The 57,476-nt window shown below is 63.0% G+C and carries 52 protein-coding genes (2 of these 52 cut by a window edge); 20 read left to right on the top strand and 32 right to left on the bottom strand.

Annotation, left to right across the window (positions count from 1 at the left end; genetic code table 11):
• Window positions 1-156, top strand: partial view of a PLP-dependent aminotransferase family protein gene (locus JQ609_RS20860; protein ID WP_212214257.1) — the 3' end only. 1,188 nt of this gene lie to the left of the window's left edge; the window shows 156 of its 1,344 coding nt (coding positions 1,189-1,344); its start codon lies off the left edge, out of view; the stop codon is at window positions 154-156.
• A gap of 16 nt (window positions 157-172) precedes the next feature.
• On the opposite strand, the gene JQ609_RS20855 is transcribed toward JQ609_RS20860, so the two are convergent.
• Together JQ609_RS20855 and JQ609_RS20850 are read right to left on the bottom strand one after the other, a co-directional pair.
• Window positions 173-760: a YdcF family protein gene (locus tag JQ609_RS20855; RefSeq protein ID WP_212274784.1), complete on the bottom strand. Its 588-nt coding sequence runs from the start codon at window positions 758-760 to the stop codon at window positions 173-175.
• Between the two features lie 105 nt (window positions 761-865).
• Entirely contained in the window at window positions 866-1,474 is a 609-nt protein-coding gene (locus JQ609_RS20850) for a hypothetical protein (protein ID WP_212274783.1), read from the bottom strand.
• Between the two features lie 69 nt (window positions 1,475-1,543).
• Here JQ609_RS20850 and JQ609_RS20845 point away from each other — a divergent pair, with 69 nt between their 5' ends.
• Complete coding sequence (locus tag JQ609_RS20845; protein WP_212214264.1) at window positions 1,544-1,978, top strand: hypothetical protein; 435 nt, start codon at window positions 1,544-1,546, stop codon at window positions 1,976-1,978.
• 115 nt (window positions 1,979-2,093) lie between these two features.
• Here the strand turns inward: JQ609_RS20845 and JQ609_RS20840 are convergent, their stop codons facing one another.
• Both JQ609_RS20840 and JQ609_RS20835 read right to left on the bottom strand, forming a co-directional pair.
• Entirely contained in the window at window positions 2,094-4,496 is a 2,403-nt protein-coding gene (locus JQ609_RS20840) for an EAL domain-containing protein (protein ID WP_212214266.1), read from the bottom strand.
• A gap of 381 nt (window positions 4,497-4,877) precedes the next feature.
• On the bottom strand, window positions 4,878-5,036 hold the full coding sequence (locus tag JQ609_RS20835) for a hypothetical protein (protein ID WP_212214268.1): 159 nt from the start codon (window positions 5,034-5,036) through the stop codon (window positions 4,878-4,880).
• A 476-nt stretch (window positions 5,037-5,512) separates the two neighbouring features.
• On the opposite strand from JQ609_RS20835, the gene JQ609_RS20830 reads away from it, so the two are divergent.
• Together JQ609_RS20830 and JQ609_RS20825 are read left to right on the top strand one after the other, a co-directional pair.
• Entirely contained in the window at window positions 5,513-6,568 is a 1,056-nt protein-coding gene (locus JQ609_RS20830; protein ID WP_212274782.1) for a YbhN family protein, read from the top strand.
• A 130-nt stretch (window positions 6,569-6,698) separates the two neighbouring features.
• Window positions 6,699-8,666, top strand: a complete 1,968-nt coding sequence (locus tag JQ609_RS20825; protein WP_212274781.1) for a hypothetical protein — start codon at window positions 6,699-6,701, stop codon at window positions 8,664-8,666.
• Here the strand turns inward: JQ609_RS20825 and JQ609_RS20820 are convergent.
• Together JQ609_RS20820 and JQ609_RS20815 are read right to left on the bottom strand one after the other, a co-directional pair.
• Complete coding sequence (locus tag JQ609_RS20820; RefSeq protein WP_212274780.1) at window positions 8,663-9,544, bottom strand: DUF3313 domain-containing protein; 882 nt, start codon at window positions 9,542-9,544, stop codon at window positions 8,663-8,665. The genes JQ609_RS20825 and JQ609_RS20820 overlap by 4 nt on opposite strands.
• On the bottom strand, window positions 9,541-10,563 hold the full coding sequence (locus JQ609_RS20815; RefSeq protein WP_212274779.1) for an acetylhydrolase: 1,023 nt from the start codon (window positions 10,561-10,563) through the stop codon (window positions 9,541-9,543). Before JQ609_RS20815 ends, JQ609_RS20820 begins: the two co-directional genes overlap by 4 nt.
• A 228-nt stretch (window positions 10,564-10,791) precedes the next feature.
• On the opposite strand from JQ609_RS20815, the gene JQ609_RS20810 reads away from it, so the two are divergent.
• Window positions 10,792-11,409, top strand: a complete 618-nt coding sequence (locus JQ609_RS20810; protein WP_312014879.1) for a helix-turn-helix domain-containing protein — start codon at window positions 10,792-10,794, stop codon at window positions 11,407-11,409.
• Between the two features lie 126 nt (window positions 11,410-11,535).
• Here the strand turns inward: JQ609_RS20810 and JQ609_RS20805 are convergent, their stop codons facing one another.
• The 3 genes from JQ609_RS20805 to JQ609_RS20795 form a co-directional block, all read right to left on the bottom strand.
• Entirely contained in the window at window positions 11,536-12,153 is a 618-nt protein-coding gene (locus JQ609_RS20805; RefSeq protein ID WP_409363441.1) for a DUF2147 domain-containing protein, read from the bottom strand.
• 181 nt (window positions 12,154-12,334) lie between these two features.
• Window positions 12,335-13,591 carry an urea ABC transporter substrate-binding protein gene (gene urtA, locus JQ609_RS20800; RefSeq protein ID WP_249128234.1) on the bottom strand — a complete coding sequence of 419 codons (1,257 nt, stop codon included), beginning with the start codon at window positions 13,589-13,591 and terminating at the stop codon, window positions 12,335-12,337.
• A 135-nt stretch (window positions 13,592-13,726) separates the two neighbouring features.
• The gene (locus JQ609_RS20795) at window positions 13,727-14,755 is read right to left on the bottom strand and encodes an NAD(P)/FAD-dependent oxidoreductase (protein WP_212214284.1); all 1,029 of its coding nucleotides are present in this window, start codon (window positions 14,753-14,755) and stop codon (window positions 13,727-13,729) included.
• A gap of 179 nt (window positions 14,756-14,934) precedes the next feature.
• On the opposite strand from JQ609_RS20795, the gene JQ609_RS20790 reads away from it, so the two are divergent.
• Together JQ609_RS20790 and JQ609_RS20785 are read left to right on the top strand one after the other, a co-directional pair.
• Window positions 14,935-15,390: a thioesterase family protein gene (locus JQ609_RS20790; RefSeq protein ID WP_212214287.1), complete on the top strand. Its 456-nt coding sequence runs from the start codon at window positions 14,935-14,937 to the stop codon at window positions 15,388-15,390.
• Window positions 15,390-16,496 carry a S9 family peptidase gene (locus tag JQ609_RS20785; RefSeq protein WP_212274778.1) on the top strand — a complete coding sequence of 369 codons (1,107 nt, stop codon included), beginning with the start codon at window positions 15,390-15,392 and terminating at the stop codon, window positions 16,494-16,496. Before JQ609_RS20790 ends, JQ609_RS20785 begins: the two co-directional genes overlap by 1 nt.
• Before the next feature lie 26 nt (window positions 16,497-16,522).
• Here JQ609_RS20785 and JQ609_RS20780 read toward each other — a convergent pair whose 3' ends face one another.
• Together JQ609_RS20780 and JQ609_RS20775 are read right to left on the bottom strand one after the other, a co-directional pair.
• On the bottom strand, window positions 16,523-16,843 hold the full coding sequence (locus tag JQ609_RS20780) for a 2Fe-2S iron-sulfur cluster-binding protein (protein ID WP_192737738.1): 321 nt from the start codon (window positions 16,841-16,843) through the stop codon (window positions 16,523-16,525).
• A gap of 142 nt (window positions 16,844-16,985) precedes the next feature.
• On the bottom strand, window positions 16,986-17,363 hold the full coding sequence (locus JQ609_RS20775) for an Hpt domain-containing protein (RefSeq protein WP_212214294.1): 378 nt from the start codon (window positions 17,361-17,363) through the stop codon (window positions 16,986-16,988).
• A gap of 384 nt (window positions 17,364-17,747) precedes the next feature.
• On the opposite strand from JQ609_RS20775, the gene JQ609_RS20770 reads away from it, so the two are divergent.
• Window positions 17,748-23,765, top strand: coding sequence for a negative regulator of septation ring formation (locus tag JQ609_RS20770; protein WP_212274777.1), 6,018 nt, complete (start codon window positions 17,748-17,750; stop codon window positions 23,763-23,765).
• A gap of 189 nt (window positions 23,766-23,954) precedes the next feature.
• Here JQ609_RS20770 and JQ609_RS20765 read toward each other — a convergent pair whose 3' ends face one another.
• From JQ609_RS20765 to JQ609_RS20750, 4 genes are all read right to left on the bottom strand, one after another.
• Complete coding sequence (locus JQ609_RS20765) at window positions 23,955-24,098, bottom strand: hypothetical protein (RefSeq protein WP_212274776.1); 144 nt, start codon at window positions 24,096-24,098, stop codon at window positions 23,955-23,957.
• 180 nt (window positions 24,099-24,278) lie between these two features.
• Window positions 24,279-25,187 carry an MlaD family protein gene (locus tag JQ609_RS20760; protein WP_212214300.1) on the bottom strand — a complete coding sequence of 303 codons (909 nt, stop codon included), beginning with the start codon at window positions 25,185-25,187 and terminating at the stop codon, window positions 24,279-24,281.
• Between the two features lie 114 nt (window positions 25,188-25,301).
• A complete protein-coding gene (locus tag JQ609_RS20755; protein ID WP_212264242.1) occupies window positions 25,302-26,072 on the bottom strand; it encodes an ABC transporter ATP-binding protein in 771 nt (256 codons plus the stop codon).
• Window positions 26,073-26,074: 2 nt separating this feature from the next.
• On the bottom strand, window positions 26,075-27,208 hold the full coding sequence (locus JQ609_RS20750; protein WP_212214304.1) for an ABC transporter permease: 1,134 nt from the start codon (window positions 27,206-27,208) through the stop codon (window positions 26,075-26,077).
• Window positions 27,209-27,349: 141 nt separating this feature from the next.
• Between JQ609_RS20750 and dgcA the strand changes: the two genes are divergently transcribed.
• Window positions 27,350-28,357: an N-acetyl-D-Glu racemase DgcA gene (dgcA, locus tag JQ609_RS20745; protein ID WP_212274775.1), complete on the top strand. Its 1,008-nt coding sequence runs from the start codon at window positions 27,350-27,352 to the stop codon at window positions 28,355-28,357.
• Window positions 28,358-28,386: 29 nt separating this feature from the next.
• Here dgcA and JQ609_RS20740 read toward each other — a convergent pair whose 3' ends face one another.
• Entirely contained in the window at window positions 28,387-29,589 is a 1,203-nt protein-coding gene (locus tag JQ609_RS20740) for an MFS transporter (RefSeq protein ID WP_212274774.1), read from the bottom strand.
• A 76-nt stretch (window positions 29,590-29,665) separates the two neighbouring features.
• On the opposite strand from JQ609_RS20740, the gene JQ609_RS20735 reads away from it, so the two are divergent.
• Window positions 29,666-30,955: a hypothetical protein gene (locus JQ609_RS20735; protein WP_212274773.1), complete on the top strand. Its 1,290-nt coding sequence runs from the start codon at window positions 29,666-29,668 to the stop codon at window positions 30,953-30,955.
• Window positions 30,956-31,070: 115 nt separating this feature from the next.
• A complete protein-coding gene (locus JQ609_RS20730) occupies window positions 31,071-32,591 on the top strand; it encodes a caspase family protein (RefSeq protein WP_212274772.1) in 1,521 nt (506 codons plus the stop codon).
• Window positions 32,592-32,624: 33 nt separating this feature from the next.
• On the opposite strand, the gene JQ609_RS20725 is transcribed toward JQ609_RS20730, so the two are convergent.
• The 3 genes from JQ609_RS20725 to JQ609_RS20715 form a co-directional block, all read right to left on the bottom strand.
• On the bottom strand, window positions 32,625-33,596 hold the full coding sequence (locus tag JQ609_RS20725; RefSeq protein ID WP_409363442.1) for a threonine/serine dehydratase: 972 nt from the start codon (window positions 33,594-33,596) through the stop codon (window positions 32,625-32,627).
• Between the two features lie 71 nt (window positions 33,597-33,667).
• Complete coding sequence (locus JQ609_RS20720) at window positions 33,668-34,723, bottom strand: glycosyltransferase family 1 protein (RefSeq protein ID WP_212274771.1); 1,056 nt, start codon at window positions 34,721-34,723, stop codon at window positions 33,668-33,670.
• Window positions 34,720-35,532, bottom strand: coding sequence for a UDP-2,3-diacylglucosamine diphosphatase (locus JQ609_RS20715; protein WP_192737752.1), 813 nt, complete (start codon window positions 35,530-35,532; stop codon window positions 34,720-34,722). The genes JQ609_RS20720 and JQ609_RS20715 overlap by 4 nt, the downstream gene beginning before the upstream one ends.
• Window positions 35,533-36,481: 949 nt before the next feature.
• Between JQ609_RS20715 and JQ609_RS20710 the strand changes: the two genes are divergently transcribed.
• The 6 genes from JQ609_RS20710 (at window position 36,482) to JQ609_RS20685 (ending at window position 40,447) form a co-directional block, all read left to right on the top strand.
• Window positions 36,482-36,985 carry a hypothetical protein gene (locus tag JQ609_RS20710; protein WP_212274770.1) on the top strand — a complete coding sequence of 168 codons (504 nt, stop codon included), beginning with the start codon at window positions 36,482-36,484 and terminating at the stop codon, window positions 36,983-36,985.
• Between the two features lie 995 nt (window positions 36,986-37,980).
• On the top strand, window positions 37,981-38,154 hold the full coding sequence (locus JQ609_RS20705; RefSeq protein ID WP_212274769.1) for a hypothetical protein: 174 nt from the start codon (window positions 37,981-37,983) through the stop codon (window positions 38,152-38,154).
• Window positions 38,155-38,168: 14 nt separating this feature from the next.
• Window positions 38,169-38,345: a hypothetical protein gene (locus JQ609_RS20700; protein WP_212274768.1), complete on the top strand. Its 177-nt coding sequence runs from the start codon at window positions 38,169-38,171 to the stop codon at window positions 38,343-38,345.
• A 228-nt stretch (window positions 38,346-38,573) separates the two neighbouring features.
• Window positions 38,574-38,747, top strand: a complete 174-nt coding sequence (locus JQ609_RS20695) for a hypothetical protein (RefSeq protein WP_212274767.1) — start codon at window positions 38,574-38,576, stop codon at window positions 38,745-38,747.
• Window positions 38,748-39,079: 332 nt separating this feature from the next.
• Window positions 39,080-40,054 carry a tripartite tricarboxylate transporter substrate binding protein gene (locus tag JQ609_RS20690; protein ID WP_212274766.1) on the top strand — a complete coding sequence of 325 codons (975 nt, stop codon included), beginning with the start codon at window positions 39,080-39,082 and terminating at the stop codon, window positions 40,052-40,054.
• 54 nt (window positions 40,055-40,108) lie between these two features.
• A complete protein-coding gene (locus JQ609_RS20685) occupies window positions 40,109-40,447 on the top strand; it encodes a monooxygenase (RefSeq protein WP_212274765.1) in 339 nt (112 codons plus the stop codon).
• 63 nt (window positions 40,448-40,510) lie between these two features.
• Here JQ609_RS20685 and JQ609_RS20680 read toward each other — a convergent pair whose 3' ends face one another.
• From JQ609_RS20680 to JQ609_RS20670, 3 genes are all read right to left on the bottom strand, one after another.
• Window positions 40,511-40,792: a hypothetical protein gene (locus tag JQ609_RS20680; RefSeq protein ID WP_212214754.1), complete on the bottom strand. Its 282-nt coding sequence runs from the start codon at window positions 40,790-40,792 to the stop codon at window positions 40,511-40,513.
• Between the two features lie 267 nt (window positions 40,793-41,059).
• The gene (locus JQ609_RS20675) at window positions 41,060-42,160 is read right to left on the bottom strand and encodes a glycosyltransferase family 4 protein (protein WP_212274764.1); all 1,101 of its coding nucleotides are present in this window, start codon (window positions 42,158-42,160) and stop codon (window positions 41,060-41,062) included.
• A gap of 42 nt (window positions 42,161-42,202) precedes the next feature.
• The gene (locus JQ609_RS20670; RefSeq protein WP_212274763.1) at window positions 42,203-43,444 is read right to left on the bottom strand and encodes a glycosyltransferase; all 1,242 of its coding nucleotides are present in this window, start codon (window positions 43,442-43,444) and stop codon (window positions 42,203-42,205) included.
• 343 nt (window positions 43,445-43,787) lie between these two features.
• On the opposite strand from JQ609_RS20670, the gene JQ609_RS20665 reads away from it, so the two are divergent.
• Window positions 43,788-43,991 carry a hypothetical protein gene (locus JQ609_RS20665; protein WP_212274762.1) on the top strand — a complete coding sequence of 68 codons (204 nt, stop codon included), beginning with the start codon at window positions 43,788-43,790 and terminating at the stop codon, window positions 43,989-43,991.
• Window positions 43,992-44,229: 238 nt separating this feature from the next.
• Here JQ609_RS20665 and JQ609_RS20660 read toward each other — a convergent pair whose 3' ends face one another.
• The 4 genes from JQ609_RS20660 to thiD form a co-directional block, all read right to left on the bottom strand.
• Window positions 44,230-44,457, bottom strand: a complete 228-nt coding sequence (locus JQ609_RS20660) for a hypothetical protein (protein WP_212274761.1) — start codon at window positions 44,455-44,457, stop codon at window positions 44,230-44,232.
• A gap of 137 nt (window positions 44,458-44,594) precedes the next feature.
• The gene (locus JQ609_RS20655) at window positions 44,595-45,683 is read right to left on the bottom strand and encodes a TRAP transporter substrate-binding protein (RefSeq protein ID WP_212274760.1); all 1,089 of its coding nucleotides are present in this window, start codon (window positions 45,681-45,683) and stop codon (window positions 44,595-44,597) included.
• Between the two features lie 192 nt (window positions 45,684-45,875).
• A complete protein-coding gene (locus JQ609_RS20650; protein WP_312014878.1) occupies window positions 45,876-46,856 on the bottom strand; it encodes a tripartite tricarboxylate transporter substrate binding protein in 981 nt (326 codons plus the stop codon).
• Window positions 46,857-47,020: 164 nt separating this feature from the next.
• Entirely contained in the window at window positions 47,021-47,818 is a 798-nt protein-coding gene (gene thiD, locus JQ609_RS20645) for a bifunctional hydroxymethylpyrimidine kinase/phosphomethylpyrimidine kinase (RefSeq protein ID WP_212274758.1), read from the bottom strand.
• Between the two features lie 195 nt (window positions 47,819-48,013).
• Between thiD and JQ609_RS20640 the strand changes: the two genes are divergently transcribed.
• A complete protein-coding gene (locus JQ609_RS20640; protein WP_192737765.1) occupies window positions 48,014-48,259 on the top strand; it encodes an Lrp/AsnC ligand binding domain-containing protein in 246 nt (81 codons plus the stop codon).
• A 328-nt stretch (window positions 48,260-48,587) separates the two neighbouring features.
• Window positions 48,588-49,730, top strand: coding sequence for a TAXI family TRAP transporter solute-binding subunit (locus JQ609_RS20635; RefSeq protein WP_409410534.1), 1,143 nt, complete (start codon window positions 48,588-48,590; stop codon window positions 49,728-49,730).
• 205 nt (window positions 49,731-49,935) lie between these two features.
• Here the strand turns inward: JQ609_RS20635 and JQ609_RS20630 are convergent, their stop codons facing one another.
• The 6 genes from JQ609_RS20630 to JQ609_RS20605 all read right to left on the bottom strand — a co-directional run.
• Window positions 49,936-50,862 (bottom strand): cytochrome c, encoded by a 927-nt coding sequence (locus JQ609_RS20630; protein ID WP_212274756.1) that lies wholly within the window; start codon window positions 50,860-50,862, stop codon window positions 49,936-49,938.
• Between the two features lie 300 nt (window positions 50,863-51,162).
• Window positions 51,163-51,612: a cytochrome c gene (locus tag JQ609_RS20625; RefSeq protein ID WP_212214723.1), complete on the bottom strand. Its 450-nt coding sequence runs from the start codon at window positions 51,610-51,612 to the stop codon at window positions 51,163-51,165.
• A gap of 107 nt (window positions 51,613-51,719) precedes the next feature.
• Window positions 51,720-54,026, bottom strand: coding sequence for a xanthine dehydrogenase family protein molybdopterin-binding subunit (locus JQ609_RS20620; RefSeq protein ID WP_212214720.1), 2,307 nt, complete (start codon window positions 54,024-54,026; stop codon window positions 51,720-51,722).
• A 66-nt stretch (window positions 54,027-54,092) separates the two neighbouring features.
• Window positions 54,093-55,619, bottom strand: a complete 1,527-nt coding sequence (murJ, locus tag JQ609_RS20615; protein ID WP_212274755.1) for a murein biosynthesis integral membrane protein MurJ — start codon at window positions 55,617-55,619, stop codon at window positions 54,093-54,095.
• A gap of 97 nt (window positions 55,620-55,716) precedes the next feature.
• Window positions 55,717-56,865, bottom strand: coding sequence for a DegT/DnrJ/EryC1/StrS aminotransferase family protein (locus JQ609_RS20610; RefSeq protein ID WP_212214716.1), 1,149 nt, complete (start codon window positions 56,863-56,865; stop codon window positions 55,717-55,719).
• Between the two features lie 42 nt (window positions 56,866-56,907).
• On the bottom strand, window positions 56,908-57,476 hold the 3' portion of the coding sequence (locus JQ609_RS20605) for a Gfo/Idh/MocA family protein (protein ID WP_212214714.1). The gene runs 448 nt beyond the window's last position; the window shows 569 of its 1,017 coding nt (coding positions 449-1,017); its start codon lies off the right edge, out of view; the stop codon is at window positions 56,908-56,910.

Here is a 57,476-nt window from a genome sequence, read left to right as displayed (position 1 = left end):
ACGCCCTCATCGACCTTTGCGGTGAGCCCCGGACACGCGCCGAACGCAATAAGGCTGGCGCTGGCGGCGCCTCCCGTCGACCAGCTTGATGCGGCGCTGCGCACGCTGGCGGGAATGCTGCGCGCGAGCGAAGAAGATTTCGAATCGACCGAATAGACCGGTCGCCCTCATTTCACGGCCACTCGGCGATGAAGCCTATCGCCTTGTACGGCTCGATCTTGTCCCATTCGAAGAGCATGCGCCGCCTGAATTCAGGATCGGTGTGCCAGAGCGACCGCGGTGTCGCAAAACTGTCGACCGTGACCAGCATTTTCTCCACTTCCGGCCAGTGCCGGTGCAGCGTCATCGGATAGCGGCGCGCGGTCCAGGTGTTGCCGAGGCAAATTACGCTGCGGATGTTCGTCAGTCCAAGCGCGGCGTCGATGACCGGGAGCGAGAAGATCACATTCTCGCCGGTGTTCATCGCGCGATCTTCCCGCAGGATCCGTCCGGGCGGGATGCCGCGCGCAATCATCGCATCGGCAATGATTTCGCATTCCGAGCGCTCCGATCCCGGCGTGATCCCGCCGCTGACGATCGACCAGCGAAAATAACCGTCCCGCCACAGCCTGAAGGCTTCATCGACGCGCTCTTCGACATCGACGCGGGTGCCGAACACGAACAGCAGATCGGCCGGCTTCAACGGCGTGCTGATCAAATGCTGCGCATCGATGGCGGCAATCTCGGCCTCGGTCGGCAATCGCGTGCTTCGATCCGTCACTTCATGCTCGCAGCAATGCTCATCCAACCGCGGGGAACGCATTGCCACGATGCCGCATGCGGCGCGCTTGGCGAAGTCACATTTGATTGCGCTTGATTGCGCAAGCTACGGCAGCAACGCCTGCGGCAAATGATCGAAGTCGTAAGCGCGCGGCCGGTTGCGCTTGATGAAGCCGCCGATCTGCCAGCTGAACAGCGCGACGAAGCCAACCAGAAACAACGCGCCGTACCATTCACCGGTCGCGAACGCGCGCACCAGAAGTCCGGCCATCGCGATGCCGAGCAACGTCACCATCGCAAGGGCCGCGGCGTAGGTTATCCGTCCGATACCGGCGATCAACGCGGCCTTGCTGCCCGCCTTCGCCATACGCCGATGCAACTCGGTGATGAAGGCACGATAGTCGCGATCCTGCGGCACCATCAGCGAGACGGTTTGCCAGGTGGTCGAGAGAATGGTGATGCGTCCACCATCCCTGCCCTGGAGGTCGGCGCGGAAACGGCGGGACTGCATCGACGACGGCTTGTAACTGAGGCGGATCGCCGCGATGTCGGCATAGTCCCAGACACCGGACTTGCCCGAAATATGCCACGACAAGCCGGCATCGGTCAGCTTGAATTCATGCGCCGATCCGATCAGCGACGCCTTGTAGACGTAGCGGGTCTCGGGCGCGCTACTCCCCGATGTCTCCGTCCTGTTGGGTAACGAGGTTGGCAATTGAAAAATCCCGGTAGCGGCCGAGCGCGCAGCTTGCGCTGCCAGCCGGCTTTACCTTACAAGCAGGCCATGGCCGAGACGACCTATTTTCCGCGACGCCTGATTCTGGCCGGCGCGATGATATCCGGGGTGCTGCTGGCGCTTGCCGTTCACATGCTGGGCGCGCGCTACGGCCTCGACCTCGGCGGCCTGTGGCGATCCGATACCCGTGAATTCATGCCCGCGGGCGCGGCCATTGCGTGGTGGCTGATTGCGAGCGTCGGGTTTTGCAGCGGCTATTTCACCGCCAATCTGATGCACAGTGCGGTGTCCGGCCAAATCCCGCAGCGGATGCGCCAGTTCCTGATCGCGGTCGGCGTGCTGATCCTGGCTGGCGCCGGCCAGGCAGCCTCCGCACCGAGCCCGATCCCGACGATTTCGGGTGTGCTTTCGGGACTTGCGGCGTTATGCCTCGGCGCCGCGATGGCGTTCTGCGGCGCGCATTTCGCGCTGCGTAAGGCGTAACTTCAAACTCGATTCCTCTTTTGACGCGTTTTCTACCGCAGATAAGTCTACGCAATCTGCGTAAACTTGATTGCTATGCGAACCGGTATCCACTTCGCTCGAAAACGCTCTGCGATTATGCGACGATGCGCGCACGCGGCTTCGACAGCATCGCGGCCACTTCGGCGGCGGGACGCGGCCTGCTGAACAGATAGCCCTGGGCCTGCGTGCATCCTTCGCGGCGCAGCAGATCGAACTGGGCCTCCGTCTCGACGCCCTCCGCCGTGGTGACGATCCCGAGACTCTTGCCCAATCCGGTGACGGCACGGACGATGGCCATGGAATCGTCGCGCGTGGCCAGTTCAGTGACGAACGAACGGTCGATCTTGATCTTGTCGAACGGGAAACTGCGCAGATAGCTCAGCGACGAATAGCCCGTTCCAAAATCGTCGAGCGAGATTCTGACGCCAAAGCCGCGCAGCTCGTGCAGAACCGCCAGCGTCGCCTCGCTGTTCTGCAACAGCACCGATTCGGTGATCTCCAGTTCGAGACGATGTGCCGGAAGACCGGCGGCCTGCAACGCTGATTTGACGGACAAGATCAGGTTCGAATTCTTGAACTGCACCGGCGAAAGATTGACGGCGACGGTGATATCCTCGGACCAGCCTGCGGCGTCAATGCAGGCCTGCCGAAGCACCCAATCGCCGAGCGGAATGATCAGGGCGGTTTCCTCCGCCAGCGGAATGAAATTCGCGGGCGAGATCATGCCGCGCAGCGAATGGTTCCAGCGTACCAGGGCCTCGAACGCGACGACGCTGTCGCTGGCGACGTCGCGGATCGGTTGATAATAGACCTCGAACTCGTCGCGCTGCAGCGCCGCGCGCAAATCCAGTTCCAGAATGCGCCGCGCCTGGGCGCGGGCATCCATTCCGCTCTCGAAAAAGCGATAAGTGCCGCGGCCATCCGCTTTGGCGCGATAGAGGGCGAGATCGGCCTTCTTCAGCAACTCATCGGGGTTCTTGCCGTCCTCGGGCGCCAGCGAGATCCCGATGCTGACGCCGACGACGAGTTGGTGCCCTCCGATATCGTAGGGCTCGCCGATCTTCTCGACGATGTGGCTGGCAAGCAAGGCCACCGCCGACGGATCGCAGTCGCTGCAGAACTGCACGACCGCGAATTCGTCGCCGCCAAGTCGCGCAACCGTATCGTGCTCGGTGACACATTCGCCGAGCCGGCGGGCGACTTCCCTCAGCAGCGCGTCGCCGACCGGATGACCGAGCGAGTCGTTGATTTCCTTGAAATGATCGAGATCGAGACAGAATACCGCGAGCTGATCGCTGCGCTTGACCAGGCGCAGCGCCTTCTCAAGCTGCTCGCGGAAAAGCGTCCGGTTCGGCAGATTGGTGAGCGCGTCGTGGCGCGCCATATGCGTGATCTGCTCCTGGGCCGCCTGCCATTCGGTGATGTCCTCGAAGGTCGCGACCCAACCACCGCCCTCTTTGGGCTGATCGACGACGCGGATCGAACGTCCGTTGCGGGTGACGACCCGGTTCAGGCTCTCGCCGGCCTTCGCCGCGGTCACCACAATGTTGAAGAATTCATCCGGATCGCCGTCCCATTTGCCGATCGCTTTCTGATCCTTGAGAACGTCGACCAACAAACGGCCCTGCAGGGGCATATTGGTCCGATCCATCATCTCGCTGTAGCGCTGGTTGAACAGCATGATGCGGCCGTCCGCATCGAACATGCAAAGTCCCTGCGACATGTTTGTGATGGCCGAGTCGAGCAGAACCTTCTGCTGATGCAGCTCGCTGCTTGAACGGCGATCGAGTATCGCCGCCACGAACGTTATGCCGAGAATGGCGAACGCCGCCACCGCGGTCAGAAAGGAAAGCGCCGCCGGTGAGATCGTCAATTCATCGATGACGAGGGTCGGATCGGCAACGAGCGTCACGGCGCCCATCGCCGTGAAATGGTGGGAAACGATCGCGATCGTCAGCAGGCCCGTGGCAGCCACGGTATGTTTGCGGTCGTCCCGGCGCGCGGCGACAACGAGCGCCAGGCCTGCGAACACGCTCCCGAACACGACGGATGCCAGCACGATGCCGGGCGACCAGACGATGCGCGCCGGAAGCTCGAGCGCCATCATGCCGGTGTAGTGCATCGCTGCGACGCCAGCGCCAACAACCGCACCGCCCATCGCAAGCGTCGACCGGCGATCATTGAGCAGGGCGATGCTGAGGCCGGCCGCCGCGATCGACACGGCGAAGATCAGCGACAACAGCGTGACCGGAATATTGTAACCGGCCCCCGAGCCGGGATCGTAGGCCAGCATCGCCACGAAGTGGGTAGCCCAGATTCCGCAGCCGCCGACCGCGGCATCAAGGCCGACCCAGATCGCTCGGGTGCGACCGTGAGAAGCCCGGGCCCGATGAAACAGGCTGACCGCTACCGCGCTGGCGAGCCAGCAAATGATGCCGCCGAGAACGACCAGCCGCAAATCATGCTCGGTGACCAGGCAATTCAGAACTTGATACATCACAGACCCCTGCTAGCGCTCTGTAATGACGGCGCTAATGGTGCATGTGAGGTAACCGACGCGGTTTCGTCTGCTCCGATGGTGAATAAATGCTTCGCGTCCTCGCGTGCGGGTTGCGGGTTCCCGCCATCACCCGGTGATTTCCGCTGTCACCTGAAACGACGAACCGGCGAACTGATTCCCAGGTGGTGAGTACCGCACCGGCAGTGGGAGGCCGGCCAGAATCGCAGCCACGGACGCAAGAACGCGCGCGATTTTCACGCGCGGCGTTTTGCCTCAATGACCCGGACAAATCAGCTCGCGGCCTGCAGACCAACCGTGGGCTCCGCCAGCGTATGGTCGCGCGGCAGCTTCCGCCCGGACGGTCACAGCGAGATCTCGTCAAGCGCAGCGGCGCAGGCGACATTGCTGAGCGGTTGCATCCAGCACGGCCGCGACCTCGTCCACGACTTGGTCGGCCTTCTGGATGATGGCGTCGATCGACGGGCCATTGACCGCCTTGCCCACCGGTCCCCGCAGCGGAAGCACCTTTCCGGGCATGCGTCCGTTTCGTCGAGATGACAGAAAAAGCCCCGTTTAAGCTGCTTTTCGGCCGCCTTCTCGGGCGTCTTCGGCGGCGACGCTTTCACGAGTTGTCTCTCAGCGTAATATTAGATGTCCGCAATTTGGGATGAACAAGCCGTTCATGGTCGTGATGCCTCCGAATAACCGTCCCCCGGCCTGGGAATGCGAAACCGCGGTCCCTCTCAAGCCGATCTACGCGAGGCGGCCCCGGTACCAGCGGAACGGCGCTTGCAAGAGAGCGTTGGGAACACGCCTGGCCGCGACTCACAATCGTTAACGCGGCCGGATATGTAGGACGTATGACAGGGTTGCCGAACGAACGCAGATGCTAGGCTTGTCAAGGGCTGCACAACGGTTCGATTTTGGCTTATGTGTCTTCGCGCACGGTGCGTCTGACCGTCCCTGTCGCCTCGTTTGACAGGTTTTCTTTTGCCATCCCGCCGGGAGGATGAATGCATCGGCTGCTGACCACGCTTGGGCGTGGCTTCAAGGAGAAGATCGGCTGGAAACGGCTAGGGATCGCTGCGAGTCTCCTCATCATCATTCTTGCGGTCACCCATCTGGTTAACACCCTGAAGGGGGTCGACACCGCGATCATCCTGACCGCGCTGACGGAAATCGCGCCGCATCGCATCGCGCTGGCTGCACTGTGCGTGGTAGGCGCGTTTTGCACGCTGACCTTCTATGATTTCTTTGCGCTGCGAACCATCGGCAAGACGCACGTCCCCTATCGCATCGCTGCGCTGTCGAGTTTCACCAGCTACACCATCGGCCACAACATCGGCGCCACCGTTTTTACCGGCGGCGCGATCCGTTTCCGGATCTATTCCGACTACGGCCTGAGCGCGATCGATGTCGCCAAAATCTGTTTCCTCTCGGGCCTGACCTTCTGGCTCGGCAACCTGTTCGTGCTCGGCATGGGCATGGCCTGGCATCCCGAAGCGGCGACGGCCATGGACCTGCTGCCGCCATCGGTGAACCGGCTGATCGCACTCGGCTGCCTCGCCGGCATCGCGGCCTATTTCCTCTGGCTGATCACCGGAGACAGCCGCCGCGAACTCGGCCAGAACGGCTGGAAGGTGGTGCTGCCCTCGGCGCGGCTGACGCTGCTGCAGGTCGCGATCGGCGTGATCGATCTCGGATTTTGCGCGCTGGCGATGTATCTGTTGATGCCGACGCAGCCCCATATCGATTTCGTTTCGCTGGCGGTGGTCTTCATCCTCGCAACACTTCTCGGCTTCGCCAGCCATGCGCCGGGCAGCATCGGCGTGTTCGACGCCGCGATGCTGGTAGCGCTGCCCCAGTTCGGCAAGGAACAATTGCTGGCGACGCTCGTGGTATTCCGGATCCTGTATTTCCTGCTTCCGTTCGCGATCTCGATCTCGATCATGGGTGTGCGCGAACTCTGGCTCAGTGTGTTGCAGCCTTGGTACGAACGCCGACGGCTCGCAGAAGCCTGCACCGCCTCGGCCCGGGTGCGGCAGCCGATCAAGAGCCGCCAGTCCTAGCAGCCGCTTGGCCCCGGTGGTTCCAGCTCGGCGTGTCCGGTAACGGCAAAATTATTGTCGTTATCCGGACTTTTGGGCTAGCGCTGCCTCATTCTCTTATTTCTGCCTTACCGCTAACGTCAAACGCGCCATGGCCGGAATTTTACCTCGATCGATAACATCAGTCGCGCTGCTCGCCGGCGCGCTGGCGGCGCTCTCGCCTCCCCCTGCGGAAGCGCAGATCGCCCAAGGCGCCATGCAGATTTCGTGGGAGGTCCGCAACCGCTTCCGCCTGTTCCGGGAAGAACGGGATTTTCAGCTGCATTCCGAAAGTGGCCGCGGCCGCAGCGTTCTGGCCGCCGAACAGGCGCTGGGATTGCAAAGCGACGGCCGCGGCTGGGCACGAAACACCGTGAACCGGCTTTGCATCGATCTTGCCGGCCGCGTCAGCGAGCCCTGCACGCGCGATAACGTCAAGGAAAGCTATCTGACCCCGATCGATCATCCCATCACCGTCCGCCTGACGGGACAGGTTCCGGTTGGCGCCACCTGCGCCTGGTCGTTTGACGATGGCGACGGACCGCAAGGATCCACCTTCGACTGCGCCGAGCCGGTCAATTTCCGGGTCCGCTATGGACGTACCACCGTTGCCAGCGTCGACGTCTCCGCCGGCTCGGACGGCGGCCAGCGCGTCGCCACCGAGATCTCGGTGCGCGACATCTTCATCGCCGGCCTCGGCGACAGCATCGCTTCCGGCGAGGGAAATCCGGACCGGCCTATCGCGCTGTCCGATGAAGGCTTTTGTTTCCGCTCCTATCTGGGAACGGCCGCCTCGCAATATTACCGTCCAAGCCGCGCCGGCTATAAAGGCGGACGGGCCTGTGAAGCGCCGGATACGATGGCCGTTTGGCAGCGGCAGAGCGCGCTCTGGCTCAATGCAGCCTGCCACCGCTCGCTCTACAGCTACCAGACGCGGACCGCATTGGCGCTCGCCGTACAATATCCGCATATTGCGGTGACGTATCTGCCGCTGGCCTGCACCGGCGCCACCATCGCCGACGGCCTGTTCGGCTCGCAGCGCGCCCGTGACTGCCCGCCGTCGAAATCCGGCAGCTGCCGGGGCACGGTCAATGCCCAGCTCTCCGAATTGCGCGAAGCCGTTACGGCGGCCAAAAGCCGGCAGCCCGACCGCAAGCTCGATCTGGTGCTGCTGTCGATCGGCGCCAACGACATTTATTTTTCGGGGCTTGTCGCCGACGTGATCGTGGACACGGCAACGGAGCGCGCCCTGTTCCGGCGCAGCGGCGTGCTGGCGTCGGTGGACGATGCAAGGGGCGCGCTGATGCGCGACCTGCCGCAAGGATTCGCCAAGCTGCGTGAGGCGTTAAAGCCGCTGGTCGGCGACATGTCCCGCGTGGTCTACACCTCCTACGCCAACCCGACGCTGGCCAATAACGGCGCACCCTGCCCCGGCGGACGGGCGGGCTTTGATATTCATCCCTCGTTCAACGCCGAGCCGCAGCGGCTCGCCGCGGTCTCGAACTTTGTCGAGGGCGAATTCCTGCCGCAGCTCAAGGCGCTCGCGCTGTGCCAATCCGGCATCCTGTGCCGCAACCCGCGCGCCGACCGCATGACCTTTGTCGATGCGCATCAGGCGACGTTTGCGAACCACGGTTTCTGCGCGCGTGCGGAGAGCGATCCCGAATTCGATCGCCAATGTTTCTCGGCCCGCGGCGAGAGCTTCGATCCTGATATCGTCACCGCCGCCAGCCAGCCGATGCTGTGCGGCCGCAGCGCCGCGGAATATCGCGCCTATCTGCCGCGCGCGCGCTGGATCCGCGACGCCAATGACAGCTACTTTGCGGCAATGACCTATCCGCAGGGCTTGCCGTCGTCGCAGCAGCCCGCCGACATCCACGACGCGACCTGGGGGGTCCTGTCGGCGGTGTATGGCGGCGCCGTGCATCCCACCGCCGAAGGCCACGCCGCCATGGCGGACGCGGCACTGCCGGCCGCGGCTGCCGTGCTGCAACTGGATGCCGCCGTACCTGAAGTGATTTCGCAGCCGGTATCGCCGATCCCGGGATTGCCGATCCCGGGATTTCCGGGGACGCGTTAGCGTTCGAGCGCGGAAACTGCCTTCGTGTCGACACGCGGAGCAGGTTCAGGGTGGATCTCGTTTGCTGGCGTACCTCGGTCGGTCCAATCCGGTGGCAGTCCAATCCTCTCGCCGATCATGCCAACCAGTCCCGGCGCTCGCCCGAATGCTTCACAAGCCACCTCCTTCGGCGCTCCGCCGAGGGAGGCCTGCAATCTGGCGATCGATGGCGGTGACGAAATTTTTCCGAACGGACTCTCGGCCGTGACCAGCAATTTCCCGAAATCGTCTCCGAAGGCAGAAGCGAGATCGTAGGCGTCCCCGTCGCTCGACACGCGTGGCGCGCTGGTAAAGGAATTCGCGCCACGCGCCCAGATCATGGCGGCTTTTTGGCTTCCATTACGATCACGGGCCTCGGCCTCCACGGCGAGGCTCCCGAGCCCGATCGGAAGCCGCGGGACGGGGATCGGTAAACCAGGGGCAACGATCGACGGCACGACGCTCGCGACCTTGGAGACGCCGGCGGCCGTCGCATCGGTCGGCGCCACGTGGATGATCACCGCACGGACACTCAAATCCGCCGTCTCCGTCGGGGCGACGACGCGGAAGCGCTCGCTCAGAGCAAGGCACATGGCTCTGCTGACCGTATTCTTGATCAGCCTGCGCTGCTCGTCCGAGAAGGGCACGCGCGCGGCGGCTGCCGTGAGGGCGGTTGGCTCGATCCGCAGGGTCTTTGCTGCGAGAATCTCGGCCTTGCTGACCCGAACCTGCGACTTGGTCAGAAGCCCGTCGGACGGGGTCAGATTGTCGTAGGACGCCAACGAGCCGGACCGCTCCAGTTGTACGGCCGAGCAGCCCCCGGCCATCCAGCCCAACGCCGCGACGACGATCCACCTCATGGCGTAACCGGCAAGCCGATCGCTGAACCCTGCACCACCCGGCGGGAACGGGCGCTCAGAGCCGGCGAAAGCGCTGACCCGGGCGCGGACGCCAGAATAGGTTGCCATGTCGCATTCCAACGCGTCAGCGCCGTACCGTTGCCGTCGAAGGCCATATCGAGAAAAGCCAGCGTGAGCTCTGCCGTGGCGGCCTTCACTTTCGGGTTGAGGGCCGGACCGCCCGTGAACGCGCGATCTGTAAATATGCTGTGCGAGCCCCCTTCGAATACGGCGAGCAGCTTGCGCGGTGCGGCCATTGCGTCGAAGACGGCGAGCCGGTCGGCTGCGGGCGAGTAATACCCGGGAATTTGGATGACATCATTGGTGGCGGTCACATGCAGAGTGGGAACCGTGATTTTGCTCAGCACCGGAGCCAGATCGGTTTCACCGTAGAACGGCGGTGCAGAGATCACGATCGCCGCGGCAAAGCGCGGGTCGCGGGCCTCGACCCACTGCCCTTCGCGCAGCACGCGCGCGCCGACGGCAAGAAGCGCCGTGTTCGCACCATACGAATGACCAGCCGCCACGATGCGCCGACGGTCGATCTGGGCTCCGTAGGGGCCGACGCCGCCGAGCAGCACGCGGTCGAGCGCGAAGCGCAAATCCCAGACCCGGGCAAGCGCCTCGCTCTCGTGAGCCGCTCGCTGCAAACGGTCGACGACGGTAAGGGGATTACCGACCCAGAGCGACGAGTCGCTGCCCGCGTGCTGAACATGCAGGCTGGCAACGCCGCGCGCGGCCCAATACTTGCCGAGATAGCTATATCCCCGGCGGGAGCCGCCCATCCCGTGGGAGAACACAATGAGCGGCACGCGCGCTCCCGGCGCGATATTCGCGGGCCAGTGCAGGCGCGCGGGAATGGTCCGCGAACGCGTCGGGTCGACCCACTCGAAATCAACGACGCGAAAAGCGGGCGCCACGGCCTCCGCTGCTGCGGGATTGGTCGGAACGGCAGCCGTGATGGCGACGGCGAGCAGCATGGCGCTGAGGCCCCGTCGCGTGATGGTGGCCGGCACGTCTTCGCCGGACCGTCGGGACCGCGAGGCAGTCCCGGTTGTACCGTCCTGACCGACTGCAGCGGACTGAACACGCCGCAACGATGCACCGCCGCCAATCCTGCTGTCCATGCTTGCCTCACCTTGAACACAATTCGCACTGGGTGTAATATTGTAATTGCACTTAGTGTAATTTTGCAAGGAAATATATTCGTGCCACAAGACGCCATGGAGAATGCGTCCCCCAAGGAGGAAGGCCTGCGCGAGCGGAAGCGGCGCGAGACGCTGCATCGCATCGCCGAGCAAGGCCTGAAACTGTTTCTGACCAACGGCTACGAGGCCACCACGCTCGATGCGATCGCGGAGGCCGCGGGGATCTCGCGGCGAACGTTCTTCTACTACTTCAAGTCCAAGGAAGAGATTCTGCTGGCGTGGCAGGACGGCGGTTTCAACGAGACCCTGCGAGCCGCCTTGCTGGAGCAATCGACCAAACAGTCCCCCCTCAACGCCGTGAAGAGCGCCTTATTGGAGCTGACGTTGCGCTTTCAGGCCGATTACAAGCAAACCAGGGTGATCGAACGCCTGATGTGCGCGAACGAGTCGCTTCGCATCCGACACCAGGCGAAATATGTAGAGAAGGAACAAGCGGTATTCGACGCGCTCTGCCAGATGTGGCCGCAGCCCAAGCGGCAGCCTGCGCTCCGCGTCGTCGCGATGATGTCGATCGGAGCCCTGCGTCTCGCGATCGATAACTGGAACCGCGAGGAGGGAAAGCGACCTATCGCCGCTTACCTCAAAGAGGCTTTCGCCGACCTGAAGTCGGAGATTTGAAGCCCTTTGGCCGAACGGCCACCGCTACAGCCTTTTCCGTTCCGATGGAATCGGAACGGAGCTTTAGATTCTTGTTTTGACGCGTTTTCTTCACGCGAACCGGTGTCTACTTCGCTGGAAAACGCTCTAACGCGCGGGGGCCGGCGCTCCCGGTGGCGGCGCGAGCGCCGGCGTCGTCGCCTTCTTTGGGGCGGGCGCTTTCGGAGCAGGCTGCTTCATCGCCGCCGCCTGTGCCGGCAGGTATTTCGCGATGATGGCGGGGTCGAGCGTTGCTATCGAAGTATCCGGCAGCCGGGTCCAGACCTCGTCCCTGCCCAATAACGAGAAGCCGAGATAGCCGCGCATGGTCAACGTCTGTCCGTCGGGACTGAGCGTCATCTTGGCTTTGTAGATCTTGCCGTCGCGCGGATCGAGCACATTGCCGTTCTCGTATTTCAGTCCGTCGCGTTTCATGTCGCGAATGAACGAGAGCCCGAGCCACGGCTGATCTTTTCGATCGTCGGTGCATTTTGAGCAGACCGGATTGGGAGCATCGCCTGGCTCAGGAAAAAGCTTGGCAAACGCGCCTTCATAGAGGCCGTCGCGATCGACCACCAGAAACCATCCGACCGGCTTGCCCTTCTCGACCTTTTGCCACAGCCCGGCGGCTGACGGCTCCGCCGTTTGCGCAGCAAGTTCGCAAACGAACGCAAAGCCCATCACGATCGGCAATATCAGTCGAATCAAGGAAAGCGCATTTCGCATCGTCATCACCTGACTTATTCACAAAATGAATGGCCGCAGACTAAGGCCATTTCGCGGACGGTTCCAGTGCCTGGACGGACGAACGCGAGACCGCGGCGAACGAGCCGCGGCCATTCGGTCATATTTTCGTTGGAATCATCGCCAGCAAGAGCCAGGAACCGGCTCGATACGCAAACCGGCTTCAATGGCCTCCGCACTTGTTGGTCTTGGTGTTGTAGTTGCCGCACTTCCTGCCAACCCAGTCGCCGATCAGGTCCCTGGAGCCCTCGAGTTCGTTCGACCACGCATCGCCGGCCACCAGGCCCGGGGCCTTCCACACCACGTCGAACTGACCATTGATTTTGACTTCACCAATGAACACCGGCTTGGTGATGTGATGGTTCGGAAGCATCTTCGCGATGCCGCCGGTCAGATTTGGAGTTTCGATGCCCGGCAGCGCGTCGATCACCTTGTCCGGATCGGTCGACTTCACCTTCTCAACCGCCTTCACCCACATGTTGAAGCCGATATAGGTGGCTTCCATCGGATCGTTGGTGTCGCGCTTCGGATTCTTGGTATAGGCCTGCCAGGCCTTGATGAACTTCTCGTTGGCCGGATCCTTGATCGACTGGAAGTAGTTCCAGGCGGCCAGATGACCGAGCAGTGGCCTGGTGTCGATGCCGGCGAGTTCTTCTTCGCCGACCGAGAACGCGACAACCGGAATGTCGCTCGCCTTGATGCCCTGGTTGCCGAGTTCCTTGTAGAAGGGAACGTTGGCGTCGCCGTTGATGGTGGAAACGACGGCGGTCTTCTTGCCGGCCGAGCCGAACTTCTTGATGTCGGCCACGATCGTCCGCCAGTTCGAATGACCGAACGGCGTGTAATTGATCATGATATCTTCCTGCGCAACGCCTTTCGACTTCAAGTAGGCTTCGAGGATCCTGTTGGTGGTGCGCGGATAGACGTAGTCGGTGCCGGCCAGCACCCAGCGCTGCACCTTCTCGTACTTCATCAGATAGTCGACCGCGGGGATCGCCTGCTGGTTCGGCGCCGCCCCGGTGTAGAACACGTTGCGCTCGCTCTCTTCTCCCTCGTACTGCACGGGGTAGAACAGGATCGAGTTCAGCTCCTTGAACACCGGGAGCACCGACTTGCGCGACACCGAGGTCCAGCAGCCGAATACGACAGAGACCTTGTCCTTGGTGATCAGCTCGCGGGCCTTTTCCGCGAACAGCGGCCAGTTCGACGCCGGGTCGACCACGACCGCCTCAAGCTTCCTGCCGAGTAAGCCGCCCTTCTTGTTCTGCTCGTCGACCAGGAAGAGGACGGTGTCCTTCAGCGTGGTTTCACTGATGGCCATGGTGCCGGAGAGCGAATGCAGGACGCCGACCTTGATGGTGTCGTCCGAACTCTCGCTACCGACGGCGCTACCCGCCGGCAGCAGGGAGCACAAAAACAAGATGACCGCGCACCGCCTCACTCGGTTCGACCAACGTTTCACGGTGCTCTCCGAATGGGACAGCTCAGGGGCGCTGCTGTAAAAAGAACGTCAGTCGAACTCTTAGTCAAATACTTTCGTTAGATGCGCCGGCTGTCAGTTGACGCCGAGCTTCTTCTGCAGGCTCGATGACGAGGTCGTGTACTGGAAGACGAGGCGCTTGTCCGGATAGACGTAGCGATGCGCCTTCTGCGCCATCAGCGCGCCCTCGTGGAATCCGCTCAGGATCAGCTTCAGCTTGCCCGGATAGGTATTGATGTCGCCGATCGCAAATATGCCTGACACATTGGTTTCGAAGGCGGCGGTTTCGACCGGCACCAGATTGTTCTCGAGCGCAACGCCCCAGTTCGCAACCGGTCCGAGCTTCATGGTCAGCCCGAAGAACGGCAGCATGGTATCGCACTCGACCTTCGAGACCGCGTTGTCGTTGCCTTTCATCATGGCGCCCGAGAGCTTGCCGCCCTCGCCTTCAAGCGAGGTGACCTGACCGATCTTCAGGTCCATTTTTCCGGAAGCCACCAGTGCACGCATCTGTTCGACGCTGTGTGGAGCGGCGCGGAAATCATCGCGCCGGTGCAGCAGCGTCACGTGCTTGGCAATGGGGTGCAGATTGAGCGTCCAGTCGAGTGCGGAATCGCCGCCGCCGACAATCAGGATATTCTTGTCGCGGAACTGCTCCATCTTGCGCACCGCGTAGAACACCGAGGTGCCCTCATAGGCCTCGATGCCCGGCACCGGCGGGCGCTTGGGCTGGAACGAGCCGCCGCCCGCGGAGATCACGACCACCTTGCATTCGAACACCTGGCCGGCGTCGGTGGTGACGCGAAAGAGAGGATCGCCGATCTTCTCGATCGTCTCCACCATCTCGTTGAGGTGAAAGGTCGGATTGAACGGCTTGATCTGCTCCAGCAGCGCGTCGGTGAGGCCCTGGCCGGTGACAAAGGGAATGCCGGGAATGTCGTAGATCGGTTTTTCCGGATAGAGCTCGGCGCACTGGCCGCCGATCTTGTCGAGGATGTCGACCAGATGCGTCTTCATATCGAGGAGGCCCAGTTCGAACACGGCGAACAGTCCGCAAGGACCTGCACCAATAATCAGCACATCGGTTTTGATCGCTTCGCTCATCTCAGCTTCTTTTCGGTTGGACCGCGCCGATGGCCTGGGCGGCGCTTCTGGGGCAGCGTCTGTCTAGCCAACGCCGGTGGAACAGGAAAGCCATAATATGGCAGGTGGCCTTCGCCTCAACCCCTTGCCGGAGCAGGATAACTGGGCTGTAACAACGTGAAACGTTCGGAGACCGCCCCGTGAACGCCCCTGCCCGCCTCGATTCAACGCCGCGCCTGGAGGATTTCCCCTACCGGCTGACCGACAATGTGCGTTTCGCCGACCTCGACCCCAACCAGCACGTCAACAACGCGGTTTATGCGACCTATTTCGAAACCGGCCGCGTCACGCTGATGAAGGACCGCAGCTATGGGCTGATGCCGGACGGCGTCAGCTGGATCATGGTCCGGCTCGACATCCATTTTCGCGCCGAGCTGCGCTGGCCGGGCACCATCGAGATGGGGCTCGGGGTCGTGAAATTCGGCCGCACCTCCGTGACCTTCGATCAGGTGGTGTTCTCCGAAGGCACATGCGTCGCCTCGGCGCAATCGGTATCGGTGCTGCTCAATGAGGCGACACGAAAGCCGACACCGCTGACCGAGGAGATCATCGGAAACTTCCAGCGCTGGCTGCGGCGCGGAATGGACGGACGATAATGCACGCCGCGCTGCTGGCGGTGTTGATCGTCTCCGCGACGATAAAGCCCGCCGCGGCCGATGGATACCATCGCGAGGATTTGCGCATTCCGATGGCGGCTGCGGAAACGGTGGGCCTTGAGGCAATGCTGGTGCGGCCCTCGGGCAGCGGACGCTATCCACTGGCGCTGATCAGCCACGGCGCACCGCGCGATCACACCGCGCGAGCCGACATGTCGCCGTATGGCATGTACCGGCAGGCGATCGAATTCGCGCGGCGCGGTTTCGCAGCGCTGGTCGTGATGCGGCGAGGCTATGGCGAGTCCGGCGGCCGATATGCCGAGAGCAATGGTCGCTGCGCCAATCGTGATTATTTGCGATCGGCCCGGGCGTCTGCCGAAGATTTGGCCGCCGCGATCCGGGCCATGCAGGACCGCACCGACGTTTCCACGAGCGGCATGATCGCGGTCGGCTCCTCGGCGGGCGGCTTTGCCAGCATCGCGCTCGCCGCCACTGCGCCGCCCGGACTCGTCGCCGCGATCAGCTTCGCCGGCGGGCGCGGTTCACGTGCCGATGACGATGTCTGCGACGAGGCGGCACTGGTCCGGGCATTTGCGGCGCTCGGCCGGACGTCGCGAATTCCGACGCTGTGGATCTATGCGGAAAACGACAAGTTCTTTCGCCCCGACCTCGCGCACCGGATGCACGCGGCGTTCACCGGCGCCGGCGGCCGCGCTGAATTGATCGACGCCCCAGCGTTCCGCGACGACGGCCACACGCTGTTCTCGAGGGGCATTGCGCTATGGACCCCGATGGTCGATCGCTTCCTGCACGAGCAGAATCTGGGAACGCGGGAACTGGCCGCAGCACCGCTTCCGGCAGCGCTTTCGCCGCCGCCCCGGTTGGGTGAAAAAGGCCGCTCAGCCTTTGCAGATTATTTGTCCGCGAGCCCTCACAAGGCATTTGCGGTGTCCCCGACCGGCGGCTTTGGCTACCGTGCCGGGCAGCGGTCCGCCGTCGCGGCGCAGGACGCGGCCCTTGCCGCATGCGCAAAGGCTGCCGCCGACTGCGCGGTTTATGCGGTCGATGAGGACCTGGTCGAAAGGGAGCGCGCCGGAGCACGCTGAACCATCCGGCGGAGCCGGACGAGGTTCTACGCCTGCCGTTCCGGCGTCGAGACCACGAGGCCGTCGAGTTCGTCGGAGACCTTGATCTGGCACGACAGGCGCGAATTCGGCCGTACGTCGAAGCCGAAATCCAGCATGTCCTCTTCCATCGGCGTGGGCGAGCCGACCTTCTCGCGCCATTCTTCCTCGACATAGACGTGGCAGGTCGCGCAGGCGCAGGCCCCGCCGCATTCGGCTTCGATGCCCGGAATGGCGTTGCGGATCGCGGCTTCCATCACGGTCGCGCCGTTTTCGACTTCAATGGTTCGTTTTTCGCCGGAATGGTCGACAAAGTGGATTTTGGCCATGATCGCTCGTGCTGCCGGTATACGGTAGGAGGGTCCCCGGCAGTCCTATAACGGGTCGATCCGCACAGCGCCAGCGGTCGGAACGAAAACCTAAGGGGCTAATTTGGCGGGGTTTTGGCGGGCGTCAGATCGCAGGCCCGCGTCAGGACCGGCGCAGAATCGCCTCGATCGCCGCCCGCGCCCGCGCAATGGCCTCGTCGAGTTCGGCAACAAGGCGGGACGGATCGGCGCCATCGGCAAGAACCGCCTCCAGCCGGGCGGCGGTTTCCGCCACACCGAAGGCGCCGATCGCGCGGGCCGAGCCCTTCAGCGTATGGGCCAGCGCATCGGCATCTGCCGGCACGGTGGCAAGCATGGCCATCAGCTTGGCCGACTGGGCCGCGAACATCGCCAGCACCTCCTGTTCGAGGCCGGCATCGTCAAGCGTCATGCGCTTAAGGTGTTCGAAATCGATCGGACCGTCATCGGGAGCGAGCGGCGGCGATGGCATCCATTGTATCCGTTCAAGGTGAAGCGGCATGGCCTGACCCACATCTCCCCGCCGGACCGATCCAGGCAGGGCCGTTTTGGCCACCCAATCACGAAACTGGTTAATGGAACGTTCACCGGAATTGCCGCAACTTTGCCTACTTTTCGCCGAGGACTTGCCGCAAAGGACGGTCTCCCACGGGAATTTCGAGTATCCGTAAGGCCTTAAGCCACAAAGCTGTTAACGATGATTAAGAAAGTCTTAATCGCGGCCATTTCATTCGCATCACTCAACCAATAGGATGTTTGCGGATGTAGCGGACAAGCCGCCGACGGGGCGCGGCTGCGTCCGTGTGGGGCAAAGATCCGGTTTGGGCTTGCGGGGGCGTTTGCAAGACTAGCTGGACGCGTAAAAAGTAAGAGGGCTCGACTGAACATGGCGAACAATCCCAAGAAGGTCAAAGATCCCACCGAAGTCGCGCTTTCCGCCATTCAGGAAGCGCTGAACATCAGTGACACCACTGTCGATCCCAATCGCAATTCGATCGGCAACAACGACCTTTCGCCATCAAGCATTTCGTCCACGCCCCCGGCCTATTCCGAAACCCCGTTCGATACGCGCGTTGATACGCGGTCTGGCGTCGACCGCCAGGTCTTCGATCCGATCGAAGAGCCGCGCGCCCCGCGTCGCGCCGCCAACGACGACCGCGAAACCATCGGACAAATTCTCCAGGCAATCCAGAAGGGCCGTCCTGCCCGCGGCGTCTATACGCTTGCCACCGTGTTCGCCGGCGTCTGGATCGTCGGCTGCGCACTGCTGACCGCCGCGTTCCTGCCTTCGCTGCAGGCCGCAATGGGACAGAGCGGCGGCGTGTTGGTGCTGGGCGGCCTTGCCGCGCTGTTCTTTGCGCCGGTGCTGCTGTTCTATTTCCTCGCCAGCCTTGCCTGGCGCGGCCAGGAAATGCGGATGATCGCGCAATCGATGGCGCAGGTCGCGATCCGCTTCTCCGAGCCCGAAGGTGCCGCCTCCGACTCGATGGTGACGGTCGGCCAGGCGATCCGCCGCGAAGTCGCTGCGATGGGCGACGGCGTCGAACGCGCGATCGCGCGCGCCGGCGAACTGGAAACGCTGGTGGCCAACGAAGTCGCGGCGCTGGAGCGTGCCTATTCCGACAACGAAGTGCGCATCCGCGCGTTGCTGCAGGACATCGCCCATCAGCGCGACAATCTGGTCGGCCAGGCCGAGCAGGTTCGCAGCGCCATTTCCGGCGTGCAGATCGACCTGCGCCACGACATCGCGCTGATCTCGGACGCGATCGCCTCGCGCGTCGACGAAGTCGCGAAAAGCATCACCGGCGCGCTGGAAGAACGCGGCGCCCACATCACCACCGCCTTGAGCCATGCCGGCGACAACATGATCCTCGCGCTCGGCGAGCGCGGCGGCGACCTGCTCGACCGCCTCGAGGAAGCCAGCGCCGAGACCACGCGCGCCGTGCTCGACGCCTCGGAGCGGCTGACCACCAGCCTCAACTTCAAGACCGGCCACGTCCATGACGAGTTCGTCGATCTGGCCGATCGCGTCCACGAGATGCTGAACGAACGCATCGACCGCATCACCGGCGAGTTCGAGCAGCGTTCCTCGACCATCGTCGACGGCATTTCCGACCGCACCGAACAGGTCCACGACTCCCTGAAGAATTCCAGCGACTCGCTGCTGCTCGAGCTCGAGCTGCGCAGCGGCGATCTCGTCAGCAAGATCGACGAGGCCGGCAACCGCCTGGCGACCCGCATCATGACCTCCGGCGACAAGGCCAGCGACGCGCTCGACGTGACCGTGAACTCGCTGGTCGCCAAGGTCGTCAGCCAGACCGAGACCGCGCATGACAGCCTCTCGCTGCAGATGAGCGCGTTCGACGAACTGGTGAAGAACCAGGGCAGCGAACTGGTCGAGAAATTCGCCCGCGACTCAGGCACGCTCGGCGCCCTGATCACCCGTCACATCTCCGAATTCGACCGCACCGTCAAAACCTTCGGCGGCGAGATCGTCGACCGCATGGGCCAGCGGACGCAGGACATCGCCGAGAGCCTGAAGAACTATGTCGACACTTTCGACACCCGCCTGATCTCCAACAGCGGCGAGATCACCGCCTCGCTCGATCAGCGCCTGCTGCAGTTCGAAACCACGCTGAGCACGCGCGTCAACCATCTCGACAACTCGCTCGACACCAAGATCCGGTCGTTCGACGAGACCGTCGACGGCCGTCTGAAAGCGCTCGAACAGACCTTCGACACCCGCGCCAGGTCCGTCACCGAGACGATCGATGATCGCCTCGGCACACTGGCGAGCTCGTTGACCGATGGTGCCGCGCAGGCAATCCACTCGATCGACTCGCGTCTCACCGAACTCACCTCGTCGCTGACCGGAGGCACCACGCAGGCCATCCAGTCGATCGACTCCCGCCTCACCAACCTGACGACGTCGCTGACGGTCGGCGCCGCGCAAGCCGTCGAAGCTATCGACCAGCGCCTCACCAACGTCACCACCTCGCTGACCGTTGGCGCTGCGCAAGCGGTCGAAGCCATCGACCAGCGCCTCGGCAACGTCACCACGTCGCTGACCGTTGGCACCGCGCAAGCGGTCGAAGCCATCGACCTGCGCCTCGGCAACGTCACCACGTCGCTGACAACAGGCACGGCGCAAGCCGTCGAAGCCATCGACCAGCGCCTCGGCAACGTCACCACGTCGCTGACGGTTGGCACCGCACAGGCAGTCGAAGCCGTGGACCAGCGCATCACCAGCGTGACCCAGACCATCGACGGCCGCAGCGCCTATCTGATCGACACCATCGCGGCGCGGTTCCAGGATATCCACCAGGGTATCGAAACCCGGGTCGGCGCCGTCGCCACCGACATCGACATGCGCGTCGCCCAGTTCGAGGATCTGCTCGGCTCGCGCGTCGAAGCCGTGGCCGGCCGTATCGAAAGCAGCGGCCGTCAGGCCAGCGACGACCTCATGGCGCGCGCCGAGCTGTTGTCCTCGGGCATCAGGTCGCACGTCGAGGACGCCGAGCGCTCGCTCACCAACCTCGTGGTCAACACCTCTGAAACCATCCAGACCGGCGCGCGTACCGCGCAGCAGGCGCTGCTCACGGTTTCGTCCGATGTCGGCGCCCAGCTGAGGCTGACATCGGCCGAGGTCGAAAGCTCCCTCACCGCCGTCGGCACCGGTGCCGCGAACTCGATCCTCACCAGCGCCCGCGAGGCCCAGACCTCGCTGGTCTCGGCTTCCAGCGAAGCGGCGTCCCAGATCAAATTGCTGGCCGACGACGTCGAGCGCACGCTCTCGGCCGCCGGCAACGCCACCGCTGCGTCGGTACTCTCCGGCGCCCGCGAGGCCCAGACCACGCTGGTTACGGCGTCCGCGGACGCGGCAAGCCAGGTCAAGTCGCTCGCAGCCGACGTCGAACGTGCCCTGTCGGCCGCCGGATCCGCCACTGCCGAAGCCGTCACGACCGGCGCCCGCGAAGCCCAGAACACCTTGATCGCGGCCTCCACGGAGGCCACCAACCAGGTCAAGTCGCTGGCCGCCGATGTGCAGCGCTCGCTGTCGATCGCCGGCACCGCCACCGCCGAATCGATTACCGCCGGCGCCCGCGAGGCGCAGAGCACGCTGGTCAACGCGTCCACGGATGCGGCGAACCAGGTCAAGTCGCTCGCCGCCGACGTGCAGCGCTCGCTGTCGATCGCCGGCACCGCCACCGCGGAATCTATTACCGCCGGTGCCCGCGACGCCCAGAACACCCTCATCAACGCGTCCGCGGATGCGGCCAACCACGTCAAGTCGCTCGCTGCCGACGTCGAACGCTCGCTCTCGGCCGCCGGTACCGCCACCGCCGAGGCCATCACGTCAGGTGCACGCGAAGCCCAGAACACCCTCGTCACCGTTTCCACGGATGCAACCAGCCAGGTCAAGTCGCTCACGGCCGACGTCGAGCGTTCGCTGTCTGCCGCCGGCACCGCCACTGCCGAGGCCATCACATCGGGTGCACGCGAAGCCCAGAACACCCTCCTCACCGCATCAACGGATGTCGCGACCAAGGTCGCGTCGCTCGCAGCCGACATGCAACGTTCGCTCTCGATGGCTGGCAATGCCACCGCCGAGTCGATCACATCGGGCGCCCGTGACGCGCAGAACGCGCTCACTACCGCGTCGACGGAAGCCGCCGACCACGTCAAGTCGCTGGCCATCGATGTCGAACGCACGCTGAGCGCGGTCGGCGCCGGCACCGCCGCCGCGATCCTCGGCACCGCGCGCGAAGCGCAGAGCTCGTTCGCCGCGACCTCGGCCGACGCCGCAAGCCAGATCAAGGCAATCGCCAGCGACATCGAGCGTTCGCTCGCAGCGGTCACCGCCGCCACCACCGACAACATCCAGACCACGGCGCAGACTGCCCAGAACGCGATCCAGGCCAGCGCGCAGAATGCACAGAGTGCACTCGTCGCCGCGTCGAACGAAGTCAGCTCCAAGGTCAAGACGACCTCGGCCGACATCGAACGCTCGGTGCTGTCGGCCAGCAGCAATTTCGGCTCGACGATGACCGGCAAGACCGACGAAATCGTCACCTACGTTCAGCAGCAGACCGATCGTCTGGCGCAGATCGTGGACAGCCGCCGAGGGTCGCTGGTCGAGGCGCTCAGCGCCAAGACCACCCAGCTCACGACCGAGCTCGACCGCGTCACCGCCGACTCGCTGAAGTCGATCGAGACAAGGGGCCAGGCGTTCTCGCAATCGATGGCGACCCATGGCTCGGAAGTCGCCCGCACGATCACCTCCGCGGGCGATATGGCAACCGGCGCGGTGGCCAAGTCGCTGAAGGATCTCGAGCAGTCGTCGCGTTCGGCCATCGACCAGTCGCGTCAGGTTTCGATCGCGGCCGTCACCGAAATGCAGGAGACCAGCAAGATCCTGCGCACCGACACCGTCGCGCTGTTCGAGCGGCTGCGTGAAGGCAACATCTTGTTGCAGGAAGTGCTGACCGGCGCTCACGACAACCTCAACTCGCTGGAGCGCGCCTTGGTGACCCGCGTGGCCGACTTCGTGTCCGCCATGAACGACGTCACCTCGCGCAACGGCGTTGCGACCCAGACGCTGGAAGACCAGCTCACCACGTTCAACACCAAGACCTCGAAGGCGCTGGAGGATCTCGGCTCGCTGTCGAGCGAGTTCGAAATCCACGGCAAGGCGCTGGTCGATGCCGCCACGGCGGTCGAACAGGCCAACCGCACCACCACGACGTCTGTCGCCGAACGCAAATCGCAACTTGAATCGCTGGTGACCACCATCGATCTGCGCACCACCGACCTTGATCAGCGGCTGTCGCGCTTCACCGGCTTGCTGGATGAATCGCTTGCCGCCGCCGAGGAACGCGCCCGCGACATCGCCCGCGTGGTGGCGGAAACCGCCGGCGCCGGTTCTGCCGCGATCAGCCGTCAGTTCGAAGCGGTCCGTGTCGCAGCCGAAAACGAGCGGCACCAGACCATCGACGCCATGAACGAACTGTACCAGCAGAGCAACGCCGAAACGGACGCGATGTTCAAGCAGTCGACCGAGAAGTTCGGCGCCATGGTGGTGGCCATGAAGCAGATGGCCTCCGAGATGCATCACGAGCTCGAGGCGACCCGCAACGAACTGCGCCGCGGCGTGCTCGAAATGCCGCAGGAGGCCGCCGACAACACCGCGCAGATGCGCAAGGTGATCGTCGACCAGATCGAGGCGCTGGCCGAACTCAACCGGATCGTCGCCCATCACGGCCGCGGCCTCGACGTCATGACGACGAGCCGCGCCAGCGTGCAACGCCAGGAAGAACCCGTGATGGCAGCAGCCGCTGGCGGCGCCCGCAATGACGTGCGCATGCGCGACACCGGCAGCGCGTCGAACCTGCCGCCGCCGGATCTCGGCATGCCGGCGACGCGCCGCACCGAAGCGCCGCCGGTCAGCCCGGCGAGCAACCAGGATGGCGGTCGCGACGGCTGGCTGTCGGACCTGCTCAGCCGTACCGACGCCGGTGGTCCGAGCGGTCGCGAGGCTCCCCGCCCGCGCGCGCAGCAAAGCCCGGCCAATCCGCTGGAATCGCTGTCGCTCGACATCGGCCGGCTGATGGATCGCAATCTCGCGGCCGAGATGTGGGATCGCTATCAGCGCGGCGAGAGCAAGGCTTTCACCAAACGGCTCTACACGCCCGCCGGCCAGAAGGCTTTCGATGAGGTCGCCCGCAAATACCGCGCCGACCGTACCTTCAAGCAGACGGTCGACCGCTACATCGCCGAGTTCGAACGCTTGCTCGACGAAGTTGCCCGGGAGGATCGCGGTCCGCAGGCGCTGCGCGGCCACCTGACCTCGGAGACCGGCCTCGTCTACACCCTGCTCGCGCATGCGGCGGGACGGCTGGGGTAAGGTTCGGGTTCAAGCTTACGAAATAAAAACGGAGGCCTCACGGCCTCCGTTTTGTTTTGCGTCTTTGCGAGGAGCGCAGCGACGACGCAATCCATTCTTCCGACGCGGCAAGATTGCTTCGCTTCGCTCGCAATGACGGCTCTCGCGGCGATTTCTCGCTGCTACTCAACATTCCCTATTTGCCGATACCTATTGCCGCTTCTGTCTGCTCGGCGCGGCGGCGGGCAAGGGCCGATCCGGGCGACGCACCGGCATCGGCGTCCGCATTGGCTCGATATCGATCTCGCGAAGCGGCGACGCCTGCAGCGCCGCGATCAGGGCTTCACCGGTCAAGTTGCCCTTGACGGCGCTTGCAGCGGCGAGGCGTCGCTGGCTTCGAGGCGGCTGATTCAGGTTCCTAGCCATGCTGATTAATTTAGATCATCCAGGTTGAATTCCAATGATCATCAACTCGCGACTGATTGCTTCGCTTCGCTCGCAATGACGGAGTTCACAGCGATTAGCGATCTACAATTACTGCCGCTTCTGCCCGCTCGGCGCTGCAGCCGCAGCGGGCGGTCTGGGCGCGGCCGGCCTGGCTGGTGGCGGCGCGGCTTCCGGCGCCGGCGCGGCGTTGTTGCTGCCGCCGAAAATCACCCGGCTCGGATTGCGGTCGAAATTGTTCACCGCGCGGCTGATGTCGGCGAGCGTACGGCGGCCATCGGAAATCAGCGCGCCCGTGCGCTTGTCTAGATCGTCAGCCAGTTCGCGGATCGACTTCACCATCAGGTTCAACTCGCCGCCGTTGGCACCGCCCGCGATGGTGTTGAGGCCGAGCATGAGATTGTCGGCCTTGAGCATGACGCCGTCGACCTTGAGCATGACGTTGTCGATCTTCTCGGAGTTGCGCGCGAGCGCTCCCGTAAAGGTCTCGAGGTTCCGCAGCGAGTTCTTCACTGACTCCTGGTTGTCGGCGACGATCCGGTTGACGTTTTGCAAGGTGGCGCGGATCGACTCCGTGACGTCCTGCAGCGCGGCCGGATCGGCGGTCAAAACCGGAACGCCGTCCTCGTCCAGCGGCACGGGTGGCGCACCCTCCTCGCCGCCCTTGAGCGAGATCGCAGCCACGCCGGTCAGTCCCTGGAATTCGAGGCCGACCAGGGTGTCCTTGCGGATCGGGGCGTTGTTCTCGACCATCGCCAATGCGACGACGCGACGCGGGTTGTCCAGCTTCACGCGGACAACTTCGCCTACCCGGATACCGTTAAAATTGACGCTGCCGCCATTGCGCAAGCCGGTCGCCGGGCCTTCGAAAATCACCCGCAGCGGACTGCGCGCCTTGGTGGTGTGCAGACTCTGGAACCAGAGTACGAATCCGAACGCCGCCGCGATCACCGCCAGGGTGAAGGCTCCGATCAGGACGTAGTTCGCCCGCGTTTCCATAACTCAAACTACTCCGGTATTGGGGCTCGGTTCTGATCAGAACCAGGCGCCCGACTTTATCCTTTTGACGCGTTTTCTTCACGCGAACCGGTACCCGCTTCGCTCGAAAACGCTCTAGCCCATCACAGCGCGGGCGCGTTTGCCGTGAAAATATTGCTGCAGCCATGGATGCTGCGAGGCCTGCATGTCGGCAATTGATCCTGCTGCAATGATCTTACCGTTCCCTAAAACGGCGATACGGTCGCAAGCCGTGTAAAGGCTGTCGAGGTCGTGGGTTACCATGAAAACGGTCAGCCCCAAAGTACGCTGCAGGGTGCGGACCAGTTCGTCGAAATCGCCGGCGCCGATCGGGTCGAGGCCCGAGGTCGGCTCGTCCAGGAACACCAGTTCCGGATCGAGCGCGAGCGCGCGCGCCAGCGCCACGCGCTTGATCATGCCGCCGGAAAGCTCGGACGGAAACCTGTCGGCGACTTCGGGCTTCAGGCCCACCATGCCGAGCTTGGCCACCATGACCTCGTCGAGCAGGCGCTGCGAGAGGTTGAGATATTCGCGCACCGGGAACTGGATGTTCTGCCGCACGGTAAGCGAGGAGAACAGCGCGCCTTGCTGGAACAGCACGCCCCAGCGCCGTTCGACCCCGCGCCGCTCGGCCGTAGAGGCCTTGTCGAGATCGACGCCGAACACTTCGATGCGGCCGGCGACCTTGGGAACGAGGCCGATGATGGTGCGCGTCAGCACGGATTTGCCCGCGCCCGACGGGCCGACAAAGCCCAGGATCTCGCCGCGCTTCACGTCGAGATTGAGCCCGTCGAGAATCCGCGTCTTGCCGAACTGCACCGTGATGTCGCGGACCCGGATGATGGCGTCGGAAATCTCGCCCACCATGGTCACATTCCGATCGATGCGAAGAAGATGGCGAACACGCCATCCATGACGATGACCAGGAAAATTCCCTTCACCACCGACGACGTGGTGTGTTGTCCGAGCGATTCGGCGCTGCCCTGCACCGCAAGCCCCTCGACACAGGCCACGATGCCGATCACCGCGGCCATGACCGGCGCCTTGATGAGCCCGACGATGAAATGATTGATCGAGATGGCGTCGCGCAGCCGCAGCAGGAAGGCTTCCGGTTCGACGCCGCCATAGAGATACGCCACGAGACCGCCGCCATAGAGTGCTGCCATCGCGCCGAGGAAAGCCAAAATCGGCAACGCCATGACCAGCGCTAGCATGCGCGGCAGGATCAGGACCTCGATCGGATCGAAACCCATGGTGCGCAGCGCGTCGATCTCCTCGCGCATTTTCATCGAGCCGAGTTCGGCGGTGTAGGCCGAGCCCGAACGCCCCGCCACCATGATCGCCACCAGCAGCACGCCGATCTCGCGCAGCACCAGCACGCCGAGCATGTCGACCACGAAAATATCGGCACCGAACTGACGGAAATGGAAAATGCCCTGCTGCGCGATGATGCAGCCGATCAAGAACGTGATCAGCACCACGATCGGCACCGCGCGCCAGCACACCTGCTCCAGATGATGCACGGTGGAGGTCAGGCGGAAACCGCGGGGACGAATCAGGACATGGCCGGCCGCCGCCAGCACCGCGCCGAGCATCTCGATCAACCCGACCAGGGTGCCGCCGACGCCGGCGACGCTGCGGCCGATCTGCTCCAGCATGCCCGTGATCGTCACCGAACGGGCCTGGACGACAGGCTCGGCTTTGACCCGGCGCACCTCGTCGACGAGGCTGGAATAATTCGCCGACAGGCCGGCGATCTTGGCCTCGATGCCGCCATCGGTCAGGCTGCGGCGCAGCCGTTCGATCAGCCAGGCGCCGAACGTATCGAGTTTCGACACCTGTGAGACGTCGATGAAGATGTTCGCGCGGCTGCCGCGAAGCTTCTCGGCGTCGGCCACCATTTTCTCGAGCACCGGGGCAAAGCGGGCCGTCCACGAACCGGCAGCGCACAGCGCAAGCCCGTTGCCTTGGGCTATCCGCTCCAGTGTCGGATCGCCGCTCACGATGCCCTCCCCCCGGTTGGCTCGCTAGTCATGCAATAGGTATGGTCCGGCACGCCGCACTGCCTTGTAGAATCTGTCCCTAACCAGCCATAGTTGGTAGCGGGGGGCAAGCTCACGGTTCAGAAATTGCCAGATTTTAAAATGACTTCCGGCCGATCCCAGGAATTTGCCCGACAGCTTGTTGCCCGTATCGAGCGCTGGCCGATCGCCGGCGCCTTCACCATCAGCCGGGGGGCCAAGACGGAAGCGGTTACCGTCGTCGCCGAAGTCAGCCATGGCGGCCATACCGGGCGCGGCGAGTGCGTTCCCTATCCCCGCTATGGCGAAACGGTGGAAGCGACCCTGGCTGCCCTTCAGGCGATGCAGGAACCGCTGTCCAGGGGATTGGACCGAACGGCCCTGCAGGCCGCGATGCCAGCAGGCGCCGCCCGGAACGCGCTGGATTGCGCGCTGTTGGACCTCGAGGCCAAAAGCAGGGGCCAGCGCGTCTGGACCCTGCTCGGCCGGCCGGCGCCGCGAGCCTGCACCACCGCCTACACGATTTCGCTCGGAACGCCGCAGGCGATGGCGGCAGCGACCGCAAAGGCGGCGCGCCGCCCGCTGCTCAAGATCAAGCTCGGCGGCGACGGCGACGAGCGGCGGATCGCTGCCGTCCGCAAGGCCGCCCCCGAATCCGAGTTGATCGTGGACGCCAACGAGGCCTGGACCTCGGACAATCTCGAACGGAACCTCAATGCCTGCGCCGAACTCGGCGTGACGCTGGTCGAGCAACCGCTTGCCGCCGCCAATGATGGTGCGCTGGCGCGCATCAGGCGGCCGGTCGCGGTCTGCGCCGACGAAAGCGTGCACGACCGCGCCTCGCTCAGGGGTCTTCGCGAACGCTATGACGCCGTCAACATCAAGCTCGACAAAACAGGCGGACTGACAGAAGCGCTTGATATGGCGGATGCCGCGCACGCACTCGGCTTCGAAATCATGATCGGCTGCATGGTTGCCACCTCGCTCGCGATGGCCCCTGCAATGCTGCTGGCGCAACACGCCCGCTTCGTCGATCTCGACGGCCCGTTGTTGCTGGCGCACGACCGCGACGACGGGCTGCGCTACGAAGGCAGTCTGGTTTATCCGCCGGAAGCCGCGCTCTGGGGCTGATGCGGTAGATTCTATTTTTGACGCGTTTTCTAGCGCGAACCGGTGCCCACTTCGCTTGAAAACGCTGTTAGCCGGTGCCGCGCCAGCCACATCACGATCGCGGCCAGCAGTCCCATCGCCGCCATCACGTAATAGACCCGCTGCCCATAGCCCGCATAGACCAATCCCGACACCACCGACGCCGTGCCGCTGACGATGCCGCCGCAGGCCGCAAGATAGCCCTGCCCGCGCGCCATCACATGGCCGGGCACGTGACGCACCAGCAGTCCCATGACGCCGACCTGCGTCAATCCATAGGTCAAGCCATGCGCGAGCTGCACCAGGGACAACACCACGACTGACGGCTCCTGCGCGGTGATTAGCCAGCGCGCCACCGCGCTGAGCGCGCCGATCACCACCAGCAGCGCCGGGGCCAGCGTGAAACGCGGCGAGAGCGCGAACACCACGATCTCGGCGAGCACGCCCAACACCCACAGGCCGGCGATGGTCAGACCGTCCAGGCCGGACGCCTGCCAGGTGATGGAAGCAAAGGCGTAGTAGGCGGCGTGACTGCCCTGGATCAGCGCGGCCGCGACGATGATGGCGAGGAAACCGGGATCGCGCAGCAAGGCGCTCGCGCCAAGCACCGCGGTCGCCTGCGGTTTTGGCCGGTCCAGCGGCTGCAGCCCGAGGCTCGCGACGGCGCCGAGCGCCGCTACCGCCGCAATGACCCAGATCAGCTGGCTAGCTGCAATGAAATCGACCAGCAGGCCGCAGATCAATGCGCCCACCACGAAGGCTGCAGAACCCCACAGCCTCAGCGGTCCGTAATTCAGGCCATAGCGCGCCACCCCGCCGAGCGCATAGGCGTCCGTCAGCGGCACCATCGGGGTCCACAGGCAGCAGGTCACGGCATAAGCGAGCAGCACCGCGAGCGGCAGATATTGCGTGCCGATCACCGCAAAGCCGAGCGCGGTGGCGGTCGCGGTGACGATCAGGACCGCGCGCAGCGAATAGCGCCGCCCCGCGGCGCCGGTCACGAACGGCAGCACGGTAAATCGCGTCACCGCAGGAACCGCGGAAATGATTCCGATCCAGAAGGCGTCGATGCCGACCGACTTCAGCCACAGCGTGAAAAACGGCAGATGGGTGCCCATCGTCCCGAACGTCGCGCCGTAGAACAGCGCCAGCCGCGCCGCGAATCGCTTCGATGCGCCTTGAGATGCGATGGGGATTTGTGATTCGCTTGGCATCAATTCAATTGCGATTCGCCCGATATCGTGTTGTTTCGTTATCGCAACGCGCGGTGATTTGCGCGAAGAGTTTAGCATGGCCGACGAAGCATTCGCCCTTTCGCCGATCTCAGCACGCGCCGCGCTGCCGGGTGAGGAAGACTATGCTGCGATCAGCGAAGCCTTCATGGAGACTTCGCGCGGCCGCTGGTTTCTCGGCGAATATGCTAAGCGCAACCGCAACGCCGACACCAGCATGGTGCTCGACGCGGTGGCGCGGATCGAGCAAAGCCTGGCCGCGCAGAAGGAAGAGAGCCTTGCCATCCAGCGGGAGGCTGCGAACGCACAGCGCGAAGCTGCCAACGCACAGCGAGCGGCGGCGGACGCCGTCGCGGACAATAGCCTCGCCGAGGCCAAGTTAGTTGAGGCCTTGATTGCGATTCGCGGGGCGCTGGAGGCGGCGCAGACCTCGGCGATGGGGGCGATCGACGGACTGGCGCTGAACGAGAAGCTGGCGCCGGTGCGCAAAGGCGCGCGGGTGATTCGCGAGATTGCCTGGCGGTTGCGGGAAATCGGCAATGACAGCCGAATCTGCGACCTGATCGATTCGCAGGTTCAGGTCATCGAGAAGGGCGCCGAGCAAATCTCCTCCGACGAGGCCAAAGCGGCGCTGGAGGCCGCGTTCGCCTCGCTTGCCGGACGGATCGCAGAATTCAGTGATGAAGAGACGCCCGCCCCCGTGGCGCAGGATGAGTCCCCGGCGGTCGCCGAGATGATCGAGGAATCGCCCGCCTCGCAAACTCAGGCTGCAACCAGTGCCTTTTCGACCGACGCCGTAGCTCCGGCCGCCGAAGCCGTCGCCGCTGAAGTTGTGATCGCCGAAGCTGTGGTCTCCCAGGCCGACGCTGCGCTGGAGGAAGTGGAAACCGCCGAGACGGCCGGAATTGAACTCACCGCCGAGGCTGCCGACGCCCACGACGAGGCAGTCCTCGACATGATCGCGATGGAGATGGGCGCGCCCGATCCCATCGACGACGATGAGTTCGCCGAACCGGAGATCGAGCAAGCCCACATCGCGGTGCCGACGGTTGAGGAAACCCGGCTTGCGGAGCCGGTTGTTGAGGAGGCTCAGATTGTCGAGCCGCTTCCGACCCCGCCCGAGATCGTCGCTGCATTGCCCGAGCCAATGATGTCCGCACCGGTCGCGCCGCCGGTTCAACCACCACCTCAGCCGGTTGCCCAAGCCATGCCGGAACCGGCGCTGGAAGTCTCGCTCGGCTCGTCGATCATCGCCAGCGGCATCGTGCGCAGACCTGTTGCGGCCAATGATCCGCTGGCCCCGATCCGGCGCATGAGCCAGGCCGAGAAGATCGCGTTCTTCTCGTGAAGCCGACCGCCCCGGCTCCCGAAATCGAACAGTGACCGAGGTCACGTACAGCACCCACACCCCAAACTAGCCTGTCCGCCGGACATCTCGCCTTGAGATTGGATGGAGGACACCCATGCCAGGGTTCAAATCATTGGCGCTTTGCGCCGGTCTGTTGGGCAGCCTGCTGAGCTTGGCGCACACCAGCACCGCTTCTGCAGAGGCGGTGAACGCTGCCATCAGCGACGGCGTTCGATCGCTGCCGGCCGAGCAGCGGGTCGCGCTCGTGATCGGCAACGCGAACTACCAGGTCGCGCCGCGGCTCGCCAATCCGAGCAACGATGCGCGATCGGTGGCGCAGCTCCTCAACACGGCGGGCTTTGAAGTCATCACGGCGACCGATCTGACGCGCAGCGACATGATTAAGGCGGTGGAGGGTTTCATTGACCGGGTTGCCGATCGCGGACCCAATGCCGTCGCCATGATTTACTATGCCGGGCACGGCGTGCAGCTTGAGGGCGAGAATTACCTGCTGCCGATCGACGCGAGAATTTCCAAGCTGTCGGATCTCGACAGCAATTCGCTGCGTCTGGTCGACCTGATGGGGACGCTGGAAACCATCACGAGCCGGATGCGGATCGTCGTGCTCGACGCCTGCCGCAATAATCCCTTTCCCGACGTCGACGATTCCGGGCGCGGCCTTGCGATGGTCGATGCGCCGGCCGGCTCGATCGTCGGGTATTCGACGGCCCCGGGCATGGTCGCCCATGATGGCGATGGAAATCACAGCCCCTATACGTCGGCGTTCCTGAACATCGCGCGGCAGCCCAATCTGCCGATCGAGCAATTATTCAAGCGCGTTCGTCTCGAAGTGAACAACGCCACCGGCGGCCGGCAGACGCCGTGGGAAAGCTCGTCGCTGACCAACGACTTCTATTTCTTCGGCGATACGGCTGTCGCGGCAACCCGCGCGCCCGATCGCGGCCCGGTGGTCCAGATGGCGTCGAACCTGCCTTCGCGTTCGGTGCGTCAGGCCTATGATTACGTCCTGTCGGAAGGTTCGCCCGAACATTATGAGGAATTCATTCAGCTGTATCCGTCCGACCCGCTGTCCGATCGCGTCCGCGTGCTGCTCGGCAACTACCGGCAGTCATATGCATGGCACAAGGCGGTGCTCACCAACACATCTGGCGGCTACAGGTCGTTCCGCGACCGCTTCCCCGATAGTCCGTATGCGCGCACCGCATTGAGGCTGCAAGCACAGCCGAGACACGTTCCGCTGATGCACTTCAACCGCCTGTCGAAGCATTCGGGCCATCATGGACATGGCTTTTCGCACGGCCATCGGGCGCCATCCCTGGCCTCATCGGCAAAGGGAATGAATGCGTCCGCCTCGATGCACGGCCACAGGCCGGGCAGGTTCACCCACACCTCCTCCAGGATGAACGCCCACGCCCATGCCAATCACATGCATGGCAAGAGCCGATTCCACGACCGCGGACCGCGCAGGATGGGCGGCGGCATGCACAGCCATTCCAGCCACCGCTTCGCCGCGAACCACTCGCGTAGCTCGTTTGCTCACTCGCGGCATTCGTTTGGTGGTGGCCGCTCATTCGGCGGCGGCGGTTCGTTTGGCGGCGGAGGGTTCAGGCGCTGAGCCGCGTGACCTGCGGCGTCCGGTCGCACCCAATCAGGCGACCAGCTTGGCGAACAGGTCGGCGTCGACATTGCCGCCGGAGAGAACGATGACGACGTTCTTGCCGCGCACATCGATCCGGCCGGCCAGCAACGCGGCGAGGCCGACGGCGCCGCCGGGTTCGACCACCAGCTTCAGTTCCCGGTAGGCATAGGCCACCGCCGCCCCGACTTCCGCATCGGAGGCGACCACGCCCTGGGCCAGCAGCTTGCTGTTGATCGAGAACGTCATCACGCCGGGGATCGCGGCCATCAGGGCGTCGCAGATGGTGCGATCGGCCGCATGATGGGCTTCGCGATGGCCGGCGCGCAACGAGAGACCGTGATCGTCATAGCCCTCGGGTTCGGCGACGATCAGCGTCGATTGCGGAAAGCGCGCCTTGATGGCCGTCGCAACGCCCGCGATCAGCCCGCCGCCGGAAGCCGGCGCCACCACGATGTCGGGCATCAGGCCAAGCGCAGTCATATCCTCCGCGATCTCGCGGCCCGCGGTGCCCTGCCCCGCGATCACGAAGGGATCGTCATAGGGACGCACCAGGGTTGCACCGCGCTTGCTCGCGATCTCCCTGGAGATCGCCTCGCGATCTTCCTTGTCGCGGTCATAGAGCACGACCTCGGCGCCATAGCCCTTGGTGCGCTCGCGCTTGGTCAGCGGCGAGTCCTTGGGCATCACGATGGTTGCCTGCATGTTGAGGATCTGCGCCGCCGCCGCCACGCCCTGGGCGTGGTTGCCGGACGAGAACGCGACCACACCGCCGCCGCGTTCGGCCTGCGGGATCGAGGCGAGCTTGTTGAAGGCGCCGCGGAACTTGAAAGAACCGGTCCGCTGCAGCATTTCCGGCTTGAGAAAGACCTTGGTTCCGACGCGTTCGTTGAGAACCGGGAACGACAGCAGCGGCGTTCGCACCGCAAAGGGCGCAACCACCCGCGCCGCCGCATCGATATCTGCGGCTCCAATCGGTGCCATCGAGGCCTGATCCGTCATGACCGCTTTGTATCGCGTCCGTGGACAGGCCGGCAAGACGCAATCCGGTGAAGTCAGGCGGCGAAATGCGGGTCTTCCACAAACTCGACCACCTCGCCTTCGGAGCCCGGGGCCCGGACATTGAGGGCGTGGTCGACAAAAACCCGCGCCGAGGCCTGCCAGGTGTGGGCGGCGGCAAACTCCACACAGGCCTGCGGCGATATCTGCAGCGCATCGAGGCAGGCGGCGCGCAAATCGTCGCTCAGCACGCCGACCGGCGCCGCACCGATCACATCGCGGGGACCGGTGACCGGAAAAGCGGCAACCGGCACGCCGCTGGCGAGCGCTTCCAGCAGCACCAGGCCAAAGGTGTCGGTCTTGCTGGGGAACACGAAGATGTCGGCGGCCGCGTAAATCTCCGCCAGTTCCTCGCCGTGCCGGGCGCCCAGGAACACCGCGTCCGGATATTTCCGCTCCAGCGCCACGCGGGCCGGCCCATCGCCGACAACAAGCTTGGTGCCGGGCAGATCGAGGTCGAGGAACGCCTCGAGATTCTTTTCGACCGCGACGCGGCCGACACTGAGGAACACCGGCTGCGGCAGACAGAGGTCTGCGGTGCGCGGATGAAACAGCGAGGTGTCGACGCCACGCGACCACAGCACCACATTGCGAAATCCGCGCTGGCGCATTTCAGCTGCAAGCGCCGGCGTTGCCGCCATCACCGCCTGGCTCGGCCAGTGAAACCAGCGCAGCGCGCGCCAGACCCAACTTTCCGGGATCGGCGAGCGCGCCGAGACGTATTCCGGAAAGCGCGTGTGGAAGCTCGTGGTGAACGGCAGCCCGTGCTTGCGGCAATAGCGTCGAACCAGAAGGCCGATCGGGCCTTCGGTCGCGATGTGAATGCTGTCGGGCTTGGCCGCTTCGATCAGCGCCGCGATCTTCGCCGGGTAAGGCAGCGCGAGCTGCAAATCCGGATAGCTCGGCATCGCAAAGGTGCGAAACGATTGCGGCGTCAGGAAGCTGACATCGACGCCGAAGCCCTTGGCGGCTTCCGCCATCATGGTCAGCGTCCGCACCACCCCGTTGACCTGGGGATGCCACGCATCGGTCGCGACCAGGATATGCGTCATGCCGCCCGCGCCGCAACGCGGGGAACCGGCGCCAGCCGGCGCTGCGGATCGGCCCAGGTGATGATTTCGAACCGGCCGTCCTCGTGCTCGACCAGCGCGGTGCAGCTTTCTACCCAGTCACCGCAGTTCATGTAGCGGATGCCGTGCTCGTCGCGGATCGTGGCGTAGTGGATATGGCCGCAGATCACGCCATCGGCGCCGTGACGCCGCGCTTCGCCGGCCAGGGTCTTTTCGAACGCGCCGATATAATTCACCGCGTTCTTGACCTTCAGCTTCGCCCATTGCGACAGCGACCAATAGGGAACGCCGAACATGCGCCGGAAGAAGTTGACCAGGCGATTCATCTGAATGGCGAAATCATAGGCCTTGTCGCCGAGATGAGCGAGCCAGCGCGCGTTCTGCACCACGAGATCGAAGATGTCGCCGTGGATGACGAGATAGCGCTTGCCGTCGGCGCCCTCATGAATGGTGTTTTCCACCACATCGATGCCGCCGAAATGGGTGCCGTAATAGTTGCGCAGGAACTCGTCGTGATTGCCCGGCACGTAAACGACCTTGGCGCCCTTGCGCGCCTTGCGCAGCATTTTCTGCACGAAGTCGTTATGCGATTGCGGCCAGTACCAGTTGGACTTCAGCGCCCAGCCGTCGACGATATCGCCGACGAGATAAATGGTGTCGGCGTCGTGGCTTTTGAGGAAGTCCAGCAACCGGTCGGCTTGCGAGCCGCGGGCTCCGAGATGGACGTCGGAGATAAACAAAGTGCGAAAGCGCCGCTCCGGGCTCTCTTCACTCGAGGAGTCACTACCCATGCCGTGCACCTAACAGGTTCCTGTGACGGAGCGATGACAACCGACGCGACTGATAGCCCCACGCGAATCGATGACGCGCCCCTGCAAAGCGGATAGCAGCGCGATGCGACAGGGAAACGACGTAGCGCCACGTGGATTTTACGGAGTTCACCCGCACTGCGGGTATCGCATCGTCGTCCCGGCCTTGAGCTCAGATGCGCAATTGCGCATCGGGGGACCCATACCGCGTGATCTCTCGATGAAGTCTCAGAAGCAGAGACCGTTCGCAAAACTTCTTCCTGTGGTTATGGGTCCCGGCTCAAGGCCGGGACGACGGCGGTGTTTGTTGTGCGACCATCATCCAAAACGCAGTTTCGCGTTCTCGCGGCGCATTACGCCCGAGCTCTGCCAAAACTCCTTGCCCTCCAAAGAGAGGGCGCAGGGAAGACCGGGTGCGCGCTGCACCCGCGGTCCCGTGTGCGGTTTGCACTAAGTAGGCTGCACACGAGCATACAGGGCAGCGGTGAACACCCGGCCTTCCCTGCGCAACGGCTTTACGGCTTATGCCGTGATCTCCCCGGAGACGAGTTCTTGGTTGACTCCGTCACCGCCGGTTCAGCTCACGCTTAGCCGACGGCTTGACGCCAGCAACGGGCGCCAGGACCACACGGTTTTGCCGTACGCTTATCCACGCCGTCGTCTCAGCGTAAACCAGCGTCCATCGCAACCCGCCCAACGTCCGTGACGACGGCCGACACCCTTCTGACCAGGACGGGATGGGCAAAGATATGCACCTGATTTTCGTTCTGGTAAACAGAAATATTTTTTATTTTGGGGCTTGACACAACTTCTGAAAACCGGAACTGATTTGCCCGTCGGGCTGCCTTATCGGCCCTCGCCGCTTCGCGTCAGGCGAATGCGCGCCCGATGACGGCCCCGCGAGGGAATCCATACCGCCGCCGGCGGAGAGATGGATTGCTTCGTCGCTTTGCTCCTCGCAATGACGGAGTTTCACAGCGTGCAGGATAATAGGAACGAAGCGACACGCGCCCTTCTTGTTTCGTGGACGAGTCTCGCTTCGCAACGCACAACGCCATGGTGCAAACTGGGCGCGATCGTGACGGACGGAAAACGCCTGCCAGAACCAGCCAAGCTTCTCCGTATGGGAAGCTATATCCTGTTCCTTCTGTCCTTGGTCTCGATCGCATTTGTCGCTCAATATGGCGGCCATGAAAAGCATACTTTCTTTGGCGGCGAAGTCCTTATAACTGGCCCGCTGGGACTAAAGCTGGACTTCCGCACCAATTGGCCCTGGCTGGGAAATTTGGCGTTGTTCTGCCCATGGCTGGCTCTGTACATGAGAGCGAACGTCGTAGCCGGAATATTTGCTGCAATGGCGTTAGTGACCGGCGTCTGGTTCTTCGCCGTCTCAATGGTGACGTCCGATGTTGGCGCAGTATGCCGGACAAGGTAGCCAGTTTCGGTCTTGGATTTTGGCTATGGATCGCAAGCATGTTTGGCGCTCTCGCCGCCGCAATCCAGCAGCAAAATGAGCGCGTAGAGCGATGCGATACCGAACATTCCGGCTCGCAAACCTGAGAGGACAGGTGTCCGACTCGACCGCCAAAGCCGCTTGCGGGGCCCGTCCGTCCACTACTGTCGGCACGCGCGGAAGGTCTCCCGTCCCACCAACGATCCGGATGGCGATATCCCGGCTGTTACCTGAGGAACAGCGCGGTCGTGGCCAATTGGTCATTGTCCGGGTCATGCCGATGCAATGGTGCATCGGCACAGCGCGAGGAGATGAAGCATGGAGCGCACGGCTGAAGAGCAGACCGAACTGACGACGAAAGATCTGGACACGGTGGCAGGCGGCAGGACGACGCCACCTCCCCCTCGGTTTCCCATTCCCTATAATCCCCGACCTCAGCCTCCCCTTCTAGACCGATGAACGGCTCCAGTTGAGCTAAGGCGGCGGCTGCGCCAATCTGGCGCAGCTCTGAGCTTTCGATCCCTTGATGCGCCCGCCGAGCAACTTAACCGGCTTGCGACGTCAGTTCTTCGGCCTGGTAGCCTGCACCAGACCAGGAAATCATAAACCTCATCAATCTTGATGCTTCGCTGAAGGCGCTTCGCTTCAGTCCCTCGACGACTGCGGTATCGCTGCCGCCGAAATAGCCACGTAACTTCCGACATGTCACAGTACAACACCGGCTGCAGGCGCAGAAATCGCGGTCATGCATCGGGCAGGTTTGATTCTCCCGCCTGCTTAGGAATGGCCCGCTCCCTTGGTCGACGCACTTTCTCGGGTGTCTAATTCTCCGGTTCAAAATTGTGCCCGCGTCTGTGCAGCAGATCACGTGACGCTTGTTCCCCAAGGAACAGCACGAGGGAGCAAAAGGCGGCATTTTCCTGACACCGATGAAACGGCGCGATGATCGCTCCGGTCGGAAACAAAGGAGAATGGCCATGACGACCAAGTTGACTGCGAATACGAATGAAGCCTTCACAGATGACGAACTTGATAGCGTCAATGGAGGCTACAGCTGGAGTGAGTTCAAGGCAGACGTAGTAGGTGCCGCAAAGGCGTTACGCCAAGGTATCGGCGACGGTTATCGTAGCGCCCAGAAAATGCTGCCGTGACAGGGGAGACAATCATGACCAACAACCAGATCGAAAACGTTTCCTCCCATGATTCTGCTGAGCTCAGCCTGGACGATCTCGTGCAGGTGACCGGCGGCGGCGACTTTGCCAATGCTGTCGCCTACCTTGCGGGCAATGTGATCGGCGGCGCCGCCTATCTTGTTAAAAACTTCGCCGGCAAACTTAGGTAAGAACACGCACAACGCCAGAAGCGAACTCCTTGCCTCGCATGCCCCGCCGTTGACCACACGGCGGGGCATAATTTCATCGTCAGATGAAGTTCACAGCGCGCCGCACGTGGCAAAGATCACATATGGCTTGTTCCCCAGGGAACAGCTGGAGGCGGCAAACCAGGGCATTCTCCCGACACCGATGAAACGGAGCGATGATCGCCTCGATCGGAAACAAGGAGAATGACAATGAATGTCGATCCGCATCAGAACGACGACCGAGTGCAGAACGACCATCACGCCCTCGACGACGACGGACTTTGTCTCGTACAGGGCGGCGCGACTCTGGTTGATGTTGCGAAGTTCGTGCTCAAGACCCTCAATGATGTCCTGCGAACGGGCAGCGGTCGCCCGCAGGTATGAATCTGACCAACCTGTTCGACGCGCAGGGTCAAAAGCAGACGTCTTGGTTATTTGCCGACATGTCCGCTTATGGCCCAAAGCGAAAGAGACCGGTCGTGTTCAATCACTCGCCAACGCATGCAAGAGTTGATTGATGGATGGCGTGATGGCCGGTTATTCGGGTAGCCCCGACTTTTGCAACATATCGCTCAAGCGCGTCCTGTCCTTAAGGATGCTTCCGGGCGCGGTAAGCGTCGGCCGCGCCTTGCGAGCGGCGCCCGCTGCTGTCACACTTGCTCCAGGTCCTGCGGCAATGACCGCGCAAACCGGCATGCAGGACGAGCGAGGAAACGATGAAGTCCGTTGCGAACCTGTTCGCCGCGTTGCTGGTGCTGCTAACGACGCAGCCGGCATCCGCGCAGTCCAGCTATCCGAACAAGCCGGTGAAGATCCTGGTCGGCTTCACGCCCGGCACGGCGCCGGACCTTGCGGCGCGCATTCTGGCCGAACGGTTTGCCGAGGTCTGGGGCACGCCGTTCGTGGTCGAAAACCTGCAAGGCGCCGGCAGCAACATCGCCACCGAACGCGTCGCCAAGGCGGCCGCCGACGGCACCACGCTGCTGATGGGCGGCAACTCGGCGCTCGTCATCAATCCGAGCCTGTATGACAAGCTGCCGTTCGATCCGGTCAAGGATTTTGCGCCGATCTCGCAGGTGTTCATCGCGGCCAACGTGCTCGCCGTGCCGCCCGAGGTGCCGGCCCGGACGGTGGCCGAACTGGTGACACTCGCCAAGGCGCAGCCCGGCGAACTCTCCTATGGCCATGCCGGCGTCGGCACGTCGCAGCATCTCGGCGCCGAACTGTTCAAATACATGGCGCATGTCGACATCGCATCGGTGCCCTATCGCGGCACCACGGCGTTGATGCCCGACCTGCTCGCCAACCGCATCGCGATGTCGTTCGCCAATATCGTGAACGTGGTGCCGCTGGCGAAGGAAGGCAAATTACGCGCGCTGGCCATCACCTCGGTCAAGCGCTCGGCGCTGGCGCCCGACCTGCCGACGATGGCGGAATCGGGATTTCCCGGTTTCGAGGCGGTGCCGTGGTTCGGCCTGCTCGCGCCATCCGGCACGCCACAGGACGTCATCGACAAATTGCACGGCGAAACCGTCAAGGCGCTGGCGCTGCCGGAGGTGCGCAGGAAGTTCGACGAACTCGGACTCGAACGGGTCGGCAATACGCCGGCAGAGTTTGCGGCCGTCATCAAGAAGGAGACGCCCGAATGGGCAAAAGTGATCAAGGACGCCGGCATCAAGCTCGGCAACTAGATTAGACTGCAAGCACGCGGACCGCATCTACCACCCCTACCTGAGGAAACTCCCATGGCCAATTGCATCGTCGTCGTTCAGTTCGATCTGCCGAAGCGAACCGAAGAACAGGCAATCACAGGCGGCACGTCGAGCGCGCCGACCTACCGCGGCCTCGCCACCAAAGGATTGATCCGCAAGGACTACCTGAACGGCGAAACCGGTACCGGCGGCGTCTATCTCTGGGACAGCCGCCAATCGGCGGAAGCCTGGTTTACGGAGGAACGCGTGGCCGAACTGACAAAACGCTTCGGCGTGCGCCCTCGCCTGACCTGGTACGACACCCATGTCACGGTCGATAATTTGCAGGACGAGACGCGCGTCAACGGCAAGGCGATCGAGGCCGTGGCCTGACGATACCTGTTGCGGCACTGCGCGCGATTGGTTCGCGCGCACTGCGTTACGCGTGCGGAAGATTTAGGTCCCGCGCGTCGCCGCCGAAGAGTATCGCTTGCTGCGCTTGCCTTCATTGGGCACGAACTGGGCAAACACTTCCCTGACGCGGTCGGCCGGCGTCGCATCCTGCGTGAAGCGCGGCTCGGTGAGGGTTTCGACCGCCCGGGGTGCGTAGATGGCGCTTTGATAGAGCGACCCGTCGAAGCGTGAATCGCTCTCGCTGTCGCGCAGGCAAGCGTCGGAAACAAACAACAGTACAAACAGTGCCGATCCTGTGACGTAAAAATACTGAAAAATGGGCATCGCTTTTCGCGCCTCCTTTTGCAGGAGGATGCACGCGCGCGATAAAGGCCGGGTTTAATGCCGCCCGACTTTTGCCGGAGCAGTTGGTCGCACGTTATTGATTTGTGTAAAATTTTAGCGATCCCCGGCGAGCCGTATCGGCGAGTAGCTCTGAATTAGTTTCCGCTTTCGGGATGCTGGCTCAACCGGAGCATTTGCATCAGCACTCGCGATTGCAATCGCTCCGCTTCGCTTGGTTGTTCGGTCCGCTCTCGAAGCGCCGGGACCCTAAGGGGCCAGAGGCCGCTCGGGCACTGAATCTTTAGACAAGGTGGACCTGAGACCGGCATGAACTTCGCCGGCAGTCGATTTACTTAAGGCCTTGTAGTGGTGGAGATACTCCTGCGCCATCCGCCTGGTCGTAAACCTTTTCTCGAAATGCCTGCGCACCTGACGTCGGTCGAGCCCGGAAAGCCTTCCAATCGCCTGTATGGCTTCTGCTTCCCCCGGTACGACAAAGCCGGTGATGCCGTCGTCGACGACCTCCGGCACCGAGCCGGACTTGAAGGCAATGACGGGCGTGCCGCAGGCCATGGCCTCGATCATGACGAGACCGAACGGTTCTGGCCAATCGATGGGGAACAGCAACGCGGCCGCGCCCGCCAAAAACTGCCGTTTCGTTTCATCATTGACCTCGCCGATGAGCTGGACCTGATCCCCGTCGATCTGCGGCTCAAGCCGTTCCTTGAAATATTTCCTTTCGCCCCGCGGCACCTTGGCGGCGATACGAAGCGGCATTCTGGCAGCATGCGCTATCCGAATGGCGGCTTCCGGTCCTTTCTCCGCCGTCAGCCGGCCCAGAAAGGCGAGATAGGAGCCGGCCTCGAACGAAGGCCCGAACAGGTCGGTCGGCAAGCCGTGGTAAATGGTACCGAGCCAGTTGGCTTCGCTCAGCGGAGCGCGCTGATTATCCGATATCGAAACGAACGGCGCGTTGGGAAAGCGGCGGACCACGTCAGGAAACCCCGGCAAATCCATGCGCCCATGGCAGGTGGTCAGGAACGGAACACCAAGCCGGCTAAGGAGCGGCAGATGCAGCCAGTCGATATGCAGGTGGATGACATCGAATTCGGTCACCCGTAGGGCGACCGCCTCCAACAACGCAGCCTGGGTAACCATCGGGTCCGTCCGCGGCCGGCCGAGGCGAAGAGCCTGAGGCCAAACGGCATGCAGCTTGGCGGTGGTCTTCGAATCCCCGCTGGCGAAAAGCGTTACCTCATGACCCAAGCTCACCAGCTCATCAACCAGCCACGCCACCACCCGCTCAGTGCCGCCATAGAGCTTGGGAGGAACACTTTCGGCGAGAGGCGCTACCTGGGCAATTCGCATCGGCTTTCCCATCACGTATCAAGGGCTTCGAACCAGAACGGGTCAGATCACCGGCCGTTCGTAGTTGATCAGCAGATCGAGCCAATCTTCCAATAGCCGGCTCATCAGAAAGTTCTTCCGCACGCTTTCCTTCGCCCGCGAACCAATCTGCTTCCGAATACCGGGATCCTTCAAGAGCTGCACGATTCTTGCCGCCGCCTCATCAGGCGTACGCACAAGGAATCCATTCCAGTCGTTCTTGATCTGGTGCCGAATTCCTCCCACGTCGCCGCCTATGACGGCTGCGCCTTTCCACATCGCCTCGGTCACGGTGAGACCAAAACCTTCGCGGGTCGACTTCTGCAGGACGACGGCCGCAGATCGCTGCAGCGCGTTCACCAAGGTTGGATCATCGACCGCAAGAACAATTATGCTTTCGTCGGCGACGCTCTTGATCGTTTCGAGGATTTTCCCACCCTCTGGATCGTCGGAGGCATTGTTGCCGACGAGCACGAGCGTACAATCGACCTGCTCTCTCGCTTTTCGGAAGGCTTCAATCACGCCCATCGGGTCCTTCCACCGATCGAACCTGGAAATCTGCGTCACCAACGGACGATCTGTCGGAATTTTGTAGTTGCCCAGGAATTCCCTTATCTCCCGGTCGGACAGCTCCCGGTTCTTCGCTGAAAACGGATCGATCGCCGGGGTGACGAACCGCTGGTCAACCTGAAGATCCTGGCGATATTCAGATAGCGAGAAGATCGCAGCGCTATATTGCTCGATGAATTGGCGCAGATAGGTCCATACCGGCGCGTGGGGCGACGAAAGATCGACGTGACATTGCCAGAGCCACGGCATTTCGCGATCGGCGAAATGAGTGATCAACAGCAGCGGCTGAGGATCGTGCACGATGATCGCGTCGCAATCGTCAAGATGAAGCCGCGTCGCATTTTCGAACACGACCTGTTCGTAGATCGTCTTTTCAGCGTCTGAAAAACCCAGGCTTTCGCCTTGCAACATATTGTGAAGCTTCTTGGTACAACCGAAGTAACCCGGCGTTCCCTGAATCAAGTGCCAGTCGGTTTCGATGCCAGTTGCATTCATCATCAGAGTTAGCGGCGTCAGCAGCTCGGTGACGCCGCCGCCGTAGAACGTCGAACTAATGTGAGCGACGCGCATGGTGCGAACTCGATCGGCCTTGGCGGCTATCCGTTCGACCGTCGCCGCGCCGATTAACGGTTCATACTGTTCAAGCGAATGAAGACCGAGGGTCGATCGTTGAATGGCGGAAGTCAGCATGGACATCAAGGGTCACCCTTATCGTTCTGAGCGCCGGAGGACGGCACAGCAAAGTTGATCAGCGACCATCCCGGACGCCTCTTCCACTTTTTCCCTTGGCAATAAGTCCGAAAGCGCCCGGAAGTTGCCGCCGCTGGTCAGTCGATAATTGAACTAGATGAATGCTTGTTCATCCTGCTCATAGGCGAGCGACGGAGCTGCTCGAAACGTATTGATCCGGATCGCCTGACACCTTGGCGCTCTCAGGTATTGCGACGCAAAACTTGAACCTCGGACGCTCCGGGAAAAATAGGAAACCTCCGGGGACAACGTGAGTTGCCTCGGTGGTCGCACTTGTTGGAGCTGGATAATGGTCGATGAAGTTCTTCGAAAGGCGGTCGACACGGCTTGGACCGTCTATCTGACGACACATCGCGACGTCGACGTTGCGGACGGTCGACTATGCCTGTTGGAGCGACATCTGCAAGGGAGGCTGGAGGCCAGCCAAGGCGAGACCGAAGAGCTCACGTGTTCTGGACTCGCCTACCTTGACCGGCTTCCCAAGGACGAATGATGAAGCGGATAGAGTTATTGATCGGACAGATAGCAGCAGGAAGCGCGAGACCCGATTGGACGTTGCTCGCCCTTTCGTCGCTGCTTTCAGCGACGCTGGTCTTGGCGATGCAATCCATTAGCAGGTGAGCCCTCACCATGTGCGACTTTAGGCAGCTCTCCGGGTTCATCGCCGAGAGGCGGCCGTCGAGGCTGCCAACCAACTTGCGCGATCGACCGAAGAAAGGTGCGGTGGCTTGTTACCTGCGGCGGCGCCCGACCAGAACACCGACCAAGAACGCGACAGTGACTGCGTGCAGGGGCGCTTCTTTAGCCCACCGAGCCAAGCGATCAAGAGGCGCACCAGGTTGCCGGCCTGCTTCGACGGCGTCGGCAACAGATTGAGTGGTATCCTTGACCGTTTGAGTAGCCGCCTGAACGGCCTCCTTGGCCTGGTCGAGCTTTGCATCAATACCTTCGCCGATCATCTGGGTTCTCTCCGGCAATGTCGAAGAAACGACGCCCGGAACAGACAATCGTTCCCAGCCCCTTTAATTATCAGGCGAATGGACCTGCTACCGACGCACCAGTAATCCGGCTTCACAGGACGAGCGCGCGCCCGTCCTCAGCCCTTGCGCATCTTGCTGAGCAGATAGTTGTCGTAATAATTCTCCGCGATCTGCGTGTAGAACAGCACTTCCTTCATGTAGGCGTCGTGGCTCTCTTTGGTCTTCTTGAAGAGCGGGCTCTTCTCGGCGATTTCGTTCAGATGGTCCTGCGTGGCGGTGTAGCAGGCTTCCATGACCGGTTGCGGGAACGCGCGCAGTTCGGCGCCGCCTGCGATCAGCCGCTTCAGGGCGGCCGGATTGACGCTGTCGTATTTCTCGATCATCCACGCGCCTGCCGCCGCGCCGGCCTGGCTGAGAACTGCCTGGTATTGCTTGGGAAGCGCATTCCACTTTTCGTCGTTGACGATCATGTGGAGCATGGCCCCGCCTTCCCACCAGCCGGGGTAGTAATAGTATTTTGCTACCTTGTAGAAGCCGAGCTTCTCGTCGTCATAGGGACCGACGAACTCCGCGGCATCGATCGAGCCTTTCTCGAGCGCCGAATAGACGTCGCCGCCCGCGATCTGCTGCGGCACGATGCCGAGCTTTGCGAGCACATGGCCGCCCATGCCCGCGATGCGGAATTTGAGGCCCTTGAGATCATCGACGGTCTTGATCTCCTTGCGGAACCAGCCGCCCATTTGCGTGCCGGAATTGCCGCACAGGATCGCATGCGCCTTGAATGGCTTCAGCGCCTCGTTGCAGAGATCGGCGCCGCCGCCGAACGTCCACCAGGAATGCTGGTGGCGATGGTTCATGCCGAAGGGTGCGCCGGTGGCATAGGTGAGCGCCGGCTCCTTGCCGATGTAGAAATAAAGCGGGGTCTGCGCCATCTCGACAGTTGCCGTGCTGACGGCATCGAGCGCCTGCAGGCCGGGCACGATCTCGCCGGCCGCAAACGTCTGAATCTGGAATTTGTTGTCGGTGGCGTCAGCGACGTATTTCGAAAACGTCTGCGCCGTGCCGTAGATGGTCTCGAGCGACTTTGGAAAGCTCGAGGTCAGGCGCCACTTGATCTCGGGCGCGGCTTGCGCGATCGCGGGTGCCGCAACCAGCGTCGTAGCGCCGGCCACGGCGCCGCCTGTGAGGAACGTACGGCGCTTCATGTGATCACTCCCTGGATTGCAAATGTATTGGCGCGGGGCAGAGGCTTCCGCGACCTTCAGTCCTCATCTTAGCGAACTTTGGGGGAAGCGTGGAAGTGCTACTTCAGCCACCGCGCCATACGTCGCAGGCGGGCGGGCACCGACGCGCGGTGCCCGCATTGGAGCCAAGGAAAACAGCAAGGAAAACGCTCTCTAGTCCAGCTTCACATTGGCCTCTTTCACGACCTTGCGCCAGCGCACGACTTCGTCTGACACCATCTTCGCGAATGCAGGGCCCGTGACATCAGGAACATCAGAGCCGTTGCGCTCCCAGGCCTCCTTGATCGCAGCCACCTGCATCGCCTGCTGCAGCTCCTTGATCATGCGTTCGACGATCGCCGGCGGCGTGTTCTTTGGCGCGAACAGGCCGTACCAGGTCGCCACTTCAAAATCGGGCAGACCGGCTTCCTTGGCCGTGGGAAGGTCGGGGAAAGCCGCCACCCGCTTCGGCGCGGCGACCGCGAGCGCGCGGAGCTGCCCGGCCCTGATCGGCCCCGCCGACGAGCCCATGCCGTCGAACACGACAGGCACGTGGCCGGCGATCAGGTCCTGCATCGCAGGTCCCGCCCCGCGATAGGGCACGTGCTGGAGGTTGGTCTTGGTCAGGATCTTGAACAGTTCGCCCGCGAGGTGATGCGTGGTGCCGGCGCCGGCGGAGCCGTAGTTCAACTGACCCGGGTTCGCCTTGTTGAACGCGATGAACTCAGCGAGCGTCTTGGCGGCGACCTTCTCGGGATTGACCACGATCACCTGCGGTGGACGCGCGATCAGCGCAACCGCGACAAAATCCTTCTCGATGTCGTAGTCGAGATTGGGATAGAGCGAGGGTGCAATGGCGTGATGCGCCGCGCCCATGAAGAAGGTGTAGCCGTCGGGGGCGGCCTTGGACGCCGCCGAGGCGCCCACCGTGCCGCCGGCGCCAGCGCGGTTCTCGACCAGCACGCGCTTGCCGAGCTGGGTGTCGAGCTGGGCTGCGAGCGGGCGCGCGAAAGCGTCGGTGCCGCCACCGGCCGCGAACGGCACCACGAACGTGATCGGCTTGTCCGGCCATGTCTGGGCCTGGGCCGGATTTGCGGCAATGGAAAGGCCCGCCAGAATGGTCAATAAGGCATAGCGAAGGGTTGTTTGTCTCACGGCGTTTCTCTCCCGGATATTGCGGCTGGTCCGCGCGTTGGCGGCGTCGCGATTTACTTGAATTTCAGGCGCTGAATTATAGGCGCCGGGCATGGTCCCGCCAATGGGCCATTCGGACAAGGACAGAAACGGGGCTGCAGCGGTGCTTCCAGTAACGTCTGCCTTCAGTAATACTTATGAAAATGATGCACCGGGCCATGCCCGCGGCCGACGCTGAAGCGGTCCGCGGCCGATATCGCCGCGCTGATCCAGGCCTTGGCGTTGCGGACGGCGGTCTCCATGTTCTCGCCCTTCGCGAGGCCCGCCGCAATCGCCGACGACAACGAGCAGCCGGTGCCGTGGGTGTTTTTGGTGGCGACGCGCGGTGCGGCCAGCGTGATGGTCTTCCCGGCGTCGATAAAATAGTCGGTGCTCTCGGCGCCCTGCCCGTGGCCGCCCTTAATCAGCACCGCGCGGCAGCCCATCGCCAGCAACCGCTTGCCTTGATTTTCGACCGCAGCTTCGCTTTCCGCCACCGGTTCATCGAGCAAGGCCGCCGCTTCCGGCAGATTGGGCGTGATGACCGAGGCGAGCGGAATGAGCTTGGTGCGCAGCGCATCGACGGCTTCCGCAGCCAGCAGGCGATCGCCTGATGTCGCGACCATCACGGGATCCAGCACGACATGCTTCGGCGACCAGCGCGTCAGCCCCGCGACGATGGCATCTATGCTGGCGGGCTGCGCCACCATGCCGATCTTGACCGCGCCGACGGCAAGATCGGAAAATACCGCATCGATCTGGGCGGTGATGAACTCCGCCGGCACCTGATGGATGCCGCTGACGCCGGTCGTGTTCTGCGCCGTCAGCGCCGTGATGACCGAGGCGCCGTAGACGCCGAGCGCGGCAAACGTCTTCAGGTCGGCCTGGATTCCGGCGCCGCCGGACGAATCGGAGCCGGCGATGGTCAGCGCGATCGGCGTCATCGCCTACCTCGTGGAATTGGTGAGTTCGGAGCCATAAACTGTCCTAGCGCGGCCGGCCATTGCCAGCAAGTTGGCTTGCCATCAGCCTCCGTTTTTGAGCTTCTGACCCCGACGCGTTTTCCTGATGCGAACCGGTATCCACTTCGCTTGAAAGCGCTATATTGGCCACAAATCTTCCCTTCGGAGACGACAACCATGGTTCCCTTCTTCGTCCAATTCAAATGCAAGCTCGGCCAGTCCTACGCGGTCGCCAATGCGCTCGCTGAAGCCGAGATCGCCTCGGAGATCTATTCCACCGCCGGTGATTACGACCTGCTGGTCAAGTTCTACGTCGACAACGCCACCGACATCGGCCATTTCGTCAACGAGAAGGTGCAGGTCATTCCCGGCATCCAGGACACCCACACCATCATCACCTTCAAGGCGTTCGGCGGGAGCTAGGGCGTCGCCTGATTGGGACTACCTCAGACCTCTGCCTGCGCGGAGTGCCGATCTGACTGCAGCGCCCGAGCCTTTCGACCGGTTGACGACAGCGTCATCAAGCAAATCAGGACCTGCCACCCTCCGCCGTTTCGGACAACGCAACGCGTCACGCTGACGCGGATCGGGACCCCCTGCTTCTGCCTTGCAGTATGCGCGGAAATCCGCGAGCATTCGCGCCAATGCGCAAAGCCTGTTTCCGGCTGACTTCCCGGAATCCTCGGCGACAAGCGTCTCAAGGCTGCAACGTCAGCCGCAACGGGAGGGATGAATGATCAATCCGAAGATGATGCTTGCGGCCATCGCGCTGACCGGAACCACGGTCGCGGCATCGACGGCGGTCGCACAGGTGAAACTGCCGGCGAACGTGACGATGACCGCGTATGACACCGGGACATCCGGCTTCAATATCACGGTTGCCGTCGGCAAGATGTTCAAGGACAAGTATGGCACTGACGTGCGCGTGCTGCCCGCCGGCAACGACGTCGCTCGCCTGCAACCGCTGCGTCTCAACCGCGCCAGCCTCTCGGCGATGGGCGTCGGCGTCTATTTCGCGCAGGAAGGCGTGTTCGAATTCGCGACCCGGGAATGGGGACCGCAGCCCATCCAGATCACGCTGAGCTCGATCGACTGCAACGGCCTTTCACTGGCGGTCGCCGCCGACATCGGCGTCAAGACCTATGCCGACCTGAAAGGCAAGCGCATCGGCTTCGTGGTCGGTTCTCCCGCACTCAACCAGAATGCGCTTGCCGTGCTGGCGTTCGCCAATCTGACGGCCAAGGACGTCAAGATCGTCGAGTTCGCGGGCAACAACGCGATGTGGAAAGGCATCATCAACAACGATACCGATGCGGTATTCGGTTCGACGATCTCCGGGCCCGCCAAGGAACTGCAGACATCGCCGCGCGGCATCACCTGGCCCGCGATGCCATTCTCCGACAAGGCGGGATGGGAGCGCATGCGCAAGGTCGGCCCGTATTTCACCGAGCACAAGGCAACCTGCGGCGCAGGCGAATTTTCCAAGGACAAGCCGGTCGAGGTCGGCACCTATCCATACCCGATCTACAGCGTCTATGGCAGCCAGTCCGAAGACGAGGTCTACATGCTGACCAAGGCGATGATCGACGGCTATGACGGCTACAAGGACAACGCACCCGGCGCCAGCGGGCTTGCGGTGAAAGCGCAGGCAAAGAACTGGGCGGTGCCGACGCACAAGGGCGCGGTCAAGGCGCTGAAGGAGGTGGGCGCCTGGAGCGACGACCAGGAGAAGCACAACAACGCACTGCTCAAGCGGCAGGAAGTCCTGATCGCGGCGTGGACCGACTACATGAAGGGCAGCCCGGCTTCCGATCCGGCAAAACTCGCCGAGGAGTGGATGGGCGCACGCAAGGCGGCACTTGCCAAGGCCGGCATGGTCAATACGTTCGAGTGATGTAACGAATTTTGGTTGAATTAGTCCGGCGGCAGACTTCACCTCTCCCGGTTGCGGGGGAGGTCGGCGGGCAGCGCCGGGTGGGGTCCTCACCAAGAGTCTGACTCGTGGCACCACCCCCGCCCCAGCCCTCCCCGCAAGCGCACCCGCAAGCGGGAGAGGGAGCGCAGCTCCGTCGCGGTTGCGACTTCGCATCAAAAAAACGTCAGGATTTCTCCGCCTTCTTCGGCCGCGGCGGTCCCTCCACCGGCGGCAGCGATTTCAGATATTCCGCCATCGCGGTGCGGTCCTCCGGGGACAATTGCGAGGTGTTGCGGATCACGCGCGTCATCAAGCCGCCGGCGGTATCGCCGTCGGGCGTCTGCCCGCTCTCGAGGAAATAGGAAAAATCCTTCGCGCTCCACTCCGACATCCGCTTCTGGGTGATGTTGGGGACCCAGCCCTCGCCTTCCGGATTTGGTCCGCCGGCAAAGCGTTGCGCGTCGATGATGCCACCGAGAAAATTGCGCGGGCTGTGGCACTCCGCGCAATGACCGAGGCTGTTGACGAGATACGCGCCGCGATTCCATTGCGCCGATTTGCTGGCGTCCGGCACGAATGGCTTGCCGTCCGTGAACAGGAATTTCCACACCCCGACATTGCGGCGAATGTTGAACGGAAACGGCACGTCATGGTCGCGCGTCTTGCCGGCCACCGGTGCCAGCGTCTTCAGATAGGCAAAGAGATCCCTGACATCTTCGACCTTCGCATGTTCGTACGACGCGTAGGGAAACGCCGGAAAATAATGCAGGCCCGACGGCGACGTGCCCTTGAGCATGGCGGTGACGAAATCGGCCTCGCTCCATCGTCCGATGCCATCGTTGGGATCGGGCGAGATATTGGGAACGTTGAAGGTGCCGAACGGAGACGGAATCGGCAATCCACCGCCGAGCTTGAGGCGATCGGGCTGGTTCGGCACGGCGTGGCAGGACGAACATCCGCCGGCATTGAACGCTGTGAGGCCGTTGGCGAGGTTAGGCTTGTAGGCTGGCAATGAACTCGCAGCGACGACCGCCGGTATGGTCAGCCACCAGAAAATGCCAAGCCCGGCGATGGCTGCCAGAACGGCCAGAAGGAACAGTCGTTTCAGCATTCACCAATCCGTCATCGGGCGTTTTGATATGGCGGCCAGTATGTACGCAATTTCAGCCGGAAGCTTCCACGAAATTTCGACAACTCTAGGCCGTCTCGGCAACAAACCGCCGCTGATCCGCGCGGCGAAATCCGCGGCCAAGTGGTGAGTTTCACACGACGGTGAAGCAGGCTTCATACCCAGGTGATGAAGTCCACTTCACACCGAATTGATGAGCGAGGTAAGCGTTCGCGCCCGCGAATAAGAAAGAGGCCGGACACATCACGCGTCCAGCCCCTTCCTGTCTGGTCAACCGAAGGGCTAGCCCTTCTTGAGACGGTAGGTCTCGTGGCAGGCGCCGCATTCCTTGCCGATGCCGGGGAAATTCGCTTTCAGCGAGTCGAGGTCCTTGATCTTGGCCTTGGCCTCGGCCACCACCTTGGTAAAGCTGGCGACCTTGGCGTCAAAGCCAGCCTTGTCTTCCCAGATCTTTGGCGAGGGGGCGTAGTCACCCTCCCATTTGGCGTCCTTGACGCTGGCGGGGAACATGGTCGGGAGCTTCTTTGCGGTATCGTTGAGCTGGGTGAGCGCGGCATCGACCGCGGCCTGATCGTAGGGCTTTTCGCCCTTGAACATCGGGCTCAGCACGCCGCCGAGGTTCTTTCCGTTGGCCTTCATGACGTTCTGGGCATCCTTGACGGGATCCTGCTGCGCCACGCCTGCGCCAACACTGAGCAACAGTGCTCCTGCAACCACCAAAACCCGTTTCATTCGCTAGACCCCTCTTTTATGACACAAGCTGGCCCGCGACCGCCGTGGACCTTGCCTGACCTAGCCAACACCGCGAGTTTAGATTCATTCCAACTTCAACACAATATTCAGAGGTTATGCCGGCGCTGGGCCTCCCGGATCGCGATCCAGACCCGCTCGGCGGTCGCCGGCATGTCGATGTGGTCGATCTTGTACTCGCGCCACAGCCCCTCGACGATCGCATTGACCACCGCCGGGCAGGAGCCGATCGCACCGGCCTCGCCCGCGCCCTTTACGCCGAGCGGATTGGTGGTGCAGGGAACGTTGTGGGTTTCGAAGTGGAAGGACGGGCCGTCGGCCGCGCGCGGCATCGCATAATCCATGAAGGTGCCGGTGACGAGCTGGCCGTCGCTGCCGAACACCGCCTGCTCCATCAGGGCCTGGCCGATCCCCTGCATGGCGCCGCCATGGACCTGGCCGGCCAGCAGCAGCGGATTGAGCGTCACCCCGAAATCGTCGACGATCACGTAGTTGACGATCTTGATGATGCCGGTGGCCGGATCGATCTCGACTTCGGCCAGATGGGTGCCGTTCGGGTAGGTGCCGTCGGCCTGGTTGAAGGTCGCACTCGCGTTCAGCTTTGACGGATCGACATCAGGACGTTTGGCCAGATCGGCGAAACTCACCGAACGGTCGGTGCCGGCGATCCGGATTCGGCCGTCGCTGATCTCGAGGTCGGCAGCGCTGGTTTCCAGTGCTTCGGCCGCGATCTCCTTCAGCTTGCCGCCGAGGTCGTGGGCCGCACGCTGCACGCTGACGCCCCCGGTCGGGATCGAGGCCGAACCGCCTGTGCCGAGGCCGGTGGCGACGCGATCGGTGTCGCCCTGCACAATGTGCACGCGCTCGGGCGGCAAGCCGAACTGTTCTGCGATCAACTGCGCATAGGCGGTCTGATGGCCCTGCCCGCTCGACTGGGTGCCGATCAGGATGGTGACGTCGCCGTTGGGATCGAGCGCCACGTTGGCGGTTTCATCGCCCATGGTGCCGCAGATCTCGACATAACTTGCAAGGCCAATGCCGCGCACCAGCCCCGCCTTCTTGGCGGCCTTGGCGCGCTTGGGAAATTCCTTCCAGTTGGCGACTTCCATCGCGCGCTTCATATGCGCGGCGAAATCACCGGAGTCGTAGACCTTGCCGGTGATGGTCTTGTAGGGCAGCGCCTTCGGCGGGATGAAATTCTTGCGCCTGATCGCATCGGGCGTCATGCCGAGCTTTCGCGCGCAGGCGTCCACCAGCCGTTCGATCACGTAAGCCGCCTCGGGGCGGCCCGCGCCGCGATAGGCATCGACCGGCACGGTGTTGGTGAACACGGTGCGGACGCGGCAATGGAAGATCTGGATATCGTAGAGGCCGGGCAGCATGCCGGCGCCGCCGTGCGGAATGTAGGGACCGAAGGTCGACAGATACGCGCCCATGTCGCCCATCAGGTCGACGTCCATCGCCAGGAACTTGCCGTCCTCGGCGAGCGCCATCTTCGCGACCGTGACGTTGTCGCGCCCCTGCGCGTCACCCACGAAGTGATCGGAGCGGTCGGCGGTCCATTTGATGGTCTTCTTCAGCCGTTTCGCCGCGACCGAGATCAGCGCATATTCGCGGTACGGAAACAGTTTGGTGCCGAAGCCGCCGCCGACGTCGGGGCAGATCACCCGCATTTTTTCCAGCGGCATCTTGAGCACCATGCCGCCGATGATCTCGCGCAGGCGATGGCTGCCCTGGCTGCCGATCGTCAGCGTCAGATGATCCTTCTTGGCGTCGTATTCGGCGACCGCCGCGCGCGTTTCCATGAAGTTGGTGATGACGCGCGGATTGACGATCGACACTTCGGCGACCGCATGCGCTTTTGCAAACGCAGCCTCGGTTGCCGCCTTGTCGCCGATCGGCACGTCGAACAGCAAATTGCCGGCATGATTGGGCCAGACCTGCGGCGCGCCTTTCTTGACGGCGTTGACAAGGCCGACCACCGCCGGCAGCGGCGTCCAGTTGACCTCGATCGCCTCGATCGCATCGCGGGCATGGTCGATGGTGTCGGCGACCACGAAGGCGATGGAATCGCCGACGTGGCGGACTTCATCCCTGGCGAGGATCGGGTACGGAGGTCCGGTGAACGGATCGACTTCGAAATTGAACAGGCACGGCAGATCGCCGAGATCCTTGACGTCGTCGGCGATCAGCACCGCGGCGACCCCGGGCATGCCGCGGGCCTTCGTGACATTGATGGTGAACTTGGCGTGCGCATGCGGCGAGCGCAGCATCAGCGCATGCAGCGCGGGAGACGGCGAGACGTCGTCGGTGTAGCGGCCCTTGCCGCGAATGAGCGCATCGTCTTCCTTGCGGCGGACGCTATGACCGACGCCGAACTTGATGGGAGCTGCCATCGTATCTCCAATAGCCTGATTGTTTCGCGCCATATTGGCGTGGTTCGCCGCCAAGCGCAAACGGGTTTAGCCGCGGATCAGCGAGAAAATCCAGCCTCTGCCGAACAGGACGAGGATCGAAACACCATAGACAAAGATGCCGCTCACCATAAGTAACAGCAATGCGAGTTCGTCGCGGAACGAGCTCACTTGCGCGAAATAAATGGTGGCGAAACGCGCGGTCAGCCAAAGGGCTATGGCAAGCACGATGCCGGATATCGCGAACTTGGCGAGCGATCTGAGCCACTCGCGGTCCAGTTCGAGAAATCCTCTTCGCACTGCAAAACCAAGTACCAGCAGCAGATTGACCCAGGCGCCGATGGCGGTTGCGAGCGCGAGACCGATCTGGGCGAGCGGCCCCATCAACGCGACTTTCAGGGCGACGTTGACGGCAACGCCAGTCAGCGCCGCCTTGACCGGCGTCGCGGTGTCCTTGCGGGCATAGAAGGTGGCGACCGCGCTGCGGATCATCACGAAGGGAATGAGCCCGACGGCATAGGCCGCCAGTGTCGCGCCCGCTGCTGCGGCATCGGCTTTCGAGAACGCGCCACGCGCGAACATCGCGCGCATGATCACGTCAGGCACCGTGAGGAACGCGGCGACGAACGGTATAGAAAACAACAGCGTGAAGTTGAACGCCCGCCGCTGCGCCTTGGCGGCGCCGGCATCGTCTTGCGCCGCCAGGCGCCGCGACAATTCCGGCAGCAGCACCGTGCCGATCGCGATCCCAATCACGCCGATCGGCAACTGGTTGAGGCGGTCGGCATAATACAGCGCCGACAGCGCGCCGGCGGCGAGAAACGTCGCGATGATGGTGTCGGCGAACAGCGCCACCTGTGTTCCCATCGAGCCGATGGTCGCCGGCCCCAGCGCGCGGAAGAAAGCGCGGACATCATTGTCGAGCCGGGGCATGCTGAACTTCGGCAGGATGCCGTTCTTCGCCGCGTCACCCGCCAGCAGCAGGAATTCGAGGATGCCGGCGATCAGGACGCCCCATGCGGCGGCATAGCCGGCGCCGGGAAAGAACGCGGCCAGCGCCAATGTCGCCATCATCGACAGATTGAGAAAGATCGGCGCCGCCGCCGCACTGGCAAAGCGATGCATGACGTTGAGCATGCCGCCGTACAGCGTCACCAGCGTGATCAGCAAGAGATAGGGAAAGGTGATCCGCGTCAGTGCAATCGCCAGTTCGCCGCGCGCCGGATCGTCGGCAAATCCCGGCGCCAGCAGGCCGATCACCTGCGGCATGAACAGCCACGCCACCACGAGCAGCACGACCTGGGCGCCGAACAACAGCGTGAAGATGCGATCGGCGAACAGTTTTGCCGAGGTTACGTTCTGCCCGTGAAGATGGGCATAGGCCGGCACGAACGCGGCGTTGAAGGCGCCTTCGGCGAAGATGGCGCGAAAATGATTGGGCAGGCGCAGCGCCACGAAGAACGCGTCCGCGACCGGCCCCGCACCGAGGATCGCCGCGAGCATGATGTCGCGCGCAAAACCGGTCACGCGCGAAAGAAGCGTATAGCCGCCGACGGTGAAAATGCGCCCAAGCATGAGCCCGCTTCTAGCGCATATTCGGTTCTGATTGCATCAGAACCGAGAACTATATTTGTCTCGACGCGCCTTCTTCACGCGAATGCTATTCGCCAAATCAGGACGAAAGCGCGCCGCGCACCGCCTCGATAACGCGATCCTGCGTCGCCTCGTCGAGATAGGCGTGCATCGGCAGGCTGAGAACCTCCCCGGAAAGTCTTTCACTAATCGGCAGGCCGCCTTGGGCCACCGGGAAGTTCCGGTAGGCAGTCTGCTGGTGCAACGACTTCGGATAATAGATTGCCGTCGGAATTCCCTGAGCTTTGAGTAAAGCAGCCACATCATCGCGGACGCCGCCTGGAAGGCGAATCGTGTATTGCGCCCACACAGAAGTACAGTTCTGACGCACGCGAGGCACGATCACCATATTGCCAAGCCCCGCACTGTAACGTTTGGCAACAGCATCCCGAGCTGCGATCTCGCCCGGGAATATCTTTAGTTTTTCAATCAGGATCGCCGCCTGAATAGTATCGATCCGCGCCGTAAGGCCTAGCCTGACGTTATCATACTTGTCGGATCCCTGGCCATGCACGCGCACACTTCGCAAGGTATCCGCCAGCTCCGCATCATCGGTAAAGATCGCGCCTCCATCGCCATAACAGCCCAGCGGCTTGGCGGGAAAGAAGCTGGTCGCGGTTGCAAGACCGAACGTCCCCAGCGGTTGTCCCTTGTACGAAGCGCCAAAGCTCTGGGCAGCATCATCGAGGATGAACAAGTTCTCCGCTTCGGCGACCTCGGCAAGCGCGTCATGGTCGGCCGGCTGCCCAAACAGATCGACCGGAATAATCGCCCTTGCCTTGAGTCCCATTTTCTTCGCTACGGAGATCCCGTCCTTCAACGAAGCGATGTCGATGTTGAAGGTTTCCTCGTCTACATCCACGAAAATCGGGGTCGCGCCAAGAAGTGCAACGACTTCTCCCGTCGCACAGAAGGTAAATGACGGGCAAAGGACGGCGTCGCCTGGTCCAACTTTCCTGGCGAGCAAGACCATCAGCAATGCGTCGGTGCCACTCGCGCACGCCACCACGTGCTTCGCGCCGCAAAAAGCCGCGAGATCCGCCTCCAGCCGAGCGACTTCCGGCCCGTTGATGAACTGACAATGTTCCAATACGCGCGCAACGGCATCATCGATGCGGCTTCCAAGACCGCGCCGCTGCGCAACGATGTCAGTGAACGCGATGGGTTGAGCTAGCACATGTTGGTTCATGTAATCCTCTCATTGATAGGTCCGGCTGGTTGCCGGTCAAGATCAGCCGGCGACGCGGCGAGGACCCTTGCGCGCGGAGGAAGCCGCGGGCCGGGCCGGCGCTTCGAGGCAGCGGATAGCGATTTCCAGGCTGGCCACGCCCTCGTCGCCGGTAACCGCCGGCACATTGCCTGACCGGACGGCATCGAGGAACGCAATCAATTCGGCGCGCAGCGGCTCGTCATGGCCGACCGGCAGATGACGCATCGAATAGCTGCCGTCGGGCTTGAAGCCGAAGCACTCCGTCACCTGACGCGTCAGCAAGTCGCCCATCACATATTTGCCGCGGGTCGCGACCGTGACGTTGCGCGCCTTGAACGGCGTCAGCCAGTTGGTGTTGATATGGGCGAGCACGCCCGAGGCGGTGCGGAACTGCAGCAGCGCGATGTCCTCGCGCTCGGCGATCGCGCTGGAGAGCTGCGGCTGCACCTCGACGATGTCGGATTCGGTGAACCAGCGGATCAGGTCGATATCGTGCACGGCCAGATCGATGACGACGCCGACATTCGACATCCGCGGCGGAAACGGCCCGACCCTGGTGATGCCGATGGAAAGGATGTCCTCGCCCGAGA

Source organism: Bradyrhizobium sp. AUGA SZCCT0169 (assembly GCF_018130085.1).
Classification (GTDB): Bacteria; Pseudomonadota; Alphaproteobacteria; order Rhizobiales; family Xanthobacteraceae; genus Bradyrhizobium.
The sequence above is the reverse complement of the archived record's forward strand: the minus strand, read 5'-3'. Positions and strand labels throughout refer to the sequence as shown.

Coding starts and splice junctions, on each gene's coding strand:
- dgcA (WP_212274775.1), top strand. CDS start 27,350: ATGACTTCCGGCCGATCCCAGGAATTTGCCCGACAGCTTGTTGCCCGT.
- JQ609_RS20720 (WP_212274771.1), bottom strand. CDS start 34,723: ATGACGCATATCCTGGTCGCGACCGATGCGTGGCATCCCCAGGTCAAC.
- JQ609_RS20625 (WP_212214723.1), bottom strand. CDS start 51,612: ATGAAACGGGTTTTGGTGGTTGCAGGAGCACTGTTGCTCAGTGTTGGC.
- JQ609_RS20680 (WP_212214754.1), bottom strand. CDS start 40,792: ATGCCCATTTTTCAGTATTTTTACGTCACAGGATCGGCACTGTTTGTA.
- JQ609_RS20775 (WP_212214294.1), bottom strand. CDS start 17,363: ATGCCGCTTCACCTTGAACGGATACAATGGATGCCATCGCCGCCGCTC.
- JQ609_RS20690 (WP_212274766.1), top strand. CDS start 39,080: ATGAAGTCCGTTGCGAACCTGTTCGCCGCGTTGCTGGTGCTGCTAACG.
- JQ609_RS20655 (WP_212274760.1), bottom strand. CDS start 45,683: ATGAAGCGCCGTACGTTCCTCACAGGCGGCGCCGTGGCCGGCGCTACG.
- JQ609_RS20760 (WP_212214300.1), bottom strand. CDS start 25,187: ATGGAAACGCGGGCGAACTACGTCCTGATCGGAGCCTTCACCCTGGCG.
- JQ609_RS20835 (WP_212214268.1), bottom strand. CDS start 5,036: ATGCCCGGAAAGGTGCTTCCGCTGCGGGGACCGGTGGGCAAGGCGGTC.
- JQ609_RS20815 (WP_212274779.1), bottom strand. CDS start 10,563: ATGCTGCTCGCCGTCGCCATCACGGCTGCCGTTCCGACCAATCCCGCA.
- JQ609_RS20825 (WP_212274781.1), top strand. CDS start 6,699: ATGGCCGGAATTTTACCTCGATCGATAACATCAGTCGCGCTGCTCGCC.
- JQ609_RS20620 (WP_212214720.1), bottom strand. CDS start 54,026: ATGGCAGCTCCCATCAAGTTCGGCGTCGGTCATAGCGTCCGCCGCAAG.
- JQ609_RS20640 (WP_192737765.1), top strand. CDS start 48,014: ATGGTTCCCTTCTTCGTCCAATTCAAATGCAAGCTCGGCCAGTCCTAC.
- JQ609_RS20665 (WP_212274762.1), top strand. CDS start 43,788: ATGGTCGATGAAGTTCTTCGAAAGGCGGTCGACACGGCTTGGACCGTC.
- JQ609_RS20755 (WP_212264242.1), bottom strand. CDS start 26,072: ATGGTGGGCGAGATTTCCGACGCCATCATCCGGGTCCGCGACATCACG.
- JQ609_RS20660 (WP_212274761.1), bottom strand. CDS start 44,457: ATGATCGGCGAAGGTATTGATGCAAAGCTCGACCAGGCCAAGGAGGCC.
- JQ609_RS20735 (WP_212274773.1), top strand. CDS start 29,666: ATGGCCGACGAAGCATTCGCCCTTTCGCCGATCTCAGCACGCGCCGCG.
- JQ609_RS20830 (WP_212274782.1), top strand. CDS start 5,513: ATGCATCGGCTGCTGACCACGCTTGGGCGTGGCTTCAAGGAGAAGATC.
- JQ609_RS20845 (WP_212214264.1), top strand. CDS start 1,544: ATGGCCGAGACGACCTATTTTCCGCGACGCCTGATTCTGGCCGGCGCG.
- JQ609_RS20770 (WP_212274777.1), top strand. CDS start 17,748: ATGGCGAACAATCCCAAGAAGGTCAAAGATCCCACCGAAGTCGCGCTT.
- JQ609_RS20785 (WP_212274778.1), top strand. CDS start 15,390: ATGCACGCCGCGCTGCTGGCGGTGTTGATCGTCTCCGCGACGATAAAG.
- thiD (WP_212274758.1), bottom strand. CDS start 47,818: ATGACGCCGATCGCGCTGACCATCGCCGGCTCCGATTCGTCCGGCGGC.
- JQ609_RS20670 (WP_212274763.1), bottom strand. CDS start 43,444: ATGTCCATGCTGACTTCCGCCATTCAACGATCGACCCTCGGTCTTCAT.
- JQ609_RS20685 (WP_212274765.1), top strand. CDS start 40,109: ATGGCCAATTGCATCGTCGTCGTTCAGTTCGATCTGCCGAAGCGAACC.
- JQ609_RS20725 (WP_409363442.1), bottom strand. CDS start 33,596: ATGGCACCGATTGGAGCCGCAGATATCGATGCGGCGGCGCGGGTGGTT.
- JQ609_RS20780 (WP_192737738.1), bottom strand. CDS start 16,843: ATGGCCAAAATCCACTTTGTCGACCATTCCGGCGAAAAACGAACCATT.
- JQ609_RS20700 (WP_212274768.1), top strand. CDS start 38,169: ATGACCAACAACCAGATCGAAAACGTTTCCTCCCATGATTCTGCTGAG.
- JQ609_RS20740 (WP_212274774.1), bottom strand. CDS start 29,589: ATGCCAAGCGAATCACAAATCCCCATCGCATCTCAAGGCGCATCGAAG.
- JQ609_RS20630 (WP_212274756.1), bottom strand. CDS start 50,862: ATGCTGAAACGACTGTTCCTTCTGGCCGTTCTGGCAGCCATCGCCGGG.
- JQ609_RS20695 (WP_212274767.1), top strand. CDS start 38,574: ATGAATGTCGATCCGCATCAGAACGACGACCGAGTGCAGAACGACCAT.
- JQ609_RS20840 (WP_212214266.1), bottom strand. CDS start 4,496: ATGTATCAAGTTCTGAATTGCCTGGTCACCGAGCATGATTTGCGGCTG.
- JQ609_RS20805 (WP_409363441.1), bottom strand. CDS start 12,153: ATGCGAAATGCGCTTTCCTTGATTCGACTGATATTGCCGATCGTGATG.
- JQ609_RS20730 (WP_212274772.1), top strand. CDS start 31,071: ATGCCAGGGTTCAAATCATTGGCGCTTTGCGCCGGTCTGTTGGGCAGC.
- JQ609_RS20795 (WP_212214284.1), bottom strand. CDS start 14,755: ATGAGCGAAGCGATCAAAACCGATGTGCTGATTATTGGTGCAGGTCCT.
- JQ609_RS20820 (WP_212274780.1), bottom strand. CDS start 9,544: ATGAGGTGGATCGTCGTCGCGGCGTTGGGCTGGATGGCCGGGGGCTGC.
- JQ609_RS20635 (WP_409410534.1), top strand. CDS start 48,588: ATGCTTGCGGCCATCGCGCTGACCGGAACCACGGTCGCGGCATCGACG.
- murJ (WP_212274755.1), bottom strand. CDS start 55,619: ATGCTTGGGCGCATTTTCACCGTCGGCGGCTATACGCTTCTTTCGCGC.
- JQ609_RS20705 (WP_212274769.1), top strand. CDS start 37,981: ATGACGACCAAGTTGACTGCGAATACGAATGAAGCCTTCACAGATGAC.
- JQ609_RS20675 (WP_212274764.1), bottom strand. CDS start 42,160: ATGCGAATTGCCCAGGTAGCGCCTCTCGCCGAAAGTGTTCCTCCCAAG.
- JQ609_RS20710 (WP_212274770.1), top strand. CDS start 36,482: ATGGATTGCTTCGTCGCTTTGCTCCTCGCAATGACGGAGTTTCACAGC.
- JQ609_RS20715 (WP_192737752.1), bottom strand. CDS start 35,532: ATGGGTAGTGACTCCTCGAGTGAAGAGAGCCCGGAGCGGCGCTTTCGC.
- JQ609_RS20610 (WP_212214716.1), bottom strand. CDS start 56,865: ATGAACCAACATGTGCTAGCTCAACCCATCGCGTTCACTGACATCGTT.